Here is a 48,053-nt window from a genome sequence, read left to right on the forward strand (position 1 = left end):
CCCGTTGCGTTGCGCGACACGGTCAGCGCTGGGCTTGCCCCATTCGGCGCCGACGACGGCGTCCGCGTCGGCGGACAGCAACGCGTTGATCATCGTTTGCAGCAAGGAACGCATCAGATCCGGCGACGCGTCGGACAGGGCTTCAGCGAGCACGCTCGCAGGGTCGACAATATGAGGTGCGGTCATCGTGATGATTCCGTTCGAGTGAGAAGTAGAGAGCTTTCTCGAAGGATCACACGGTGACCGCGCCCACGTCAGGAACGACGAGCCGGGCCACCATGCGCTACACCACTATGCGGGACTCAACTTCGCCCCGTTCAGACGGCCCGACTCGCAGAGACGAGCGGACAACTCTGGGCGCGTCGGCCGGTACTACGAACCTCGGTCAGGAAGGGTTCACTCGCGCGAGCGCTGTCCCAATGTGGGCATCGGTGAACATTCGCCCCTTACGCTTTGTCCAGGTTTGAACGTAGCGGGTCACTTCAGAAGGCGCTCCGGTGTGGAGGTCGTTCACTGCCCACTCGACACTGGCGAGCAGCTCAAGCGGATACGGTCCCTCGAACCCCTCAATGTGCTGCAAGACGCCTGCAACAGCTTCGTCGAAATCGCGAGCCAACTCGGCGCTCGGCCTGAAATTACCGAGTGCGTCGATTCCCGTTTGAGTCACCTCAATTGGCTTGAGGGCCAAGACCTTGTCGTTCCCGTCTCCGTACCCCTTGCTATAGGTGCCCTCAATCTCCTGCAGCATGATCCTGACCACGTCGCTGTAGGGCCCATACGTTCCTCGTGCGTACCGTAGACGGAGCGCTGGGATACGGAGTGACGCGAAGTACATCAGCTTCTGCACCTCGAGATGCGAAGCGCCTTCCACATCCTCCCAGGGCTCCAGCGCATGCCGTTGTTTGGCATAGCCAAGCATCAACGCAAGCAGGAGCGCGCGTGAGTTTGTGAGTTTGACGGGACGATCGGCGGCAACTTCGAAGCTTCGCTTAACGGGGTCGAATATTCGAACATCGACATCCTCAAGAGGCGCGAGAGCCTCCTCGATGATCGGCCGCACCTGCGCCCAGTCCAGACCGCCGTTGCCGGCGCCGAGTGGTGGAATCGCGATCGATGTGATCCCACGAGAACGAATTACCCTGACAAGGTCGCTCAGGCCATCGCGGATGAACTCGATTCGGGAGTTCGCCTTCCAGTGCTGCTTCGTAGGGAAGTTGACGATCAGTCGCGGTCCAGAAAGCTGGTGTGTCTCGGTGACAAACATCCGCCCGACTTGGAGCTCGTTGCTTTCGCAGGCACGCTTGTAGAGGTCAAAGTTCTCCGGATACCGGCGTTTGAACTGCAGCGCCAGTCCCTTGCCCATCACACCCACGGTGTTCACTGTGTTCACGACAGCATCGACGTCTGCGTCGAGAATGTTGCCCTTCGCGGAGTTGATCATTCGTGGTCCTAGTAGCTGAGCTTGTCGGTGTGGAGGAACCTAACCTGAGTGTGGCCCGCTTCGCTCAGTAGCTTGCGCGCCGCTTCGAGTGTTGCCTCATTCCTAGCAACAACCAGGGACACCAGCTCGAGCGGGACTTCGTGGTAGACGAGGATCTCCGCCGCTCGACGTGACTTGCGATGCGGATCGTCGAAGGTGTTCGCCCAATCTCGCGCAATGAGGAGCTCGAAGTCAACGAACGTTCCTAGGTTATCGATGTCCGCTGAGAACTCAGTGATCTGCGCTGCAGCATTGCCGTTACTCGCGACCCAATCGACCCCGCTATCCACAAGCGAACCTAGACGCATCCCTAGGAAGACAAGCCCATCGACGACGTCCCGGGGTTGATTGCGAGTGACGTAGTACAGCATTGGCGACTTGGCGGCGATGTACCAAGGAACATGCGAACTTACCGACCGCCCCATCGGGTAGCCCGGCGCATCGACGATGCGGTCGCGTCGGAGAGCTTTCACGTCTCCGTTCGCAACCGAACCAGTCCCCTTGGGGGCTGTGTCGTCGCAGAAGAGCTTGCCATGACTGACGATCTGACTCAGGTTCGCGATCGGGGTAAAGTGCCACACGATCCAGTCTCCCGGCGCGTCGGCACGTGGGCCGCCTCCATGTGCAACGAAGCCGCCGTGCTGTTGGTAGCGAATCTCAGACATTCGCGTCTCTCAGATTCAAGCGCTGGGGCCCCCTCCATGAAGGTACTCGTAGAGCATTGCTGGCAGCGCCTTCCCCAGTTCGGCGTAGAGCCCGCTGTCGTTGAACAGGTCATCGATGAACGCGGGCGTCTCATCACGCACGCCGAGCAGCGCCTTCGTGAACGCCTTGGGCAGCGCAGGTGACTCAGCAAACTGCTGTGGCGAATTCACCGCCGCCTGGTTCGCCAGCTCCACGTCCAGGGCGAGCTTCCCGACGATGTGGTTCATCTGGAGGTCGATGACGCCGACGCCGTACTTGTCGCCGAGGCGTTCGTTGAGCTTGTGGATGATCTCCTCGAGCGCGGAGCGGTGCTTCTCGTGGATCGCGCCCGACCCGATCGCGGTGATCGGATCGAGGCCCGGCCCCTGCTCGAGGTTCAGCTTCACCGACTCGCCGGCGCTGATCTTGTAGCCGACAAGGGTCACGTCGGAGATGTCGACAGGTTCGAGAATCGTCGCGGTCGACAGTTGCGGGAGGATGCGGCGGAAGAAGTAGTGCCGGCGGGGCAGGTCGGTGTCCTCGAGGTTGCGGGCCTGGGAGATGAAGTCGTAGAACTTCACGAAGTTGCCCACATCCGCCTTGAACAGCCGCAACTCGTCCTGCTCGGTCTTGTCGTCATCCAAGACCGCCGCAACCCACCGCTTCTGGAATCGGTCCACCGCCGGCGCAGTCGCTGCCGACACCTTCGAGTTGACGTTCACGCCACCGGCAAGAGCGGCGTCGAAGGCCTGCTCGACCTCCGACATGTCGTAGATCCCGGCAGAGTCGAGCTTCACCACGAGGTCGTAGATCAGGTTCGGGTCGGTCGTCGCCGTCAGCGTCGCCTTCCGGTAGTACGGCAGAAACGCGTCCAGCACCTCCTGCGGCTCATTGACGAAATCGAGGACGAACGTCTTGTCCTTGCCCGGGTAGGTCCGGTTCAGCCGGGACAGCGTCTGCACCGCCTGCACGCCGCCGAGCTTCTTGTCGACGTACATTGCCACCAGACGCGGCTGATCGAAGCCGGTCTGGAACTTCTCCGCCACGATCATCACGTTGAACGTCGCGGGTTTGAAGGCTTCTGCGAGATCGGACTGCACCCCGGGATTCTGCGTCCGCTCCGTGAGTCCGTCGCCGAGCAGCTCGGGGTCGTCCACGGTACCCGAGAACGCCACCAGCGACCGCACCCCCTGCACACCGGCATCCGCGATGTAGGTGTCGAGGTACTTCTTCCACCGCACGGCCTCGACGCGGGAACCGGTGACGACCATCGCCTTCGCCTTACCGTCCAGCAGCGGCTGAACGAACGCGCGGAAGTGGTCGACGACGATCTTCGCCTTCTGGCTGATGTTCGTCGGATGCAGCCGCACGTACTGCACCAGCGCCTTCACCGCGGTCGACTCGTCGACCTCGCCGGCGTCGTCGTAGTCAGAATCGGGATGCTGCAGCTTCCACGCCACCTTGTACGGGGTGTAGTTCTGCAGCACGTCGAGGATGAACCCCTCCTCGATCGCCTGCTGCATCGAATACAGATCGAACGGCTCCGGCGTCGCATCCGGCCCCGCACCCTCTGGCACCCGCCCGAACAACTCGAGCGTCTTCGGCTTCGGGGTTGCAGTGAACGCGAAGTACGAGATGTTCGGGGCCTTCGCCGCCACCGACATCGCCCACTGCAAGTATGCATCCGAATCGATCGGGGCGCCTTCCGCGACCGCGGCCTGCTCGTCTGGGGATAGCACCTTCGTGAGCGCCCCGGCGGTTGACCCGGTCTGCGACGAGTGCGCCTCGTCCGCGATGACCGCGAACCGGCGCCCCTGCAGCTCGGGCAGCGTCTGGATGGCGGTGATCAGCGCCTCGAACGACTGGATCGTCACGATGACGATGTTCTTGCCGCCGGTCAGCGCCGCGGCGAGCTGCTTCGACTTCGACTCACCCGCATCCTTCGTGATCGACTGCACCACACCGGCCTGCTTCTCAAACTGGCCGATTGCATCCTGCAGCTGCTTGTCCAGCACCGTCCGGTCGGTGACGACCACGACCGTGTCGAACACCCGCGCGTTCTGGTCGTCGTGGAGCTGGGAGAGACGGTGCGCGAGCCACGAGATGGAGTTCGTCTTTCCGGACCCTGCCGAGTGCTGCACCAGGTACCGGTTGCCCGCGCCCTCCACCCGAGCCGCCTCCACCAGCCGGGTCACGGCGCGCCACTGGTGGTACCGAGGGAACAAAATCTTCTCTATCTTCGTCTTCTTGCCCGTGTCGGGGTCGACGTCGACCTCGACCTGCAGGTGCACGAATGATCCCAGCAGCTGCAACCACGTGTCGCGCTGCAGGATCTCCTCCCAGAAGTACGAGGATGCGGAACCATCCGGGTTCGGCGGATTCCCCGCACCCTCATCCGCGCCTTTGTTGAAGGGCAGGAACCGGGTGGCGGCGCCGGCGAGCTTCGTCGTCATCCGCACCTCGGAGTTCGACACGACGAAATGCACCAGCGACCGCTTCGCGAACCCGAACAACGGCTCACCCGCCGGCGACCGGTCGAACCGGTACTGGTCCACCGCGTTGCCGATCGCCTGCGTGAAGTCCGTCTTCAACTCGATGGTCGCGACCGGGATGCCGTTGACGAACAGCACCAGATCCAACGCCTTGTTCGGGTGCTTCGCCGAGTAATGCACCTGACGCATCACCCGCACCCGCATCTTCGCGTAGGTGTCGAGCGTTTCGGGGTTGTTGGTCGTCGCCGGCCGGAACTGCGCCAGACGGAACTTCACCGCACCACCGTGCAGCGGCACGATCGAGAAGCCCTCATGCAGAATCCGGATCGTCCCCCCGTTCTTCAACGGGTCCAGATCCAGCGACTTCGCGAGCCGATTCAGGATGCTGTCGCCCGCCGCTTTTCGCTGGGCGTCGGTGTCTTCGCGGCGGACGACCTTCGCGAACTCGGTCGGCTGCGAATCCTCGAGCCAGCCGAGCACGTCCTCGGGAAACAGCGCGAGCTCACGGTCGTAGCCGGCGTCGGTCGGCGAATAGAGCCAGCCGTTCGCGGCGAGATGCTCGGCGATCTCGTTCTCCAGCACCGACTCCAGATGCGCCCCCGCAATACCGCTCATGCCGCCACCCCCACATCGATCTTGCCCGTCACCGCCGCCGAGATGAGTGCGGCACGACGCTCGCGCGCGAGTTCGACACTTCGTTGCGCCACCGCGACGGCGGCATCAATCCGGGAACATGCTTCCTCGATATGTTTCACGATCTCGCGTTGCTCCCAGAGAGGCGGAGCCGGCATCTCGATCCGCCCAAGTTTGTCGCCGGACACGTTCGGGATCGTCGCGAATGCACTGAGCGCTTCGTAATGCCCGAGTCGCCTGACGTGCTGGAGCCAGTAATTCAGGAATCGTCCGTCATGGCCCGGTCGAGACCGCAAGCGGATCACATGATTCTGGAACACCCACCCCGGCAGATCTTGGGTGAGGTAGTCGGATCTGCCGTACCCTCCGCCGCCTTCGACGAATACGACGTCCCCGGACCGGAGCGAGAGGGCGCGACGGTCTGCGGCGGTCGCTTTCATCTCCTTCACGTCGCTCAGGTCGAGCCCATCGGGTTGGATGTTCGCGGCCCGCACGTACGGGACCGGGTCGCCCTCAGACTTCGATTCGTTGAGCATCTTGCCCACCACGACTGAATACGCACTCTTGATCGGCTGCACGCTCCAAGCGGCTGGTACCGGACCGATCCAATCGGGACTCTCCATAGAGAGCTCGACCCGTTCGTCTAGCCCCCGCGTTACGGCGGCTCCGATAACGGACGCGCGGCGTTCGGTGAGGAGGGTGATGAGTTCCTCGTTCTTCGCGATGAACGCGTCGATCTGCGTCGTCTCCCGGTCCAGATAGTCCGCAATCGCCCGCTGCTCCGCCGGCGGGGGGACAAGGAGGGGTGTAACCGCGAACTGTGCGGGGTCGAGATCCCATTGGTTCGGCCGAATTCCGGAGGAGATGGCGGCCATGTGGTCCGCGTACTCCTTGCTGCGGAGCAGGTAGTGAGCGAATCGCGGCTCGAAAGTCCCAGTTGCCTTGTAGACGAAGTATGCGGGGCTGACGATGCCGTCGTGGTTTGAGATCCCCAGAGACCCCTGCCAGGCCTTCATCTTGTTGACGACGAGGTCTCCCACCGAAACCCGCTGGTACTTCGACAGGTCTTCCGAGGGCTTGTTGAAGTTGTCTTCGCGACTGGATTTCGGGATGACTCCGTAGTCGCGGTAGACCGAAAGAAGCTCTTCCGATCCATCGCCCAGCGTCTTTCCCCGCCGAAATTCGCTCCACAGCGGACGGATCTGCCACCCAGTGGGGACGCCATCCGACCAAGGCCCCTGCATCACTGTTCGACCTCGACAAGCATCGAGCGGAGCTGGTCCATCACCGCTTCGAGGTCGCGGTCGATCTCTTCGAGCGGACGGGGCGGAACGTATTGGTAGAAGTGGCGGGTAAAGGGGATCTCCGCGCCCTCCTTGGTCTTGGAGTGATCGACCCACGCGTCGGGCGCGTACGGGAGGACTTCGCGGGCGACGTAGGCGTCGACATCCTCGTCCCACGGCACGTTCTCGGTGTCGCGGAGCGACGCATCCGGCTCCGGGTTGCCCTTGGCATCGGTGCAGGTGTCGGCGGTGTCGTCCTGTTCACCAAGTTCGGTCGTCACGGCCTTGAGTAGCGGCACGGCGAGGGTGAGGCCTTCGGCTTTCGCAGCATCTTTCAGCGCCTCCTGGAACTCGGCACGGTTCTTCCAGATGGTGTCGGTGCCGAGCCGGTCAAGGGCGGCGCGGAGGGCTACAGCATCCGTTTCGTTCAGCTTCTGAAGGGCCTTGGTTTCGAGCACAGCGTCGATGCGTTCGGGGGCGGCATGCCAGTTCAGCTTGAGCGGACGCTCCACCGTGATCGTGCGATACAGGAAGTCCTCGTTGCGGAAGATCTTCGAGTGCTCACCGCCCTCAAATCCGGCGTACAGGCCGACGATGGTCTCGATGTCCTTTGCGGAGAGTTCGTTGCGCTTGGACTTGAGCGCTTTGCGAAGTTTGGTGAACATCTCACGGCCGTCGATGAGCTGCACCCGGCCCCTGCGATTCTCGTCCTTGCGGTTGGTGAGGACCCAGATGTAGGTGGAGATGCCGGTGTTGTAGAACATGTCCTTCGGCAGCCCGATGATCGCTTCAACGAGGTCGTTATCGAGCAGCCACTTGCGGATGTTCGACTCCCCGCCGCCGGCGCCCCCCGAGAACAGAGGCGACCCGTTGAGCACGATCGCCATGCGTGAGCCGCCGTCTTCGGGTTTGCGCATCTTTGACACCAGGTGCAGGAGGAACAGCATGGCGCCGTCGCTGACCGCGGGCGTGCCGGGGCCGAAGCGGCCGTTGAAGCCGAGCTTGGTGTGTTCGTCGTCGACGTAGGTGCGCTGGTCTTTCCAGTCGACCCCGAACGGTGGGTTGGACAGGCCGTAGTCGAACTTCTTGTCGTCGAAGGCGTCTTCGGTGAGGGTATCGCCGAGGGCGATGTTGTCGACGTCCTGGCCCTTGATGACCATGTCGGCCTTGCAGATCGCGTACGAGGCGTCGTTGTAGTCCTGGCCGTACAGGCTGAGCTGGATACTCGGGTTCAGGGTGTGCAGGTACTCGTCGGCGACCGAGAGCATGCCGCCGGTGCCGGCGGTCGGGTCGTAGATGGAGCGCACCACGCCGGCCTTCGACAGGGCGTCGTCATCGAGCGCGAACAGCAGCTCGACCATGAGCTTGATGACCTCGCGCGGGGTGTAATGGTCGCCGGCGGTCTCGTTCGACTTCTCGTTCGCGAACCGGATCAGCTCCTCGAACACCAGACCCATCTGGATGTTGGAGACGGTGCGGGGGTGGAAGTCGGCCTGCGCGAACTTCTCTGTCACCGCGAACAGCTTGTTCTTCTCCGCAAGCTTGTTCAGCGTCTTGTCGAACTCGAACCGCTCGAAGATGTCCCGCACGTTCGAGGAGAACCCGGCCAGGTAGGACGACAGGTTCTCGCGAAGGTCGGCAGGGTCGGCGACGAGCTTGCCGAAGTCGAACGGGGAGGTGTTGTAGAACTGGTGCCCCGACGCCTCGGTGAGCTTGATCGTCTGCAGCATCTCGGGGAGCGACTCGATTCCCTTCGCCGCTTCGAGCACGGCGGGCTTCGTGTCCGCCAGCACGGCGTCGAGGCGGCGGAGCACCGTGAACGGCAGGACCACCGATCCGTACTCGGAGGGCTTGAACGGGCCGCGAAGGGACTCGGCGATGTTCCAGATGAAGGCGACGTGATTCACCACGGATGGGCACTCCTGCTGTAGAACGAGCGAACAGGTGGCAGCGACGCCACCAACACTCCCATCCTGGCCCATCTCGCGAGAAGCACTGCGGCTTGGTCACCGGGGATGGCCTTGTCGCAGGTACGGGAGGAAGGTGCGCCCGCCGCGAAAGCCGTCGATTACTACTGTAGGTTCCCGGTCAAGGTGGCGGAGAACTCGGGGATTCCACGCTAATTGGCAGCAGTTTCGTCAGCAGGATTCCGCGCGAAATGGCAGATCCCTACATAAGAGTAGGAAGTCCACTTAGACTTGACGTCCGCCGCCGCCGTCCGATCGCCCGCGCGATCATCCTCCCGTGCTGGGGATGAACGCGCGGTTCATGACTGGTATCCGAGCACCGTGGTCATGCCGGTCTCGGCGTGGGTAGATGTTGTGGCAGTGCGCGACCCACTGGCCGGGGTTGTCGGCGTCGAAGTCGACTGTCAGGGTCTGGCCCGGGAGGATGATGGAGGTGTCCTTCCGGGGGCCGCCGTTCGCGTGCTGGTAGGTGTGGCCGTGCAGGTGGAACGGATGCCACATCTTGGTGTCATTGCGGATCCGCAACTGCACCCGCTCCCCCATACTGACCGCGTGCGCGTCCCGCAACGGGTCGTTCATGTCGAACCGGCGCCCATTGATCCCCCAGTCGTACGCCTCCATCCCCCCGGTCAGCGCGAGGTGCACGACCCGGTCGGGGGATGCCTGGTGCAGGGTGACGGAGGCGGTCGCGCTCAGCCCGGCAGCGGTGCCAACCCTGCCGGTGCCGAGCTCGGCGACGGCGACGTCGCTGGCCGGCGCCGTGCCAGCGGCGGTGCGAACGAGCGCGAACGCGCGATCCTGCTTGCCTTCCGCGTCGGCGACGACAGGGAACACCCCGTCGCCCAGCGTGACCTGCAGGTCGTAGCGTTCGCCCATCCCGATCAGGACACTGTCGACCTCGACCGGATCCACCGGGAACCCGTCGGTGTGGGTGATCGTCAGGGTGTGGCCGCCGATCGCGAACCGGAACGCGGTGTCGCTGCCGGCGTTGATGACACGGATCCGCACCCGGGCACCAGGAGTGCCGGTGAATTGGGCGGGGTCGGCTTTGGGTTTGCCGTTGATGAGGTAGTGCGGGTAGTAGACGTCGCCGGCGTCGCCGCCGAGCAGGTCGGAGGTGGCGCCCATCAGCAGGTTCCCCATCCGCATGAACATGTCGCCCATCCCGCCCATCCCGCCCATGCCCTTCGAGAGGTCGGTGAGGACCTGGTCCGGGGTGGCGGTGACGCCGTCGAGCCAGTCGTCGAGGATCAGCACCCATTCGTCGTCCCACGTCACCTTCTCGTCCGGGTCGTCGATGATGAGCGCACCGTAGAGGCCGTGGTCCAGTTGCGGGCCGACGTGGGGGTGGAACCAGTAGGTGCCCGGATGCGGGGTGACGAACTCGTATGCGAACTGTCCGCCCGGGGCGATGGGGGCTTGGGTTACCGGAGGGACCCCATCCATGTCGTTGCGGAGGGCGAGTCCGTGCCAGTGCACGGAGGTGTCCGCGTCGAGCTGGTTGCGGACGGTCGCTTTCAGCGTGTCGCCTGCGGTGAGCCGGATTACCGGGGCGGGGATACCTCCGAACGCCCAGGTGGCGGCGGAGGTACCGGCCAGGTCGAGCGTGGTGGGGGCGGCGGTGAGGTCGACGGTGGTGACTCGGCCGGTGCCGCCGCGGTTCTTCTCCGTGCCGGACACCGCTGCGCCGGTGGGTGTCACCCATTGCGGCGCGGGGGTGCAGGAGGCGAGCACGGCTGCCGCGACGGCGCCCAGTCCGAGTCCGAGCACACCTCGTCGGGTCAGCAGCATCGGGGAGGACGGTGTGGGAGAGAGCGGACGGTCAGGCATGTTCGGGCTCCTTCTGCATGGTCGTCGCAGCGGGCGCCTGGGCGGGCAGGCGGAGCCGCTTGAGGAGGAGGGCGTTGACGGCGACGATCACGGAGGAACCGGACATCGACAGGGCGGCGATCTCCGGGGACAGCATGATCCCGAACGCCGGGTAGAACACGCCAGCGGCGATGGGGAGGGCGGCGGCGTTGTATCCGATGGCCCAGCCCAGGTTCTGCCGCATCTTTCGCAGTGTGCCCTTGCCGATCTTGAGTGCGATCGCAACATCGAGCGGGTCCGAGCGCATCAGGACCACGTCGGCGGTCTCGATGGCGACGTCGGTGCCGGCGCCGATCGCGATGCCGAGGTCGGCCTGGGCGAGGGCGGGGGCGTCGTTGACGCCGTCGCCGACCATCGCGACCTTCTTGCCCGTCTTCTGCAGCTCGGCGACCTTCGCGGACTTGTCCTCGGGGAGCACATCCGCGATCACGGTGTCGATGCCGAGGAGAGCGGCGATCCGGTCGGCGGTGGGCTTGTTGTCCCCGGTGAGCATTGCGACCTCGACGCCCTGCTCGTGGAGAGCGTCGATCGCGGTCTTTGCGGTGTCCCGGGGTGCGTCGGCGAGACCGATGATCCCGGCGACTTGCCCGTCCACGGCGAACAGGATCGCGGTGCGGCCGGACCCAGCCAGGTCCTGCTGAGCGGCCTGCACCCCGCTGATGTCGATCCCCTCCCCGGTGAGAAGGCGCGGGTTGCCGAGGACGACCTGTCGACCGTCGACGGTGGCGATCGCGCCCTGCCCGGTGACGTTTCGGAACGCGGTCGCGGTGCGACGGGGGATGTCGCGGGCGTCGGCGTAATTCACGATCGCTTTCGCCAGAGGATGCTCGGATTCCCGCTCCAACGCGACCGCGAGGGAGAGAGTCTCGAGGTCGTCGTCGCCGACGGGGATGTAGTCGGTGACCTCCGGCTCCCCCTTGGTGAGGGTGCCGGTCTTGTCGAACACGACCGTGTCGATGTGGGCGGCGGTTTCGATCCCGGAGGCGTTCTTGAACAACACGCCCCGTTTCGCGCCGAGCCCGGTGCCGACCATGATCGCCGTCGGGGTGGCGAGGCCGAGCGCGTCGGGGCAGGTGATGACGACGACGGTGATAGCGAACAGGATCGCCATCGGGATTGCAGCGCCGGCGAGCAGCCACACCAGGAAGGTGAGGGAGCCGCCGATCAGGGCGACCAGGACGAGCCAGAACGCTGCCCGGTCGGCGAGGCGCTGCCCGGGGGCTTTGGAGTTCTGCGCCTCTTGCACGAGCTTCACGATCTGCGCCAACGCCGTGTCCGAGCCGACTTTGGTGGCTGTGACGCGGAGGGTGCCGACGGTGTTCACGGTCGCTCCGATCACCTCCGACCCGGGCGCTTTGTCCACCGGCATGGACTCGCCGGTGACCATCGACTCGTCCACCTCGGACTCTCCGGATTCCACGACACCGTCGGTGGGGATCTTGGCCCCCGGCCGCACCAGCATCAGATCCCCCGGGACGACCTCGCTGGTGGGGATCTCGACCTCCTGCCCGTCACGGATCACGACCGCCTGCGAGGGTGCGAGCTCCAGGAGGGTGCGGATGGCGTCGTTCGCGCCGCCGCGGGCGCGCATCTCCACCCAATGCCCCAGCAGCACGAAGGTGGCAAGCACCGTGGCGGCTTCGTAGAACACTTCACCGCCGCCGGTGAGGGTGACCGCGAGGGAGTACAGCCAGCCGGCGCCGACACCGACCGCGACGAGCACCATCATGTCGAGGGTCTTCGCGCGCAGCGCCCGGTAGGCGCCGTCGAAGAAGATCCACGCCGAGTAGAAGATCACCGGCAGCGACAGGATCAGCATGAACACGTCATCGCGCAGCCCGAACGGTGCCGGCACCTCGAATCCGATCACCTCCCGCCCGATCGGAGACCACAGGGTGATCGGGATCGACAGGATCAGCGCGACCAGGAACCGGTTGCGCATGTCGCGGATCATCGCGTCCATCGACATCCCGCCGTGATGCCCACCGTGGCCCATCATCTCCTGCGCACTGTGACCCGACGCTGCACCATGATCGTGCCCACCCGCGGCCGCGGTGTGACCGGCGTGCTCGACGTGGTGACCGGCATGCTCACCGTCATCCGCCGTCGCCGACGGGGCGTGCGTGTGGTCGTGGCCAGCGGCGTGATCGTGGACGGGGTCGTCGTGATAGCCCGCAGGACCCTTATGGCCCGCGTGGCTGGCGTGACCCGTGGCATCCGTGTGGCCCTCGTGCGCGTCGTGACTCGCGTGCGGTTCTTGTGCGCCCTCAGCTGCGGGGCCGTGGTGGGCGCTGTGGTCGTGCGCACCCTCGTCGTGCGGGTCGTGCGCGGGGTCGCAGATATGGTCGGGGACGGACTGGCCGGCGCAGTGATACCCGCAGTCGATGACCCACTGCTGCAGGTGCGCGACCGAGGTCGCCTCGGGGTCGAAAGTCACAGTCGCCGTCTGCGAGACGGGGTTCGCGTCCACGGCGATCACCCCGGGTTGGCGGCTCAGGTGGGCTTCGGTGACGTTCTTGGAGGTCGCGCGGATCATGCCGCTGACCTGCAGGGTCACGGTTCTGGTGTCACTCATTTCGGTTCCTTCCCGATGGTGGGGTCGGTGGTGTCGGGGTGGGGCCAGTGCCAGTCGGCGACGGCGGGGATGTCGGTGCCGTGCTCGCGGGTGTGGGCGCGGGCGTGCAGGCGGGCGTCCTGCAGCTCCTGCCGCAGGCCGGCGTGGCGGGCGGCGAGGCCCGGGACGTGGTCGAGGACGTCGATCGCGAGCCGGTACCGGTCGAGGTCGTTGAGCATGACCATGTCGAACGGGGTCGTGGTGGTGCCGCGCTCCTGGAAGCCGTGCACGTGCAGGTTCTGGTGCCCGGCGCGCTTGTAGGTGAGTCGGTGGATCAGCCACGGGTAGCCGTGGTAGGCGAAGATCACCGGCTTGTCGGGAGTGAAGATCGCATCGAACTCCCGGTCCGGGAGACCGTGCGGGTGCTGGTCCTCGGATTGCAGCCGGGTCAGGTCGACCACGTTCACCACCCGCACTCTCAGGTCGGGGATGTGCTCGCGCAGCAGCGCCGCCGCGGCGAGGGTCTCGAGGGTGGGGACGTCGCCGGCGGCGGCGAGCACCACATCCGGCTCGGTGCCTTCGGTTTCGGTGCCCGCCCACGGCAGGATCCCGAGCCCGCGGGTGCAGTGCTCGATCGCCTCGTCCATCGTCAGCCACTGCGGGGCGGGCTGCTTCCCGGCGACGACGACGTTGATGTACCCGGCCGAGCGCAGGCAGTGGTCGTAGGTGGACAGCAGCGTGTTCGCGTCGAACGGCAGGTAGACGCGGACGATGTCGGGGCTCTTGTTCAGGGCGAGGTCGATGAACCCGGGGTCCTGGTGGGAGAACCCGTTGTGGTCCTGCCGCCAGACGTGGCTGGAGAGCAGGTAGTTGAAGCTCGGGATCGGGTCCCGCCACGACACCTCCCGGGCCGCTTCGAGCCATTTGGCGTGCTGGTTGAACATCGAGTCGACGATGTGGGTGAACGCCTCGTAGCAGTTGAACAGCCCATGCCGGCCGGTAAGGACGTAGCCCTCGAGCCAGCCCTGGCACTGGTGCTCGCTGAGCACCTCCATCACCCGCCCAGTCGGGGCCAGGTGCTCGTCGACGGGCTCCACGGCCGCGTTCCACTGCTTGCCGGTGGCCTGGTAGACGGGTGGGGCGAGCCGGTTGGAGGCGGTCTCGTCCGGGCCGAAGATGCGGAAGTTGTCCGGGTTGTCCCGGATCACCCCCGCCAGCCACTCGCCCAGCACGCGGGTCGCTTCCCCGGTTCCCGCACCCCGCTCGGCCGGGTCGACCGGCTGCGCGTGCTTGTGGAAGTCCGGGAGCCGCAGCGGGACGGTGAGTTGTCCGCCGTTGCCGGCCGGGTTCGCGCTCATCCGCCGATCCCCGTCCGGGGCGATCGCGACCGTGGCCGGGCGGGGGGCGCCGGTCACGTCGAACAGCTCGTGCGGGCGGTAGGACGCCAGCCAGTCCTCGAGGATCCGCAGGTGCTCGGGATTGTCGCGGACCTCGGCGAGCGGCACCTGGTGTGCCCGCCAGGTGCCCTCCACCGGCAGACCGTCGATGATCTTCGGGCAGGTCCACCCCTTCGGGCTGCGCAGCACGATCGCCGGCCACGCCGGCCGCCCCCCCAACGTCCCGGCCGCCGCGGCGGCCTTGATGTCCGCGATCTCATCCAGCACCGCATCCAGCACCGCCGCGAACGTCGCGTGGGACTCACGCGGGGTTTCCCCATCGAAGCCGACAGTGACGACGTGGGGGTGATGACCGTAGCCGCGCAGCAGCGCGACAAGCTCCTCCTCGGGGATGCGCGACAGCACGGTCGGGTTGGCGATCTTGTACCCGTTCAGATGCAGGATCGGCAGCACCACCCCGTCATGGGCGGGGTTGAGGAACTTGTTGCCGTGCCACGCGGTCGCCAGCGGCCCGGTCTCCGCCTCCCCGTCACCGATCACGCAGGCGACCAGCAGGTCGGGGTTGTCGAACGCGGCCCCGTAGGCGTGCACGAGGGAGTAGCCCAGCTCCCCGCCCTCGTTGATCGACCCGGGCGTTTCCGGGGACGCGTGCGAGGGGATCCCGCCCGGGAAGGAGAACTGCCGGAACAGCGCCCGCAGCCCCTCTTCGGTGCGGTCGATGCCCGGGTAGCGTTCGGTGTAGGTGCCGTCGAGGTAGGCGTTGGCGACCATGCCGGGTCCGCCGTGCCCGGGCCCGGTCACGTACAGGGTGTTCAGGTCGCGGTCGCGGATGGCGCGGTTCAGGTGGGCGTAGAGGAAGTTCAGGCCCGGGGTGGTGCCCCAATGCCCCAGCAGCCGCGGCTTGATGTCGTCCCGGCTGAGGCGGTGGCGCAGCAGCGGGTTACCCTGCAGGTAGATCTGCCCGATGCTCAGATAGTTCGCCGCCCGCCACCACGCATCCACCGCCGCCAACTGCTCGGCGGTGGCATCAGTGGTGCGGTGCGCCCACGCGGGGGGTGCCGGTGTGGGGGTCATGGTCGGTCTCCTTCCGATCCGCGGCCGCTCGGGTCGCGCCAGGTGCGAATGACGGTGGTCATGGTGTTGCCGCCGGGATGAGAACGGTGGCGGTGGTGTCGCGGATCCAGACCACGCCGCGGTCATCGACCAGGACGATCGCACCGTCCCCGGTGACCCCGAGGGCTTGGACGGTTCCCGTGGTGGTGCCGACGTTCTCCCAGCCGGTGCCGACTAGGCGTCGCAACGTCCCGTCGGTGTCCACTCCGACCACCCCACCGGTTGGGTCGGTCTCCACCAGGTACAGCACTGGCGCGTCCGGCGCCGGGGTGAAGGTGGCGCCACCGTCGGTGCTGTGCTGCAGCCCGTCCTGGGTGGCGGCGTACAGGGTGCCGTCGGTCGCGGCGGCCAGGTCGACGGCGGGCAGCTCGGCACCGTCCGCCCAACTCTGCCCGCCGTCGCTGCTGGTGCGCAGCAGCGGGCGTGAGGATTCGATCCCGTACAGGGTGCCGTCGCCGGTGACGGTGAGGACGTGGAAGTCCTCTTCCCCGGTGAACGCGACCGGTTCCCACGAGGCGCCGGCGTCGAGGCTGCGGATGATGCCGAGGTTGGGGGCGCCGAGCTCCGCCGGGGTGGACGGGCCGGGGTGCCCGGACGCGTAGAGGGTGTCACCGGTAGCGGTCAGTCCCATCGCGTCCAGGTCGATGCCACCGACCGGGCCGGTGACGGTGCCGTCCTCGCCCAGCGTGTACAGGCCGGTGTGGGTGCCCAGCAGCACGGTGCTGCCACCGGCGTCGACGATGCCGTGCACATGCCCGAACCCGGCCGCGGTGCTCGCGGGGGCATCGGGCTCCGCAGGGGTGGTGCTGCAGCCCGTGAGCAGCAGCGCGACGGTGACGGTGGCCGTGATCGCCAGTCTGCGGGTGGTGGGAGAGATCATGAACGGAGGGCCTTTCCGTGCGGGTACGCCGGATACCGGTGACCGCACAGGGGTCGAGGGTGGGGCCTCGGACGGGACCGGCATCGGGAGCGCGGGTCCCGTCCGAGGGGTACCGGGTCAGAGGCTGGCGAGGATGTCCTGCATCGTGGTGATCTCGGCGGTCTGCCCGTCGATGATCTGCTGCGCGAGGGCGGCCACGTCCGGGTTCTGTCCGTCGGTGAGCACCGACTGCGCCATCGTCACGGCGCCCTGGTGGTGAGCGATCATGCCGTTCAGGAACAGGCGGGTCGCCTCGACCCCGGTCGCGGCATCCAGAGCGGCCATGTCGTCCTCCGACATCATCCCGCCGCCCATGTCCATGCCGTCCATCCCGGACATGGAGTCGTCGTACGGGACGCCCCACTCCTCCAGCCAGCCCTTCATGGTCTGGATCTCCGGGTCCTGTGCGGCCTTGATCTGCTCGGCGAGGGAGACGAATCGCTCGTCGATGCCGTCTTTCGCGAGGATCTGGTCGGCCATCTCGATGGCCTGCTGGTGGTGCGGGATCATCATGGTCACGAACATCTCGTCCGCGGCGTTGAACGCGGCGGCGGACTGGGAGGGGGCGGTGCTGGTCATCCCCCCGGGTCCGTGGTCCATGCCGGGCATGGTGCCGTCGGTGGGGGCGCAGCCGGCGAGCACGAGCACGGTGGCCAGGGCGCCGGCGGTCAGCGTGAGAGTACGAAAACGCATCAGGGGTGTCCTTGTCTATTCAGTCGGTGAGGGTCTGATTCAGTGCCCGGGAGGGCAGGGTGCAGCATCCCCGGCAAGGGTCGCCGGGGTTCAGGCGGAATCAGGTGCGACTGATGGACAGGACAAGCAGTGAAGGCGGGCGGGGATGCGGCAATCCGACCAGCAGAGTCCGGGTATGGGAGCGCGAGCGGGCTACGGCGTATGTGAGAAGGGCACGGGACGTCGGGGCGAGCAGGACGATCACCGCGGCCAGCAGCGCCAGCACGCACACCATCATCAGCATCGAGTGATCCGGCATCCCCGCAGGGCTGCCGCACCCGTCCTGGCAATGCCCTCCAGCGCCCTCCGCCGCAGCTGCGGTCATCGGCGTATCGTCGGCGGCGGCTGGTGCGGAGCCGACCTGGCTGTGCGTGCTCATCGCGCTGGTCTCTGATGCCAGGGCGGGCTGGTGGGAACCGGTCAGGACGTGCATGGACAGCAGCCCGGTGATGATCGCCAGGGCGATCGGAGCGGCCAGCAGGAGCCGTCGCACCCCGGGGGTCAGACGCGCGTGCGAGCGAATCACGTTCACGACCGACCTCCTTCCCGTCCAGGGTAGCGGTGCCTTGCCTCCGCGACACGGTCAGAACACCACGCACGGGAGCGCGTGCCCCCTACCACTCAGCATATACCCATCCGGGGTATCCAGGATGGGTATCGCTTCGGGGATGGCTACCCGCCCGGGGTATGCTGGGCGTGATCGAGGAAGGGGCGTCGACGGTGAACCAGGTGGTGGCGCGACGGCGGGCACTCGGGTCCCGGCGTGCCCTGTGGTTCTACCTGGCCGCGGTGACCGCGATCATCGCGGGGCTGCTTGCGATGCATTCGCTGAGTCTGGAAGAGGACCAGGCGGGCACTGTCGTGTCCGCCTCCGCAGTCGTTGCGGCCCCCGATGCCGCCGCTGATGTCCTGGTCAGCGGGGTGGTGACGCCCTCGTGCGATGAGACGGTCTGCGGGACGTCTCATGCTTTCGCTGCCGTGACGTGTCTGCTCGCGTTGCTGACCCTGCTCATCCTGGTGCTCCCGGCCCGGGACGGGTGGATGTCGCTGCTGGCGTGGCTGCGATCCCTCCCCGGCAGGTCGAGCTCGTTCACGTCCGGGTCGCCTCTTCTGCGGCCCTCCCTGATCGTTTTGTCGATCAGCCGCACCTGATCAACACGCCGCACGCGCCCGCCCTCTGAGCCACCGCTGGCGTGACCGTGTGATGTCGCCCGACGGCCACGATGTGCGCCCCGTAGGTAAGCGCGCCGCGCCTGCGGCAGCACCGCGTGTGACCCGAGCCAGGATTCTCGCCGCGGAAGCGGCACACTCCCGGCCGCGATTCCCGGTTGGACCGTGTGACGGCGGTGGCGACCGTGCGCACCTTCATCGTCCCCCTCATCCAGGAAAGACTTGTATGCCCGAACCCGCCCCCTCCACCCCGACTCCCGGTACCGGAACGCGCCGTGCGGCGAGAGCCGCCCTGTCTTCCCCACCCGTCCAGACGCGACGCGATCGACGCCGTCGGCCCACCCGTGCCGCCCGGACACCTCGACACACGCCTCGCAGCACGCTCACCCACCGTCGGATGCTCGTCGGCGCGGTGATGCTCCCGGTCGCGTCGATCGCCGGACTGCCGTTGCTGATCCCGTTGACGCCGGAGCCGGCATTCGCCGTCGAGGCGACCCGCACCCCGGTGCGCGCCCAGTCGTTCACCACCCCCGACACCGTCACCGGGACGGTGACCGCTCGAGGGGAATACACGGTGGCGGTGACCGCCCCTGCCGGGACCGAGTCGTACGCGCACACCGCGGACACATTCACCAACGACCCGGCATCGGCGGTGCAGTGGCCGTTCACCGTGGGAGTGCCGATCAGCAGCACGTTCGGGTACCGCACCCCGCCATGCCCGTCCTGCTCAAATTTCCATGCCGGACTGGACATGACCCCCGGGATCGGCACCCCGATCCAGGCGATCGCCGACGGGGTGGTCACCACCGCGACGGAGCAGGGCGGCGCGTACGGGGTGTACGTGGTGATCCGGCACGAGATCGACGGGCAGGTCGTGGAAAGCGCGTACGCGCACATGCGGGAAGGGTCCCTCGCCCTGACCCCGGGACAGACCGTGCGGGTGGGGCAGATGGTCGGCCGGGTCGGGGACAGTGGACGCAGCTTCGGCGCACACCTGCACTTCGAGATCCGCACCGGAGGCGAAGCGGTGGACCCGCTGGCGTGGCTTCCGGCGAGGGTGAGGCCCTGATGGACGCACTCCTCATTGTGGCTCCGGCGCTGATCCCGAGCCCGGGGATCAGCTTCGTTCAGGTCGGTCCGTTCCAGATCCGGTTCTACGCGCTGGCGATCCTGGCCGGGATCGTGCTGGCGGTGCTGATCACCGGCCGTCGGCTGCGGGCGGTCGGGCACCCGGCCGGGGTCGTGGTGGATGTGGCGATGTGGGCGGTGCCGTTCGGGATCCTCGGCGCCCGGATCTACCATGTGCTCACCCATCCCGGCGACTACTTCTTCCCTGGCGCGGACCTGTGGCGGGTGCTCTACATCTGGGAAGGCGGGATCGCAATCTTCGGTGCGATCCTGGGCGGGCTGGTCGGGATTGTGATCGGCACCCGTCGCGCCGGGATCCCGGTGCTGCTGTTCCTGGACGCGCTCGCGCCGGGGATGCTGGTCGCCCAGGCGGTGGGACGGCTGGGGAACTACTTCAACCAGGAGCTGTTCGGCCCGCCCACCACCTTACCGTGGGGGCTGCAGATCGACCCCTCAGCCCCCGCGATCCCGCCGGGGACCCCGGCGGGGACCCTGTTTCATCCGCTGTTCCTGTACGAGCTGCTGTGGAACCTGGCCGGTGCCGCCGTGATCGTGCTGCTCGAGCAGCACCGCCGCCGGCACGGCCGGATCACGCTGGGCGCCGGGCGGAGTCTGGGCGTGTACCTGCTGTGGTACGGGGCGGGGCGGGCGGTGCTGGAGTCCATCCGGCTGGATCCCACCGAGCTGCTCGCCGGCGGGCTGAAAGCGAACGTGCTCACCGCCCTGGTGGCCGCCGTACTGGGGGTCGGGCTGCTCGCCCACGCCTCCTGGCGCGCCCGCCGCCGCGCACCCGTCCGGGGGAGGGGGGATGCGCGTGTCGATCCGCAGTGAGCAGGCCCCGCAGCTGCCCGCCGATCACGTCGACCGGCCGGTGGAGGAGCCCACGAATCCGCGCCTGAGCGTTTCGGGGTGGGCGCGCTGGGCGTGGCGGCAGCTGACCAGCATGCGCACCGCCCTGGTGTTGTTGCTGCTGCTCGCGGTGGCCGCGATCCCCGGGTCGTTGATCCCGCAACGCTCCTCCGACCCGAACGGGGTGATCCAGTTCGACAAGACCAACCCGGGCTGGATGTGGGCGGTGGACCTGCTGCAGCTGCACGACGTGTTCGGGTCGGTGTGGTTCTCCGCGATCTACCTGCTGTTGTTCGCGTCGCTGATCGGCTGCGTCATCCCCCGCATCCGCCACCACCTGACCGCGCTGCTCGCCCCGCCCCCGGCCACCCCCCGCAACCTGTCCCGCCTGCCCGCCCACACCCGCCGCGTCCTCCCCGACACGCCCCCCGGTGCGGTCTTGGACGCGGCCGAGAAGGCGCTGCGCCGGCAGCGGTACCGCACCCGCCGGGTCCGCGGCGACGACGGACGGGACTCGGTCGCAGCCGAGCGCGGCTACCTGCGGGAGACCGGGAACCTGCTGTTCCACGTGGCGCTGCTGGCGGTGCTGGTCGTGGTCGGCGTCGGCGGCGGGTTCCGGTTCACCGGGCAGCGGGTGCTGGTGGAGGGGCAGACGTTCGCGTCCACCCGGATCGCGTACGACTCGTTCACCGCCGGCCGGTTCATCACTGACACGCAGATCCCGACGTTCTCCCTCACCCTGGACCGGTTCCGCGTCGACTACGTCCTGGACAACGTCAACGCGCTCGGCATGCCGAAGACGTTCGACGCGCAGGTCACGACCACCACTGGCGGCACCCGGCAGGCCTCCAGCATCCGGGTCAACGAGCCGCTGCCGGTGGCCGGCACCGACATCTATCTGCTCGGCAACGGGTACGCCCCCACCCTCACCGTCCGAAACCCGGCCGGGAAGATCGTGTTCCGTGACACGGTCCCGTTCCTGCCGCAGGACGCGAATTTGACCAGCTTGGGCATCGTGAAGGTTCCCGACGGGCTGGCCGAGCAGGTCGGCCTGGTCGGGATGCTGTACCCCACCCGCGCGACCACCGCCTCTGGGGCGTTCGCGTCCAGCTACCCGGACCTGCTGGACCCGGTCGTCACCTTCAACGTGTACGTCGGCGACCTGGGCCTGAACACCGGGGTCCCGGTGTCGGTGTACGCACTGGACACCAGCACCCTCACCCAGATCGCCGGGCGGGGCACCCCCACCCCCGCCCTGCAGTTGGTCCCCGGCACCCCGGTTCCGCTGCCGGACGAGCTGGGCACGATCGAGCTCGGCCCGATCCCCCGGTTCGCGTCGCTGGAGATCGCCGCCGACCCCACCCAAACCCCCACTCTGATCGCCGCGGTCGTCGCGATGGCCGGGTTGGCCCTGTCCCTGTTCGTGCCCCGCCGCCGCCTTTGGGTCCGCGCAACCACCGGCCGGGACGGCGGCACGGTGCTTGAGGTCGCCGGGCTCGCCCGCGGCGACGACCCCCGCCTGCAACCCACCGTCGACACCCTCGCCACCCGCCTCTCCCCTTCCCCCGCACCCCTTCGAGGAGGCTCTGATGACCCCGTTCCTTGACGCCCTGTCCCTGCTGCTGGTGTACTCGGCGATCGCGATCTACGCCGCCGCATTCGTCGCCTACACCCTTCACCTCGCCCGCCGCGCCAGCACCCCTGCCGTCCCGGTCACCGTCCGGGTGCCAGTCACCGCCGGCGCCACCAGCACCACCGACCCGGACCTGGCAGGCACACCCACCGCCCCCGCCCCCGACACCGCACCCGGTGCCGCCGCTGCCCCGGGGGGCGGACGGGGGGCGGGGAAGGCGGCGCGGGTCGGGTTCGTGTTGACCGTGCTGGGCTGGGTGTTCCATCTTGCCGGGGTGGTGCTGCGCGGGGTCGCCGCGGACCGGGTGCCGTGGGCGAACATGTTCGAGTTCTCCCTCACCGGCACCGCCCTGATCATCGCCACCTTCCTGGCCGTGTCGCTGCGGGTGCGGTTGGCGTACCTGGGCAGCGCCGTGCTCGGGCTGACCGTGCTGCTGCTCGGCGTCGCGACGGTCAGCTTCTACGTCCCCGTCGTCCCCCTGATGCCCGCCCTGCAGTCCGGGTGGCTGGTCATCCACGTGCTGGTCGCGCTGCTGGCGACCGCGTTCTTCGGGCTCGCGTTCCTCGTCTCCCTCACCTACCTGCTCACCACCCGCCGCCGCGGCCTCCCCTCCCGGCTCACCCGGCTGCGGGACAGTCTGCCCGGGCCGGAGGATCTGGACCGACTCGCATACCGGCTGACGATCGTCGGGTTCATCCTGTGGACCTTCACCCTGATCGCCGGGGCGATCTGGGCCGGCCGCGCCTGGGGCAGGTTCTGGGGGTGGGACGTGAAAGAGGTGTGGACGTTCATCATCTGGGTGCTCTACGCCGGATACCTGCACGCCACCGCCACCCGCGGCTGGGCCGGCACCCGCGCCGCCTGGCTGTGCATCGTCGGCTTCGCCGCCGTGCTGTTCAACTTCGGCGTCGTCAACGTCTTCTTCACCGGGCTGCACTCCTACTCCGGACTGTGACCCGCCCCCTGCGAAAGGACCCCGCTCATGACCCGCACCACCCCCCGACCCGCCCCAGCTGAGGACCCACAACGCGCCTGGCGGCGACACCGACTGCTCGTCCGGGTCGGCCAGGCCCTGATGGCCGCCGGCGCGATCGTCGCGATCATCCACTGGCTCGCGCACCTGGAAGTGTTCGGCCCCGGCCAGCCCTCCGGCTGGCTCGACCTGGTCGCCGGGTACCCGACCGGGGCGCTGCTGCTGATCACCGGCGCCATCCTCGCCGGCCGCCGCCGCCCCACCAGCAAGAGCACGAACACCTGACCGACCGGAGTGATCCCGCATGCGCACCCCCACCGCCCTGACACGCCCACCCCGCCGCACGGTCACCGCCGCCGCGGTCGCCGTGTTCGGCGTGCTCGTCCTGCTCCTGGCCGGGTGCACCGCCCAGACGCCCGGCCTGTTGTCCTCCTCCCCGTCCCCGGGGTATCTGTCCGCGGACGAGACCGTGCGGGAGATCCCCGCCGACCAGCGCGACGACCCGGTCACCTTCACCGGCACCACCGACACCGGGGAGCAGGCGGATTCCACCGCGTGGGCGGGTTCGGTCGTTGTGGTGAACTTCTGGTACGCCGCCTGCCCGCCCTGCCGTGCCGAAGCGCCCGACCTGGAAGCCCTCGCCCAGACCTACCAGCCCGACGGTGTCGTGTTCATCGGCGTCAACGTGCGCGACAGCGCCGACACCGCCGCCGCGTTCGAGAACCAGTTCGGCATCACCTACCCGTCGATCCTGGACGCCACCACCGGCACGGTGCAAGCCGCGTTCGCCGGGAAAGCCGCCCCCGGCGCCGTGCCCACCACAATCGTCCTGGACCGCACCGGCCGGATGGCCGCCCGCATCATCGGGCAACTGCCTACCCGCACCACCCTCGCCGCCCTCATCGACACCGTCCTCGCCGAGACGAGCCCCTGATGGGGGAGATCATCACCGCCGGCAGCATCTGGGCCGCCCTCCCCCTCGCCCTCCTCGCCGGGCTGGTGTCCTTCGCCTCCCCCTGCGTGCTCCCCCTCGTGCCCGGCTACCTCGGCTACCTCACCGGCACCACCACCACCGCGGGGGTCTCCCGGTGGCGGGCGCTGGCCGGGACCGGACTGTTCACCCTCGGCTTCTCCGTCCTGTTCATCGGCTACGGGGCCGCGTTCGGCGCCCTGGGGGCCTGGCTCATCCGCTGGCAAGATCTCCTCACCCGCATCCTCGGGATCGTGGTCCTGCTGATGGGGCTCGTGTTCCTCGGCGTGTTCCGGCTCTTCCAACGCACCGCGAAACCCGCCATCCACCCACCCAGCGGGCTGGCCGGAGCTCCCCTGCTCGGCATCGCGTTCGGGCTCGGCTGGACCCCGTGCCTGGGCCCCACCCTCGCCGCGATCTCCGCCCTCAGCCTCACCACCGGCAACCCCGCCCGCGGCGCCCTCCTCGCCGTCACCTACTGCCTGGGCCTGGGGTTGCCCTTCATCGCCGCCGCCGCCGGCCTGAACTGGGCCACCGGAAGCATCACGTTCCTGCGCCGCCACATCCGCACCATCAACATCACCGGCGGGGTCCTCATGATCGCCACCGGCATCGCGATGATCAGCGGAGCCTGGACACTCCTCACCTCCAGCATCCAGAACCTCATCGGAGCCACCGTGCTCCCCCTCTAACACACCTCTAACACCCCGCTGCCGCCGGGAGCGGGGCCATGGCGTTAGCCGCCAGGGCCGGACCGGCTCCCTGCCGCATCACAGAAAGGACAGACCATGCGACCACACGGCAGCCGTGACCGCGCCCCCATCCCGTCCGAGCCGGACCCGGCCCGCGGTTCCCCGGCGCTGGGGGCAGGGGGCGTCTGGGTCGCCGCAGCGGCCGCGGCCGCCGGGGTTGGGTCGGCGTATTGGGACGACTCCTGGCACACCACCCTCGGCCGGGACAGCACCTTCATCCCTCCGCACCTGCTGCTGTATGCGTCGATCCTCACCGTCGGGGTCGTGATCGCCGGCTGGGGGTGGCGGCGGCTGGCCGCGACACGATCCGTGGCCGCCGTGTTCCGCACTCCCGGGTTCGCCCTCGCGGTCGCTGCGGCGGTCGCGACCGCGGCGGCCGCGCCCGCCGACGCGTTCTGGCACACCGCGTTCGGGCGTGACGCGGTGCTCTGGTCGCCCCCGCACCTGCTGTCGGTGATCGGCACCCTGTGCGTGCTGATCGGCCTGCTCACCGGCACCGACCGGCACGTGCCCGCCCCGCCGCGGATCGCCCTGGCCGCAGGCGTGCTGGGGGCGGCGCTGATCATCGTGATGGAATACGACACCGACGTGCCCCAGTTCACCGAGACCCTGTACCTGCCGCTGCTGCTGGCGACCACGCTCGGCGCGGCATGGGTGATCACCACCCTGGTCCCCGGCCGCACCCGCCTTGTCCTCGTCGTCGCCGTGTACCTGGTGTTCCGGGTGGTGCTGTGGGTGCTGCTCACCAGCGCGGGGTGGCTCGCCCCCGACCTGCCGGTCGCGGTGGCCGGGCCCTTCCTGCTGGCCCTGCCCGTCCCCCTGTGGCGGTGGCCGGTGGCCGCCCTCGCCGTGACCACCCTGCAACTGCTGGCCTCCGGGACCGGGATCAGCAGCCCCACCCACCCCCGTCGCCTGGTCCGCCGTCGGCACCACCACGGTGATCATCGTCAGCATGATCGCCCTCACCGTGCGGCCGGGGACTCGACTCCGATCCGGGGCCGCGGCCGCGGCCCTCACCCTTCTGCTGGTCGCCCTCGCCCCGCCCCCACCCGCGCAGGCGCACGACCCCGGCCAGGGCACCGCCTACGGCACCGCACAGATGACCGTCACCGGCGACGGCACCGGGCAGCTGACCGTCACCATCACCGGCATCCGCCTCACCGACGACACCGACCTCACCCCGACCCGGTTGGTCGCCCGCCGCGCCGGAGAGGACCTCACCGCGCCGCTGCGCGCGCAACCCGGCACCCCGCCTCCCGGCACCTTCACCGGGGAACTGGCGCTGCCGTCACCGGGGCTGTGGTTCGTGTACGCCCAGTTCGCCACCGGCGAACGCACCCTCGAGGTGTGGGTGCCGGTCGGTCAGCAACTCACCGGCCCGCAGAGCCAGCGGCGCAACCTCTACCAGCCCGTCACCGCCGCCACCCCGCCACCGGGGCAGATCCTCCTCGGCGCCGTGCTCCTCGCCGTCTCGGCGGCGCTCACGGTCGCCGCGGCCGTCACCGTCGCCCGCCGCCGACGCGTCCTCCCTCCCTCCACCGCCTGACCACGGCGAGGTCACCGCGCCCCGTTGCGGGCGGGCGGGCGATCTCGGCCCCCGGCAACCGAAACGGTCGGGCACGATGAGCTGGGCACCCCTGGCATCGGCCTGCTGTGCTGCCGGAGGGCGCGGACGTGACTCGACGCGGCAACGGCGATGACGGTGGGCTTCTTCGGCCCGTGGGGTTATTCGGTGACGTTGATGATCATGGTCAGGCCGCCGGCGCCGTCGGTTTCGACGTTGTTGTTGGTGGTGTGGTGGTTGATGTGGCAGTGGATGAGCCACTGGCCGGGCTCGAGCGCGTTCCAGAGCACGTCGTAGCGTTGTCCCGGCCCGACGTTGATCGTGTCGGCCTGGAACTGCTGCGCCGTGGTGAGGGCCGCCCCGTCGCGGGCGACGACGGTGAACGGGCCGCCGTGGATGTGCATCGGGTGGATGTCGTTGGTGTTCGAGCCGATGAAGCGCACCCGGAGGGTCTCGCCCACCTTCATGTCGATGGTCTCGGTGGCCGGGTACGCCTTCCCGTTGATGGTGAAGTAGTTCGGCATGCCCCCTTCCATCGGCATCGCCGGATAGGTCAGTCCCTCCCGGGATAGCCACTCCTGCAGCTGGATCGTGTACTCGTGATCGGCGGGCGGCTGCAGGCCGGGGTCGGAGGGTTCAATGATCAGCGCCCCGTACAGGCCGAGGGCCTGTTGCCGGTCGGCGTGATCGTGGGAGTGGTAGAAGAACGTGCCCCACTGCTTCACCGTGTACTCGTACCGGTAGGTGTCGCCGGGCTGGATGGGATCCTGGGTGATCCCGGCGGGCCCGTCCATCTCGTTGGGCACGTCCAGGCCGTGCCAGTGCACGGTCGTGGACTCGTCGAGCTCGTTGGTGACGTCGATGCGGATCCGGTCGCCCTGCGTGACCTGCAGCCGAGGCCCCGGGATCTGCCCGTTGTACGCGTACGCGTCGACGGTGACGCCGGGGAGGATCTCCCAGCGGATCTGCGACACGGTCAGCTCGAAAACCTTCACCCCGTCCTCGATGCGGGCAGGTTCCAGCACCTCATCACCGCGGGTGTCCACGTCGTACGCGGCGGTCGCGGCCCGCGGGTCGACGGCAGCCATGTCCCGCATCGCCTCGGCGGGGGTGTCACGGGTCATGATCATCCCGGGCGGCATGATCAGCCCACCGACGTCGTGCGCGCTAAGAGTCATGTTGACGGCGTTCGCGGGGGCGACCATCCCGACTACGAGCGCGATCGCGGAGAACGCGCCGACCACGGTCAGCTGCGGCACGGTCACCCGGCCGGCGCCGGAAGGCTGGTGTGCCTCATGCCCCGGCCCCGGCGACGTCGCGCCGCCCGCCGCCTGGTCGTGGCCGGCGTGCGCCTCCGGCGGCTGCGGGTTGTGCTGCGCGTGCGCGTCGTGCTCCTGGGGGTGGGTGGCGGGCTGGGGGCGGACGGTCATCAGGCCGTGTTTAAGGCCCTTCTTCACCATCCACACGTTCACGGGGTAGGCGAGCACGAACCCGACGGCGATCCCGAAGCTCATCACTGCCCAGAACAGCAGCTCGGTGGGCAGCATGGCCCGCATGTCGCGGCCCATCATCAGCAGCGACATCACCGGCGCCATGCCCGCCATCATCAGGTTCATGCTGATGAACTCGGGCAGGAACGAGCGGCGCACGTTCTGCCAGTAGCTGCCGCCCATCATGTTCTTCATGAACAGGGCCTGGAACACGAACAACCCGAACGCGAACCCGGCGGCGTACTCGATGATCAGATCCAGCCACATGGGCAGGCCCAGCGACGCGACGACGACGGCGGCGACGATGATGCCGGTGGCATCGCCCGCGACGCAGTGAATGGTCGAGCCGATGCCCTGCTTCCACAGCGGCCGGGTGAACTCCTCATGCTCTCCCGGCCGTGGCTCCTTGTCCGCGAGCACATACAGCAGCGCCCCGATCGGCCCCAGGTAGAGGGTGACCAGGATGAAGCCCCACTTCATCACCGCCGGCTCCGGGTTGTGACGGAACTGGTCCACCCCGACCCAGATCGTGCTGATCGCGACCAGCACGAACCAGGCGACCAGGAAATAGTCGATCGGTTGAATCATCCTCGCCCGCCTCTCCCTCGCACACGACTCCCCCACACCTTATACCCCCTATGGGTATTCTTTTCAATCGGCGGCGCCTCGGGTGCCGACGGGTGCACGTGCCCGGTGGGGCGAACCTGACGCAGCCGAGACGATCGCGGCGGAGTTCAGCGACCCGTGCCGTCCTCAACGGCGCCGCCGAAGAAGTCCGCACCGGCAGACTCGACCCCGACGGCGTCACGGCGATCCTGCTGCCCGCCTTCACCGACACCACGGCACCCCGAGGGCACTGATCCTTCCGCTCAGGAGACGGACGTCGTTCGCGCCGATAATCGAGAACGACGTGCCGGTGGACGCGATGTGGCTGCTCTGTCGGCGAAGGCGTGGAGGGCCTGCGGCCGGGCGGGATCCGGGAGACGCAAAGGTCGGATTGGTACAGTGAGGGACTATGCCCCGCGACCCCCGATCCCGGCCCGACCGGGTCATCGCGGCGGGGTGGTGGTCGGGGCGGCTGCTGACCATCCTGGGCCTGGCACTTGTGCTCATCATCGGCGGCTGGACCACCTCCCACACCACGGCTGACGCGCACGCCGACACCAGTGCGGGCTCCCCCGTCGCGACCGGCTCTACCCCAGACTCGGGGGCACCGGTGGAGGGCCGGACGGCGTCGTCCTCTGCGGGGGTGTCCGTCGATGCGTCCGGGGCGTGGGGGTGCCTGATCGGGGTGGTGTGCACGCTGCTGGTACTGGCGGCCGTGACGGCTTCCCGGCTCCAGGGCCGGCTGCGGATACTGCGGGTATCCCGTCCGGTGCGCGCGCCGCTGCTGGTGCCGGTGCCCGTGTCGCGGCGTCCGGCCGCGCCCTCACTGCTGCTGTTGTCGATTTCCCGAACCTGAGATCCGGCATGCCGCCCACCCATGGGCGGCGTCTTCCCGCCCGCCCGTGTGCGGGCGCTGTGTGATGCCGATTTCTAGGTTTGGAGAATGTCTTGACGACCCGTATCACGGCGGCCCCCGTCGCCGGTCCGGTGCCGACGGCTGCGGCCGGTCACCGCCGCCCACCCGGCCCCGCTCGGCCCCGTCCGGCCCCGTCCCGCCGCGGCGCCGGCGCGATCATCCTCCGTCCGTTCCCGCCCCGGCCCTCTTGTGCGGGGAGGGGGTGGTGATGCGGTCGGGGTTGACGCATCGGCGGGCGATCATCGTCGGGGCCGGGCAGGCCGGGCTCGCGGTGGCCGCCGCGCTGATCGGGTTGGGGTTCCGGCCGCAGCAGGAGTTCGTGGTCGTCGACGCCGCCACGGACCGGCAACGCAGTTGGGCGTCCCGGTGGCATTCGATGCGGCTGCTGTCCGACGCCCGCCACAGCACGCTTCCGCTCCGGCCGCTGCCGCTGGACCCGCACGAGCATCCCCGGGCCGATGAGATCGCGAACTACCTGGACCAGGTGCAGCACACCCTGGGGGTGGACCCGTTCTGGGGGTTGCGTGTGGTCGGGGTGGAACGCCGCGATCACGGGTCGGTGCTGCAGCTGCAGACCGCGGAGGGCGACGTGCAGACCCGCAACGTGGTGTGCGCGACCGGCGCCGCCACCCACCCCCGCATCCCCGCGTGGGCGTCAGAGCTGCGGGTGCCCGGGGTGGTGCTGCACAGCGCCCACTACCAGTTCCCCCGGCAGGTGCCCACCGGGCGGGTGCTGATCGTCGGCGGCGGCGACAGCGGGGTGCAGCTGGCGCGAGAGCTGTCCGCCTCCCACGAGATCACCCTCGCGGTCCGCACCCGACTGCCGCACCGACCCGCCCGTACCTTCCCCGTCCACGCCCGGGCAGGCTCGTCCTGGCTGGGCCGCCCACCCGCCGTGCAGCCGGTGTTCGGCGACAGCTACCATGCGCTGCGTCACGCGGGTGTGGCGGTCGCCCCGGCGGTGACCGGCGCGGACGGCGGGCAGGTCACGTTCGCCGATGGCAGCACCCTCGCCCCGGACTCGGTGATCCTCGCCACCGGGTACGACCCCGGCGACGACTGGCTCCCCGCCGAGGCGACCGCAGCCCGGTCCCGCCCGGCGATGACCGGGCTGCCGGGCTTGTTCGTCGCCGGGATCCCCGCCCACAGCCGCCCCGGAGCGGACACCCTCGCCGGGGTGTCCCGGGACGCCGCCGTGATCGCCCGGACCATCGCGGACCGGCCATGACCGCCACCCCGACGCCCCTCCAGGACCCGCACGGACACCCCCAACCCACCCCGCCGAACCGCCGCGCCCGGGCGGTGATGCCGTTGGCGGTGGCGTTGCCGGTCGCGGCGGCCGCGGCGGTGCTGATGGATCTCGCCTACCCGGATGTGGGATTCTGGCCGGCCGCGTTCGCCGCAACCGGGCTGCTGCTTCTCGCCCTGATCGGCCGGAGCGTGTGGGGGGCGGTGGCGGTCGGGGCGGTGTTCGGGTTGCTGTTCTTCGGGCTGCTGGTGTCCTGGACGACCCGGTATCTCGGGCCGGTGCCGTGGGCGGCACTGACCGTGGTGGAAGGGACCCTGACCGCGGTCGGGATCATCCCGCTGGCACTCGCCTACCGGTGGGTGCCGCGCGCCGCCCCCGGCCCGGTCGGACGCCTGCTCCTGCTGCCGGGCCTGGTGGCCGCGTTGTGGACGGGCCGGGAGGTGCTGCTGGGCGCCTGGCCGTACGGTGGGCTGCCGTGGGCGCGGCTCGGGATCACCCAAGCCGACAGCCCCCTCGTGCAGACGGTGTCCTGGGTCGGGGTGAGCGGGCTCACCTTCCTGATGGTCTTCACCGTCGCCGCCGCGATCGAAACGATCCGGACCGGCCTGTGGCGTCGCCCGTTCCCCGCCGCCGTACCCGCCGTCACCGCCCTGATGCTGGTTTTGGTCCCGGCGTTTCCCACGACACCGGCCGGGACGATGCGGGTCGGGGCGGTGCAAGGCAACGGCCCGTCCGGGTACTTCGACCAGCGCACCGTGGGGGCGATCGCCCGGGCGCAGGGGGACGCGACCGGCCCGGTGCTCGACGCGGATGTGGATGTGGTGGTGTGGCCGGAAGGGCTGGATGCTGACCCGTTCCAGACCCCGTGGCTGGCGGAGTATCTCACCGGCATCAGCACCCGGGCAGGGGCCCCGCTGCTGGCGAACGCGGCCACCACGTCGGGTGGCAACATCTACAACACGTCGTTCCTGTGGGACCCGGCCACCGCCGGTGCCACACCACGACGGGAGCAGGTGCAGACGCACGCGAAACGCCACCCGGTGCCGTTCGGCGAGTACGTGCCCGACCGGGCGTTCTACACCCTGCTCGCTCCCGACCTGGTCGGGCTGCTGCAACGCGACTACGCGCACGGCACGGACGTGCCGCTGGTCACCGTCGGCGGCGTGCCGGTGGGGTTGGCGATCTGCTTCGACGTGATCTACGACGAGGTCATCGCCGAGAGCGTCACCGCCGGTGCGGAGCTGCTGGTGTTCCAGACCAACAATGCCGACTTCCGCGGCACGGACGAGAACCTGCAGCAGCTCGCGGTCGCCCGGATCCGCGCGGTGGAGACCGGCCGCACTGTGGTGAACGTCTCCACCGTCGGCACCAGCCAGATCATCCGCCCCGACGGCAGCACCCTCACCGGTCTGCCCGCCGGACAGGCCGGGGCGATGATCGCCGACACCGACCTGCGCGCCGGGCTCACCCCCGCCGTCCTCATCGGGCAAGGCGTTTCCACTGTCACCCTGTGGGGTGGGCTGGGTGGTCTCGCCCTCACCGGTGCGATCGCCCGGCGGCGACGCCCCCCTGCCGTGGCCTGACCATGCATGCCCGCCAGACAACCCGGGGCTATCCGACGGGCGGGAGGACGAGGCGGCGGATCTCCGCAGCGATCAGGTCCGATTCTGTGGCGGGGATGTAGTGGCCGGAGCGGGCAGCGACCACGTGCCGGCCCTGCCGGGACTGTGCGGCCCGATACCGCCCGGCGGCGGTCGCGGCATCCCGGACCCGTCGCGGCATCCCGTCCGCGAGACTGCCGGAGATGACGGTGACCGGGACATCGGGCAGCACCGGCGGGTCGCCGCGCCAGGCGTGCAGCTCGGTGAGGAACGTGCGCGCCTGCCGACCCTGGGTGACCACCACCGCGGGCCGGCACGCCTCCCGGTGAAGATCCGCCCGCACATCCTCGGGCATCCCCTCCCCGAGGAACCGGAAGAACCGCTCCAGCAACCCCACCCGTGCCAGCACCCACTCCACGGCGATCACGATCTTCTCCCCGACCCGGAACGGCACACCGAACTGCTGGGTCGCTGCCTCGTCGGTCGGATCCACCAGCACCATCGGGCCGCCCGCGGAATGCCCCACCTGCACGAACCCGCTGCTCGGCTCGAGGCCGTCCAGCAGATCGTTCAGGTCGTCGGCCATCCGGTCCAGGGTGTGCCCTGCACTATCCGGGACGGACCGACCCAGCCCTGCCCGGTCATACACCACGGCCCGCGTGAACGCGGCGACCCGGGTCTGCACCGACGCCCAGGTGGAGCGGGTCGCCGCCGATCCCGCCTCGAACACCACCGTCGGCACCCCGGGGGCCCCGGCGGGACCCGGCAGCACCATCGCATAAAGGGCGCGCCCGCCACGGGTGCGCACCCACACCGGCTCCCCCTGCGTGTGCACACGCTCCCCCGCCATGACCCGCCCTACCGGTCCGTGCCCTGGCGGGAGGCGCCGGTCGCGGCGCGGTGGGCCTTCTCCCGCAGGGCCAGCAGGGCGAGGGTGTCGTCCTTGATCTGGGTGCGGCCGAGGATGCCCCAGTGCGCGCTCAGGTGGTCTTCGAGGTAGCGCAGCACCCGGGCGAACGGGACGGTGTGCCACGGCGCCCCCGCCCCGGGCGGGGAGGTGGGGTTGCCGAACACGACCGTGCGGATCGTGTGCCCTTCCGGCGCCACCGTCCGTCCCGTTTCCAGCAGTTCGGCGACCAGCCGGGCGGCATCGGTCGGGGCGCAGCACCCGAACCGGGTGAACGCGGCTTCCAGCACGGCCGGGTCCCGCATCGCCGGGTTGGGGTGCGGGCGGCCTTCCTTGACCTCGCCGAGGATCATGTCCGCTCCGCCCCCGGCGCCCAGGGCCGGGTCCAGCGGTGCGTCGACGGTCCCGGACGCTCCCGGTGCGCGGTGCAGCCGTACGGCGAGGATGTCCAGGTCGGTGATGGTGCGGGGACCGCCGGGACCGGTGGCGTCCAGCACGGGGTATTCGGCGACGGTGAAGTAGCCGTTGACCCGCAGGTACGCCTGCACCAGCCCGACCGCCGTGTCCACCCTCTATCTCCGACCGGGTTATCTGGCCGGTCAGGCGGCGTGCGCGTAGCGGGCCGGGTCGGCGTCGAACAGCGGCCCGCACTCGGCGCAGCAGAACCAGTACCGGCTGCCCTGGTAGTCGCGGAACAGGCCGCGCTGCTCGGCCCAGGCCGGGTCGACCTGGTTGCCGGGCATCACCGGACAGGTCACCAGGTTCGTCGCCCCCGCCGGCGGCTCGTGATGGTGATGCTCGTGCGCACCATGCTCGTGTCCTCCATGGTCGTGCCCGTGCGTGTGGTCGTGCCCGGAGTGGTCGTGGTCGTGGGACATGGTGTGTCTCCTTCTCGAGCGATGGTTAGGCCTGGACGGGCGCGGGCTCTCGGGTGGCGGGGGCGCCGGCACGGGTTGGGGTGGGCAGGGGGTGAAAGCGGCGCAGTCGGAGGCTGTTGGTGACGACGAACACGCTGCTGAACGCCATCGCAGCTCCCGCGAGGATGGGGTTGAGCAGGGCGAGCATCGCGACCGGGAGGGCGGCGACGTTGTAGGCGAACGCCCAGAACAGGTTCCCCTTGATCGTGCCCAGGGTGCGGCGGGCCAGCCGGATCGCGTCCGGGACCAGCACGAGGTCGCCGGAGACGATGGTCAGGTCCGCGGCGGTGATGGCCGCGTCGGTGCCGGTGCCCATCGCGATCCCGAGGTCGGCGGCGGCGAGGGCTGCGGCGTCGTTGACGCCGTCGCCGACCATCGCGACCACCCGGCCCGCGGCCTGCAGGTCGCGGATGGTGTCGAGCTTGCCCTGCGGGGTGACCCCGGCGCGGACGTCCTCGATCCCGGCCTGGTTGGCGATCGCGCGGGCGGCGCCGGGGTTGTCTCCGGTGAGCAGGATCGGGGTCAACCCGAGCTCTCGGAGCCGTGCGACCGCCTCACGGCTGGTGGGTTTGATGGTGTCGGCGACGCTGATCGCCCCGCGCACCTGCCCGTCCCACGCCACCACCGTGACCGTCGCCCCCGCCGCCTCGTCCGCCGCGATGGTCGCGGCGAGCTCGGCGGGGATGGGGAGCGCCCATTGGGTGGTGATCCAGGAGGCGCGGCCGGCGGCGACCAGGCGGCCGTCGACGATGCCCTGCACGCCTTGACCGGCCTCGGCGGCGAATGACTCCACGGCATCCGTCGGGCCGTCGGCTGCGGCGGTGATGGCGCGGCCGATGGGGTGCTCGGAGCCGTGCTCGAGCGCCGCGGCGAACCGGATCAGCTCCGCCTCATCGGTGCCGGGAGCGGGGTGGATGCCGGTGACGGTCATGGTGCCGGCGGTGATGGTGCCGGTCTTGTCCAGCACGACGGTGTCGATGCGGCGGGTCTGCTCGAGCACCTGGGGTCCGCGGATGAGGATGCCCAGCTGCGCGCCTCGCCCGGTGCCGACCAGCAGAGCGGTCGGCGTCGCCAGCCCCAGCGCGCACGGGCAGGCGATGATCAGGGTGGTCACCGCGGCGGTGAAGGCGACCTCCAAGGGCGCCCCCGCGATCAGCCACCCGGCGAACGCGGCCAGGGCGAGGACGATGACGATGGGGACGAAGACGGCCGACACCCGGTCGGCGAGGCGCTGCACCTGGGCCTTGCCGGTCTGCGCCTCCTCGACCAGCCGCGCCATCCGGGCCAGCTCGGTGTCGGCGCCGACGCGGGTGATCTGCACGAGCAGGCGCCCGCCGGTGTTCACAGTCGCGCCGACCACGCGGGAGCCGGGGGCGACTTCGACCGGCACGGACTCGCCGGTCAGCATCGACTCGTCCACCGCGGACATTCCCTCGGTGACGAGGCCGTCGGCGGGGATCTTCTCACCCGGCCGCACCACCACGACATCACCCGGAACGAGCTGTGCGACGGGGACGCGCTGCTCAGTGCCTTCGCGGAGGATCACTGCGTCCTTGGCGCCGAGCTCCAGCAGGGCGCGCAGGGCCTCGCCGGACTGCCGCTTGGCACGAACCTCGAGGTAGCGGCCGAGGAGGATGAACACGGTCACCAGCGCGGCGACCTCCAGGTACACCTCGTGGCCACCGGCCTGCGGGGTGCCGACGAAGGTGACGCTCATCCGCATTCCCGGCATCCCCGCACCGCCGAAGAACAGCGCGTACAGCGACCAGCCGAACGCGGCCAGCACCCCGACGCTGATCAGAGTGTCCATCGTCGCCGCCCCGTGCCGGGCATTGATCGCCGCGGCGCGGTGGAACGGCCACGCCCCCCACACCACCACCGGCGCGGCCAGGGTGAGCGTGAGCCACTGCCAGTAGGTGAACTGCAGGGCGGGGATCATCGACAGCACCGCGACCGGCACCGCCAGCACCGCCGAGACGATCAGCCGCTGCCGCAGCGACGCCAGCTCATCGTCCCGCGGGATGGTCTGCTCAGCCGTGTCGGGCACAGGCGGGGCTGGGAGGCTCGCTCCGTACCCCGCCTGCTCGACCGCCGCGATCAGCTCCTCCACCGGCACCGGGGCCTCCGAGTGCACGCGGGCCTTCTCGGTGGCGAAGTTGACCGTCGCCTCCACCCCGGGCAGCTTGTTCAGCTTCCGCTCGACCCGCGTCGCGCACGACGCGCAGGTCATCCCGGTGATGTCGAGATCGACGTCCAGCGTGCTCATGAGGCTGCGGCGAGGCTGTACCCGGCCTCCTCCACCGCCGCCCGCACCCGCTCCGCATCCACCGGCGTCGCGCTGGACACCGTCACCGTGGACACGCCACCGGCGTGCAGATCGACCGCGACGTCGGAGACACCGTCGATCGCGGAGACCTCCTCGGTGACGCTACGCACGCAGTGCGCGCAGGTCATCCCCTCCACCAGGAACTGCGCCGACACGGTCTCACCCGCCGCCGTCTGCTGCGCCGGCGCGCCGGTGTCGGTGGCTGCCGTGGCGTGGGAGGTGGGGCTGCAACAGGCGCAGCCACCGCCGGTGCTGGTCGCCTGCAGGCCGAGGTCCTGGAATCCCTGTCCGGTCATGATGTGCTCCCTTCAAGAGCGTTGAACGATGTGAGTGGGGACGACGTTAGGAGCGCACGAGGCGCGCGATCGCGGCGTTCGCCTCGCGGAGCTTCTCCTCCGCGAGCGGGCCGCCTTCGGCGGTCGCCTGCGCGACGCAATGCGCGAGGTGGTCTTCCAGCAGCGACAGCGCGACGGACTCCAGCGCCTTCGTCGCCGCCGACACCTGGGTCAGCACGTCGATGCAGTACACGTCCTCGTCGATCATCCGCGCGATCCCGCGCACCTGACCCTCCGCGCGGCTCAGCCGCGCCAGCAGCGCCGACTTGTTGTCCACATACCCGTGTGCCATCTCGCACCTCCACCCACAATCTACCATACCCTGTAGGGGTACAGGGTGTAGGGTGAGGTCATGACCGGCATCCAGGAGCCGCGGCCCGCACAGACCACCCGTTGGCACGTCGTGACGGGCGGTCCCAGCTCGGGCAAGACCACCACGGTCAACCTGCTGCGGGGCCGCGGGTACACGACCACAATCGAGCACGCCCGCCACTACATCGACCTGCAACGGATCACCGGGCGCAGCACCGCGGAGGTGCGGGCACGGCAGAGCGAGTTCCAGCGCGCCGTCGTCGACATGCAGATCGAGCAGGAACGCTCCCTCGACCCGCAACAGACCGTGTTCCTGGACCGTGCTCTGCCGGACTCGCTCGCCTACTACCGCTTCCTCGGCCTCGCCCCCGGCACCGCCCTGCTGGGCGCGCTGGCCGGCGCCCGGTACGCGACGGTGTTCCTGCTTGACCTGCTCCCGCTGGCGTCCGACTACGCGCGCACCGAGGACCCCGCCGCGCAGCGGCGCATCCACGACCTGCTCGGGCTGGTGTACCAGGAGCTGGGCTTTCCCGTCGTCACCGTCCCCGCACTCGCCCCCGACGCGCGCGTCGACTTCATCCTCGAACGAGCATCGGCCGGCACTCCAGCCGAGAGGGGCGTGAGCTGATGGGCGCGGGGAGTAGCCGGTACCGGCAGATCGGGGCCGTGCTGCGCCGGCACGGACTCGGCGTCCTGGCCGGCGTGCTGGGCCTGGGCGGCTTGGTGCCGTTCCACCGCGGCGCCCTCGGACACGCCCGGCAGGAGGACCCCTACACGAACCCCGAGCATGTGCGGGTCGCGTTGGAGGAGCTCGGGCCGACGTTCGTGAAACTGGGCCAGATCCTCTCCACCCGGCACGATCTGCTCCCCGCGGCATGGGTCGCCGAGTTCGCCAAACTGCAGGACGACGTCGCCGCGGCACCGTGGGAGGGCATTCGGGACGTGCTCCGTGAAGAGCTCGGCGCCGACCCAGAGCACGTGTTCGCCCAGTTCGACCCGGTGCCGCTGGCGGCGGCGTCCATCGGGCAGGCGTACGCGGCAACTCTTCACGACGGCACCGAGGTCGTCGTGAAGGTGCGCCGGCCCGGCGTGGTCGCGCAGGTGCATGAAGACCTGGACATTCTCCGCAACCTCGCCGACCGCGCCGACCGGCGCTGGGATGCCATCCGGCAGTACGACCTGCCCGGGCTGGTGGAGGAGTTCTCCCGCACGCTGCGTGCCGAGCTGGACTACCTGCAGGAGGCCCGCAACGCCGAACGGTTCGCGCAGGAGTTCGCCCACGCGGCGCGGGTGCGGATTCCCCGCGTGCACGGGGAGACCACGACCTCGCGCGTGCTGACCCTGGAGCGGATGAGCGGGGTGCGGATCGACGACCTGGAGGGCCTGGACGCCGCCGGCATCGACCGGGTCGCACTCGCGCGGCTGGGTGCCGACATCGTGCTCACGATGGTGTTCGACAACCGGTTCTTCCATGCCGACCCCCATCCCGGGAACATGTTCGTGCAGCCCGACGGCGCGCTCGCGCTGATCGACTTCGGGATGGTCGGGGAGCTCACCGAACAGACCACGGACGGCCTCGCCGGCATCGTGCTCGCCTTCACCCGCGACGACCCGGACACCCTCACCACCGCCCTGATAGAACTCTCCCGGACCGCCGACGTCGTCGACCGGGCAGGGCTGCGGCAGGCGATCACCGCGTTCACGGCCCGCTACCGGGGCCGTTCGCTGTCGGAGATCAGCCTCGCAATCATGCTCCAGCAGCTGCTCGGCATCCTGCAGCAGCACCAGCTGCACCTTCCGCAGGAGACGGCGCTGCTGTTCAAAGTGCTGATGATGGCCGAAGGGACCGCGGCGCGGCTGGATCCGGACTTCCAGATGCTCGACGCCCTGCAGCCCTACGCTGAGCAGCTCACCCGCGCCCAGCTGTCCCTGCCGGCTCTGGCCCGGCGATGGGCGCGCGCGGGAGCCGACACCGGGGCACTGCTCACCGAGCTGCCCGCCACCCTGAGCCGGCTCCGGCATCTCCTCGAAGACGGCGGGTTCGAGGTGCACCTGCGCGCGACGGAGCTGGAACCTCTCGTCGGGCGCGCCGAACGCGTCGGCAACCGTGTCGTCGCGGGAATGATCGCCGCCGCGCTGATCAGCGGGATCGGCACCCTCGTCGGCGGGAACACGAAATGGCGCTCCCGGGAAGGCGTCCTGATCGGCGCCGGGACCGGCACGATCGGCGCCCTCGGCAGCTATCTGCTGTGGACGCTGCGGCGCCGCCGACCCCGCCCCTGACCCGCGCACGGCTCAAGAACACCACGAAAGGAGACGAAGATGGACAGGATCAGAGTCGGCGTCAACGGGTACGGAGTGATCGGCAAGAGGGTCGCCGACGCCGTCCACGCCCAACCCGACATGCACCTGGTGGGCGTCGCGGACATCGTCACCGACTGGCGAATACAATCCGCCGTCCCGCGGCTGCCCGTATTCGCCGCCACCCCCGACGCGCACAGCGGCATGGTGGACACCGGCATCCGCCCCGAGGGAACCCTCGACGATCTCCTCGCGCAGAGCGACGTGATCGTCGATACGACCCCCAAGCACGTCGCCGCCGGAAACCTGCCCCGCTACCAGGCGGCGGGAGTAAAGGTGATCGTGCAGGGCGGGGAAGCGCACTCGACCACCGGGCACTCCTTCGTCGCCCAGGCCAACTACGCCACCGCGCTCGGCCGGGACCTGACCCGGGTGGTGTCCTGCAACACCACCAGCATCGTCCGCGTCCTCGGCGCGCTCGAAAACGCCGGGCTGCTGCTGCGCGCCCGCGGGGTTACTGGTAGGGCCGAATGTCGCAGGGTGCACTATTCATCCTGGGATTAGTTCAGTCAACACTGTATGATCAGTGCATGCTGACCATTGCTCCACGTCTCGACGTCATGAACCGGCTCGGCCGGGCCATGGCGGACCCGACGCGCTCCCGGATACTGATGACCCTGCTCGACGGCCCCAGCTACCCGGCGGTGCTCTCGCGTGAGCTGGAGCTGACCCGCTCGAACGTCTCGAACCACCTGACCTGCCTGCGCAACTGCGGCATCGTGGTCGCCGAGCCGGAAGGGCGGCAGACGCGCTACGAGATCGCGGACCCGCACCTCGCGGCGGCGCTGACCGCGCTGGTGGACGTGACGCTCGCGGTGGACGAGCACGCGCCCTGCATGGACGCTTCGTGCACGGTGCCGGGCTGCTGCGGGACGGGAGCGGGCGCGTGAGCGCGGCGTGCGGCTGCGAGCACGACGAGCCTGAGACCGCAGTCGGCGAAGAGGCCGAGGAGGCGGAGCGCCCCTGGTGGCGGGACCGCGGGATCATGGTCCCGGTCTTCTCCGGTGTGGCGTTCCTCACCGGTCTGGCGCTGGAGTGGTCCGGGATGGAGATCCCTGCGCTGGTGCTGTTCTGGATCGGCCTGCTGCTGGGCGCGTCGACGTTCACGCCGGGCGCGATCCGGAACCTCTTCAAGGGCAAGCTCGGCATCGGGCTGCTGATGACCATCAGCGCGGTCGGCGCGGTGATCCTCGGCTACGTCGAGGAGGCCGCAGCGCTGGCATTCCTGTACTCGATCGCCGAGGCGCTGGAGGACAAGGCGATGGACCGTGCCCGCGGCGGGCTGCGGGCACTGCTCAAGCTCGTCCCGGAGACCGCCACCATCCGCCGCGACGGCGTCTCGGTCGAGGTCGCCGCGAAGGATCTGGCTGTCGGGCAGCTGATGTTGGTGCGGCCGGGTGAGCGGATCGCGACCGACGGCGTCGTCCGCACGGGACGTTCCAGCCTGGACACGTCCGCGATCACCGGGGAGTCGATCCCGGTCGAGGTCGAACCCGGCGATGCCGTCTCCGCCGGCGCAATCAACACCGCCGGGGCACTGGAGGTCGAAACGACCGCGGCAGGCACCGACAACTCACTGACCACGATCGTCGACCTCGTGGAGAAGGCTCAGGCGGAGAAGGGCGACCGCGCCCGCCTCGCCGACCGCATCGCCCGCCCTCTCGTCCCGGGCGTGCTGATCCTCGCCGCCCTGGTCGCGATCATCGGCTCGCTGCTCGGCGACCCGGAGCTGTGGATCACCCGCGCCCTGGTCGTGCTGGTCGCGGCATCGCCCTGCGCACTGGCGATCTCCGTGCCGCTGACCGTGGTCGCGGCGATCGGCTCGGCGAGCAAGTTCGGCGTGATCATCAAGTCCGGTGCCGCGTTCGAGCGGTTCGGCGTGATCCGCCACGTCGCCGTCGACAAGACCGGCACCCTCACCCGCAACGAGCCCGCCGTCACCGCCGTCCTCACCGTGGACGGTGTGAGCGAGGCGGAGGCGCTGGCGTGGGCGGCCGCTCTGGAGCAGCACAGCACCCACCCCCTCGCCGCCGCGATCACCGCCGCAGCGCCGGATGCCCCTGCGGCGGAGGGCGTGACCGAGCAGGCCGGGCACGGCATCGAGGGCGAGCTCGCCGGCGCGCGGATCACCGTCGGCAGCCCGCGCTGGCTCGACGCCGGGACCCTCGGCGACCGGGTCGCGGGGCTGGAGGAGCAGGGCATGACAGTCGTGATCGTCCACCGCGGCGGCGTCCCGGTCGCCGCGATCGGCGTCCGCGACGAGCTGCGCCCCGAGGTCCCTGAAGTGGTCCGCACCCTCGCGACCCAGGGCATCGGGGTGACCATGCTCACCGGCGACAACGCCCGCACCGCCCGCGCCCTCGCTGCGCATGCAGGGATCGATGACGTCCGCGCCGAGCTGCGCCCCGAAGACAAGGCCGCCGCGATCGCAGAGCTCGGTGCGAAGGGGCCGGTCGCGATGATCGGCGACGGCATCAACGACGCCCCTGCGCTGGCCGCCGCGGACATCGGGATCGCGATGGGCGCGACGGGCTCCGACGCCGCGATCGAGTCGGCCGACGTGGCCTTCACCGGTCACGATCTGCGGCTTCTCCCGCGCGCGTTCGCCCATGCCCGTCGGGGGCGGCACATCATCAACCAGAACATCATCCTGTCGCTGCTGATCATCACCGCCCTGCTCCCGCTCGCCCTCTTTGGCGTCCTGGGGCTTGCGGCGGTGGTGCTGGTGCACGAGATCGCCGAGGTGATCGTGATCCTCAACGGCCTGCGCGCCGCGTCGACGCGGAAGGCAAGCACGTGACCGCGCAGGACGTCGCCGCCGCGTGACGGCTTGATCCGGGACCATGCGGATGACCTTTAGATTTCACATCAGAGTTCGCGCGCGTTGATCGGCGACTTGCCTGCTGGCTAGGGGCCTATCGGGCGGGCCGTATGCCGGGGTCTAATGGCCATGATCATTTGGTTCCGGTTTCCCTTCGCCTCGGGTCTGTCTTCGTTATGGTCGGGCGAAGGGGCGGGCAGCAGTCGGGGTCGTTTTCGCGGCGGTGTCGCCTGGCACGCGCTGTCATCACGATGCTTGCAACCACCGCGAGGATCAGGAGTGCGGCACCGCCCGTGATCACCCACGGGTTGCGGAGGAGGGTGCCGATCCCTGTGATCGTGCCTCCGACGACGAGAAGTGGAAGGAGGGCGCAGCAGCCGACCACGAGCAGTGCGGCGACGGCCCCAAGGAGCAGGCCACGGCCGCCTCGCTGGTCGTCCTGGTTGGGAGGCATTGGTGTTCTGTCCTCTCGTGGTGCCGTCTCAGCAGCAGGTCTCGGGACCGCAGCAGCTTCCAGACAGTTCGTCGGCACCGGTCCGGGGGCGCTCGAGCATCTCGGTGATCAGGGTGCTGCCAACCTCGAAGGCATCGGCGACCGTGAGGATTTGGGCCATCGGGTGTTCCGTGAGCCATCCGGCGGCGTCCTCGCGGGAAGCGAAGTAGTGGACCTGGTTGCAGAACGAGGAGCGAATCGAGTGCATGGCCTCGGGGCTGACCAAGGACACCACCGCGGTCGCCGGTTCCACGCTAGTGACACCGGCGGTCGAGTCGACGGTGACGCGGATCGTGTCGCCGCTGGCCGGGGAGATCGATTCGACCCGGGCGGGCCGATCGAGGAGCGGGCGAGGCTCCAGTTTCTGATGGGGTGGATCCGCTGTCTGGCGCGCGGTCAGGCGCAGCAGGACAGCATCGACACATCGGTGGTGAAGGCCTTGGCTACGATCCGGATGCCTTCGGCCGTGGTCAGGTACGGGGCCCACGCGTCGGCGACCTCGGTGATGGTCTTGCCGAGGATGTGGACACCTGCGGCGGCGAGTTCGCCGGCGTCCTTGGCGACCGCGGTCAGGCCGAGGATCTCGCCGGTGTCCGCGTTGGCGACCATCTTGATGAACCCGCGGGTGTCCCGGTTCACCAGCGCGCGGGGCACGTACTCCAGTGGCAGGACACGGCAGTCGCAGCGGATCCCGGCCGCGATGACCTCCTTCTCGGTCATCCCGACCGCGCCGACGGCAGGGCTCGTGAATGTGACCCGCGGCATCCGCGTGTAGTCGACCGACGTGCTGGCGTCAGTGAAGGCGTTCTCGGCGACCAACGTGCCGTGCCGGGCTGCGACGTAGACGAACTCGGGGTGCCCGGTGACATCCCCAGCCGCCCAGACGCGAGGGTTGGAGGACTGCAACTGGTCGGTGACCACGACCTCTCCGGCCGCGCCGGTCTTCACTTGCACGGTCTCGAGGTTGAGCCCGTCGGTGACCGGGGCGCGGCCGAGCGCGACGAGGATCTCGTCGGCACGGAACTCCTGCACGCCGCCCGAGACCTCGGCCGCGGCGACGATCTGGCCGGTGCCCGGGTCGCGGGTGACGCGGGTGGGGATGGCGCGGCGGACCACTCGGATGCCCTCGTCGGCGAAGATTTCCTGCAACGCCTTGGAGACTTCCGGCTCCTCCTTCGACGCCAGCCGGGACCTCACCAGCAGAGTCACCTTCGAGCCGAGCCGGGCGAACAACTGTGCCATCTCCAGCGCCACATAGCCCCCGCCGAGCACCAGCAGCGAGTCAGGCACCTCGGACAGCTCCATCGCCGACGTCGAGGTGAGAAAGTCGACGCCGTCCAGCCCCTCGATGGCAGGAGCCCACGGGCGGGAGCCTGTGGCGATGAGGTAGTGGGCGGCCTCGATGGTTTCGACGGTGCCGTCCGCGGCGGTGACCTCGAGGACCGACGCATCCGGCGTGCCGGCGAACGCCGCCTCGCCCTGGCGGACCGGCCAGCCGTAGGCTTCTGCCACGTCGATGTACTTCTCACTCCGCATCGCCTCGACCAGGTCCTGCTTGCCACCCACCAGCCCGTGCATGTCTACCGGGCCAGCGGTGGCGGCGATCCCCGGGAACCGGGAGCCTGCATCCGCGGCCACGTGGCGGGCCTCGGCGGCCGCGAGCAGCGCCTTGGACGGAACGCACCCCGTGTTCACGCACGTGCCGCCCAACGTGCCGCGCTCGATCATCACCACCGACTTTCCCAGTGTGGTGGCGCGGATCGCCGCGGCGAATGCCGCGCCACCCGACCCAATCACGGCCAGATCAAACCTCGATGGCATCCTTATTCCTCCCTGGACATCTTGGAACATCCCGCTGATACACTCATCATGAACCTTCCACCACAGGGGAAGGTCAAGCACGAAATTTGCGACCAGCGAAAAGGGGGGCGGGGAATGCGGATCGGAGAGCTCGCCGACGCGGCCGGCACCACGGCGAAGACGTTGCGGTTCTACGAGGACCAGGGGCTCCTGCCGCCGGCCGGGCGCACGCCCAGCGGCTACCGCAACTACACCGCCGAGACCATCGCCCGAATCGACTTCATCCACCGCGGCCAAGCCGCTGGACTCACCCTCGCCCAGATCCAGCAGATCCTCCACATCCGCGACCACGGCCAAGCGCCCTGCAGCCACGTCCGCGACCTCCTCGACGCACGCCTCACCGATATCGACCAGCAGCTCAGGCAGCTCCACGACCTGCGCGACACCCTCGCCGGGCTCCGCGACCAGGCCGAGCACGTCGAGCCCGACACGTGCAGCTCGGATCAGGTCTGCCGCTATCTGTAGCCAAGCCCGGGGGTCTGTCCGATAATTCAGGCAGTCCCACTGGAGGCGCAAGCGTAGCGGGAGGCCATTGGTGCTCAGGTCGAGGTTGAGCGCAGCGCGGGATAGTCGGACCATTCGCCCCCGGAGAGGCGTGCCCAGGCGGCAGCTGATGACGCCGTGATGCCGAGCAGGTCGGACACGATTCGAGGATGCAGTTGTCGGGTGAGGTCCATCAGCGCGGTGACACGAGCGCTGCCGGCGAGGAGTCCTTCTTGACGGAGTCGACGGCTGAGCGGCCCGGGGGTGATCGGTCGGCCCGGGTTCCTGCCCGGGAAGAGCCAAGTGTCGGAGCGGTTGCCGTCGAGCAGCTGGACCATTGCTTCGGCGAGGACTTCGGGCAGCTCGATCGGTTCAGTTCCGACCGTCAGCGTCATGGGGCGCGCGGTCGTATCGACTTGTGCGCGGGTGATCGCTGCGATGCGGGTCAGGTGGAGCCCGTAGAACAGGACGAGCAATCCGCTGACTCGCGTCACGGGATCCATGTCGTCTCGCGTGATGAACGCGCGTGCCATCGTCCACCGATGGTCGGCGGCGTAGTCGCGCCCTTCGAGGCGATGGCTGCGGAACTCGACCCGGAGGCGGCTCAGGCGGTGCCGTCGCAGCCACCGGGTGAACGGCGCGAGGGCATCCCGTTGTGAGGGCGAACCGGTGAGGAAGCCGTCGAGAGATCGCTGCGGGTATGTCGTCAGCGTTTCGCCGCTCGCGCGGATCTGCTGCAGGAGGGCCGCGCACCGCTTCAGCGCCGCACGCACCTTCTGATAGGTGGAGCCGGATCGGACGGCCGTAGCTGGTCTGCCCCTGAGTGATCTGCCCGACGGCAGCAGCTCCCAGGTGCAGTACCGCCGTAGGAGGAGCCGGTCCTCGGGATGGGGGACGGTCGGAAGCCACCGTTGGAACCAGTGCTCGAACCTCGCCGCTTGGATGTCGAAATCGGGCAGCACGCCTGAGCGGATGAGGAGCGAGAGCAGGAATGCCACGGACTGGCCGGCGTGCGCTCTGGTCATGATCGCGTCCGCGGTGAGGGGCAGCGTGCCATCGGCGAGCTCACGGAGGACGACCGCACAGCGGCTCTTGTACAGCCACCGCTCGAGGGAGATCGCACTGCCGTGGTGCGTCACCAGATACTCCGCGAGCGGGTGCAGCTCGGGGCGGATCTCTCCGCTGTCGTCAGCAAGCAGTTGCTGGATGGCGATAGGTCGCCGGCACTCTACGCATAGCCGGTGCTTGCGCACCTCTTCGATCGTCCCGCATCCCGGGCATGCCATCGTCACGGGAGCTCCTGCGCACTCGGCGCAGACCTTGTGCCCATTCATGAAGCCAGTGAGGAACACCTTCCGCCCGCACTCCGGGCACGGCTGGGGGCGTCGCATCGCGTAGTAGCAGCGGGCGCAGACCCGTCGGCCGTCCAGGTGCGTCGCTACGCGGCCCGGCTCCCCGCAGAGCTCGCACATCTTGACCGGCGCGGTGTAGCACGCGAGACAGACGAGCGCGGGGCGACGGACGATAATCGTGGCGTTCTGCCCGCATCGCGAGCAGTCGCCGAACGACCGCGGATCGGCTCGCCAGCAGTCCCGGCAGAACCGTTGCCCATCGACGGTGCGCTGCACGGGCTGAACTCGTCCGCATCTGGCACACGCGACCGATCGGGCATTCCGTTCACAGCGCGAGCAGTGGTGACCGCCGGTCTGCGTCTTGTGAGGCATCCGAACGGCACGTCCACAGGAATCGCATGTAGGCAAGACGACCCGCCCGGCACCCTCGTTCACGAGAGCGTGGGCCAGATCCTGCACCGTCACCGGTACGTTCCGGTGTCGCCCTTCGAGGACTCCAGGTTGTTTGAGGAGTGCGAGTTCGAGACGCCGTTGGGTGAGCGGCACGGGTGCGACTTCAGCCACGATCTCAACAAGGCGCTCCACCGGGATCTCCGGCGCGATCGCGTGGACGAGCCCGGCGACCTCAGCAACCCTGGGCTCCTGCGGAGGCTTCGCCACCGCGGCCTACTTCGAGCGCGGGCGACGGATCGTGGCCCGCACGGGCCGCAGATCGCCGATCGCACCCCGCGTCGCCTCTTCACCCACCGCGACCGGGGCCGCAGCCTCCCGGCGGGTGACCTGCACGAGGTCGTCGAGCGAGCACTCCAACGCGTCGCACAGCGCGGCGAGCACGTCGATGCGAACCCGCTGCGGTGCTTGCGTCACCAGTCGGTACACCTGTTCCCGGGACAGGTCGACGCCCCGCTCCTCGAGCAACGGCTTCAGCTTGGAGGTCTGGAAGATCACGCGCGAGGCCATCACGCTGCGGAGGCTCCATGCGGTCTCGAGCTCAACGGTCATCTGCTTCTCCTTCGATGAGGGCCTTCAATGCGTCCGCGAGTACCCGGTTCTTGAAGTCCGAGCTGACGGAGGCGTAGATCGAGGTCGTCGAAGCATGCATGTGCCCGACCTGCTCCTGGACGAATCGGTCGGCGTAGCCGAACTCGAGCAGGTGCGTCACGTACGAATGCCGGAGGCTGTGCAGAGTCAGGGCCTTTGACAAGCCGGCCTCGTCCCGCAGCTCCGCGAACCGCCGGTCGAGATAGCCGGCCGACAGTCGGGTGCGGCGTTCCGTCACCCACAGCGCGTCAAGACGGTATCCACGTCACCTGCGCAATTGTCGACGGCGGGCTGCGGAGCCGCGTGATCGTACTCACGACGTTCGACTTGGACGAGTACGCCTTCGGGGCACTCCGCGCGGGGGCGAGTGCGTTCCTCGTCAAAACTGCGACACACCAAGAACTCGTGGACGCCGTACGCGTCGTCGCTCGAGGCGATGCCATCGTGACGCCCCGCATCACACGGCAGCTCATCGACGCCTACACCGGCCGCGACCAGCCCGTCCCGGGCGGACAGGGCCTCTCGGTTCTGTCCCCCCGAGAACGCGACGTTTTCAACGCGATCGCGCTCGGCCTCTCCAACGGCGAGATCAGCCAGGCACTGCATCTCTCACCCGCAACGGTGAAGACGCATATCAACCGAATCTTCGCCAAGCTCGGCGTCCGCGACCGCGTGCAGGCTGTGATTCTTGCCCACCAGCTCGGGTAGACCATCGGTGGTCAAGCGAACTGATGCGCGAACGCGACGGGGCTGAGCCCTAGGCCGTGTTGATCAAGAGGCTGACGCCGAGCGCGGCCATGAGTCCCATCCGTCGGGAAGGG

At 69.1% G+C, this 48,053-nt stretch carries 44 protein-coding genes; 20 read left to right on the plus strand and 24 right to left on the minus strand.

Annotation, left to right across the window (positions count from 1 at the left end; all coding sequences use genetic code 11):
- The 12 genes from AS96_RS04315 to AS96_RS04370 form a co-directional block, all read right to left on the minus strand.
- Positions 1-186 (minus strand): transposase (locus AS96_RS04315; RefSeq protein WP_036286099.1); only part of this gene is annotated, 186 nt, incomplete at its 3' end.
- Positions 187-385: 199 nt separating this feature from the next.
- Positions 386-1,441, minus strand: coding sequence for a type II toxin-antitoxin system antitoxin DNA ADP-ribosyl glycohydrolase DarG (gene darG, locus AS96_RS04320; protein WP_036286041.1), 1,056 nt, complete (start codon positions 1,439-1,441; stop codon positions 386-388).
- An 8-nt stretch (positions 1,442-1,449) separates the two neighbouring features.
- Positions 1,450-2,145 (minus strand): DUF4433 domain-containing protein, encoded by a 696-nt coding sequence (locus AS96_RS04325; protein WP_036286042.1) that lies wholly within the window; start codon positions 2,143-2,145, stop codon positions 1,450-1,452.
- Positions 2,146-2,160: 15 nt separating this feature from the next.
- Positions 2,161-5,271, minus strand: a complete 3,111-nt coding sequence (locus tag AS96_RS04330; protein ID WP_036286043.1) for a type I restriction endonuclease subunit R — start codon at positions 5,269-5,271, stop codon at positions 2,161-2,163.
- The gene (locus AS96_RS14645) at positions 5,268-6,533 is read right to left on the minus strand and encodes a restriction endonuclease subunit S (protein WP_051498743.1); all 1,266 of its coding nucleotides are present in this window, start codon (positions 6,531-6,533) and stop codon (positions 5,268-5,270) included. The genes AS96_RS04330 and AS96_RS14645 overlap by 4 nt, the downstream gene beginning before the upstream one ends.
- A complete protein-coding gene (locus AS96_RS04340) occupies positions 6,533-8,482 on the minus strand; it encodes a type I restriction-modification system subunit M (protein WP_036286044.1) in 1,950 nt (649 codons plus the stop codon). Before AS96_RS04340 ends, AS96_RS14645 begins: the two co-directional genes overlap by 1 nt.
- 324 nt (positions 8,483-8,806) lie before the next feature.
- Positions 8,807-10,369, minus strand: coding sequence for a multicopper oxidase family protein (locus AS96_RS04345; protein ID WP_442921700.1), 1,563 nt, complete (start codon positions 10,367-10,369; stop codon positions 8,807-8,809).
- Positions 10,362-12,983 carry a heavy metal translocating P-type ATPase gene (locus AS96_RS04350; protein ID WP_036286045.1) on the minus strand — a complete coding sequence of 874 codons (2,622 nt, stop codon included), beginning with the start codon at positions 12,981-12,983 and terminating at the stop codon, positions 10,362-10,364. Before AS96_RS04350 ends, AS96_RS04345 begins: the two co-directional genes overlap by 8 nt.
- Positions 12,980-15,433 carry a phosphoketolase family protein gene (locus AS96_RS04355; protein WP_036286046.1) on the minus strand — a complete coding sequence of 818 codons (2,454 nt, stop codon included), beginning with the start codon at positions 15,431-15,433 and terminating at the stop codon, positions 12,980-12,982. Before AS96_RS04355 ends, AS96_RS04350 begins: the two co-directional genes overlap by 4 nt.
- Before the next feature lie 58 nt (positions 15,434-15,491).
- Complete coding sequence (locus AS96_RS04360) at positions 15,492-16,352, minus strand: F510_1955 family glycosylhydrolase (protein WP_036286047.1); 861 nt, start codon at positions 16,350-16,352, stop codon at positions 15,492-15,494.
- 117 nt (positions 16,353-16,469) lie between these two features.
- Positions 16,470-17,084, minus strand: a complete 615-nt coding sequence (locus AS96_RS04365) for a DUF305 domain-containing protein (RefSeq protein WP_036286049.1) — start codon at positions 17,082-17,084, stop codon at positions 16,470-16,472.
- A 100-nt stretch (positions 17,085-17,184) separates the two neighbouring features.
- A complete protein-coding gene (locus AS96_RS04370) occupies positions 17,185-17,655 on the minus strand; it encodes a DUF6153 family protein (RefSeq protein WP_036286051.1) in 471 nt (156 codons plus the stop codon).
- 155 nt (positions 17,656-17,810) lie between these two features.
- On the opposite strand from AS96_RS04370, the gene AS96_RS04375 reads away from it, so the two are divergent.
- The 9 genes from AS96_RS04375 (at position 17,811) to AS96_RS04420 (ending at position 26,144) form a co-directional block, all read left to right on the plus strand.
- Positions 17,811-18,275, plus strand: a complete 465-nt coding sequence (locus AS96_RS04375) for a DUF6153 family protein (RefSeq protein ID WP_005049597.1) — start codon at positions 17,811-17,813, stop codon at positions 18,273-18,275.
- A gap of 415 nt (positions 18,276-18,690) precedes the next feature.
- Positions 18,691-19,362 (plus strand): M23 family metallopeptidase, encoded by a 672-nt coding sequence (locus tag AS96_RS15420; RefSeq protein WP_051498745.1) that lies wholly within the window; start codon positions 18,691-18,693, stop codon positions 19,360-19,362.
- Positions 19,362-20,252 (plus strand): prolipoprotein diacylglyceryl transferase, encoded by an 891-nt coding sequence (lgt, locus tag AS96_RS04385; RefSeq protein ID WP_005049593.1) that lies wholly within the window; start codon positions 19,362-19,364, stop codon positions 20,250-20,252. Before AS96_RS15420 ends, lgt begins: the two co-directional genes overlap by 1 nt.
- Positions 20,230-21,876 carry a cytochrome c biogenesis protein ResB gene (gene resB / locus AS96_RS04390; RefSeq protein ID WP_051498746.1) on the plus strand — a complete coding sequence of 549 codons (1,647 nt, stop codon included), beginning with the start codon at positions 20,230-20,232 and terminating at the stop codon, positions 21,874-21,876. The genes lgt and resB overlap by 23 nt, the downstream gene beginning before the upstream one ends.
- Positions 21,860-22,858: a c-type cytochrome biogenesis protein CcsB gene (gene ccsB / locus AS96_RS04395; RefSeq protein ID WP_005049590.1), complete on the plus strand. Its 999-nt coding sequence runs from the start codon at positions 21,860-21,862 to the stop codon at positions 22,856-22,858. Before resB ends, ccsB begins: the two co-directional genes overlap by 17 nt.
- Before the next feature lie 27 nt (positions 22,859-22,885).
- Positions 22,886-23,161, plus strand: coding sequence for a hypothetical protein (locus AS96_RS04400; protein WP_005049588.1), 276 nt, complete (start codon positions 22,886-22,888; stop codon positions 23,159-23,161).
- 19 nt (positions 23,162-23,180) lie between these two features.
- The gene (locus tag AS96_RS04405; protein WP_036286053.1) at positions 23,181-23,810 is read left to right on the plus strand and encodes a TlpA family protein disulfide reductase; all 630 of its coding nucleotides are present in this window, start codon (positions 23,181-23,183) and stop codon (positions 23,808-23,810) included.
- Positions 23,810-24,538 carry a cytochrome c biogenesis CcdA family protein gene (locus AS96_RS04410; protein WP_005049586.1) on the plus strand — a complete coding sequence of 243 codons (729 nt, stop codon included), beginning with the start codon at positions 23,810-23,812 and terminating at the stop codon, positions 24,536-24,538. The genes AS96_RS04405 and AS96_RS04410 overlap by 1 nt, the downstream gene beginning before the upstream one ends.
- 1,012 nt (positions 24,539-25,550) lie before the next feature.
- A complete protein-coding gene (locus AS96_RS04420) occupies positions 25,551-26,144 on the plus strand; it encodes a hypothetical protein (protein ID WP_155947521.1) in 594 nt (197 codons plus the stop codon).
- 179 nt (positions 26,145-26,323) lie between these two features.
- On the opposite strand, the gene AS96_RS04425 is transcribed toward AS96_RS04420, so the two are convergent.
- A complete protein-coding gene (locus AS96_RS04425) occupies positions 26,324-28,240 on the minus strand; it encodes a DUF4396 domain-containing protein (protein ID WP_036286059.1) in 1,917 nt (638 codons plus the stop codon).
- Positions 28,241-28,332: 92 nt separating this feature from the next.
- Here AS96_RS04425 and AS96_RS15615 point away from each other — a divergent pair, with 92 nt between their 5' ends.
- The 4 genes from AS96_RS15615 to lnt all read left to right on the plus strand — a co-directional run bounded on the left by AS96_RS15615 (position 28,333) and on the right by lnt (position 32,006).
- A complete protein-coding gene (locus AS96_RS15615) occupies positions 28,333-28,512 on the plus strand; it encodes a hypothetical protein (RefSeq protein WP_036286061.1) in 180 nt (59 codons plus the stop codon).
- Positions 28,513-28,667: 155 nt separating this feature from the next.
- Entirely contained in the window at positions 28,668-29,114 is a 447-nt protein-coding gene (locus AS96_RS04435; RefSeq protein ID WP_036286063.1) for a hypothetical protein, read from the plus strand.
- Between the two features lie 268 nt (positions 29,115-29,382).
- The gene (locus tag AS96_RS04440) at positions 29,383-30,402 is read left to right on the plus strand and encodes a flavin-containing monooxygenase (protein ID WP_036286065.1); all 1,020 of its coding nucleotides are present in this window, start codon (positions 29,383-29,385) and stop codon (positions 30,400-30,402) included.
- Positions 30,399-32,006 (plus strand): apolipoprotein N-acyltransferase, encoded by a 1,608-nt coding sequence (gene lnt / locus AS96_RS04445; RefSeq protein ID WP_155947522.1) that lies wholly within the window; start codon positions 30,399-30,401, stop codon positions 32,004-32,006. Before AS96_RS04440 ends, lnt begins: the two co-directional genes overlap by 4 nt.
- 28 nt (positions 32,007-32,034) lie before the next feature.
- Here lnt and AS96_RS04450 read toward each other — a convergent pair whose 3' ends face one another.
- The 6 genes from AS96_RS04450 to AS96_RS04475 are packed head-to-tail and all read right to left on the minus strand — an operon-like array spanning position 32,035 to position 36,801.
- The gene (locus AS96_RS04450; RefSeq protein ID WP_036286069.1) at positions 32,035-32,874 is read right to left on the minus strand and encodes an alpha/beta fold hydrolase; all 840 of its coding nucleotides are present in this window, start codon (positions 32,872-32,874) and stop codon (positions 32,035-32,037) included.
- 8 nt (positions 32,875-32,882) lie between these two features.
- Positions 32,883-33,500, minus strand: a complete 618-nt coding sequence (locus tag AS96_RS04455; RefSeq protein ID WP_036286071.1) for a hypothetical protein — start codon at positions 33,498-33,500, stop codon at positions 32,883-32,885.
- A gap of 30 nt (positions 33,501-33,530) precedes the next feature.
- On the minus strand, positions 33,531-33,809 hold the full coding sequence (locus tag AS96_RS04460) for a YHS domain-containing protein (RefSeq protein ID WP_005049577.1): 279 nt from the start codon (positions 33,807-33,809) through the stop codon (positions 33,531-33,533).
- Between the two features lie 25 nt (positions 33,810-33,834).
- Complete coding sequence (locus AS96_RS04465; protein ID WP_036286073.1) at positions 33,835-36,114, minus strand: heavy metal translocating P-type ATPase; 2,280 nt, start codon at positions 36,112-36,114, stop codon at positions 33,835-33,837.
- Positions 36,111-36,470, minus strand: a complete 360-nt coding sequence (locus AS96_RS04470; protein WP_051498747.1) for a heavy-metal-associated domain-containing protein — start codon at positions 36,468-36,470, stop codon at positions 36,111-36,113. Before AS96_RS04470 ends, AS96_RS04465 begins: the two co-directional genes overlap by 4 nt.
- Before the next feature lie 46 nt (positions 36,471-36,516).
- Positions 36,517-36,801, minus strand: a complete 285-nt coding sequence (locus tag AS96_RS04475; RefSeq protein ID WP_036286075.1) for a metal-sensitive transcriptional regulator — start codon at positions 36,799-36,801, stop codon at positions 36,517-36,519.
- Between the two features lie 60 nt (positions 36,802-36,861).
- On the opposite strand from AS96_RS04475, the gene AS96_RS04480 reads away from it, so the two are divergent.
- The 5 genes from AS96_RS04480 to AS96_RS04500 are packed head-to-tail and all read left to right on the plus strand — an operon-like array spanning position 36,862 to position 41,982.
- Positions 36,862-37,449, plus strand: coding sequence for an AAA family ATPase (locus tag AS96_RS04480; protein WP_036286077.1), 588 nt, complete (start codon positions 36,862-36,864; stop codon positions 37,447-37,449).
- Positions 37,449-39,104, plus strand: coding sequence for an ABC1 kinase family protein (locus AS96_RS04485; RefSeq protein WP_036286080.1), 1,656 nt, complete (start codon positions 37,449-37,451; stop codon positions 39,102-39,104). The genes AS96_RS04480 and AS96_RS04485 overlap by 1 nt, the downstream gene beginning before the upstream one ends.
- A 39-nt stretch (positions 39,105-39,143) precedes the next feature.
- Complete coding sequence (locus AS96_RS04490; RefSeq protein WP_081767967.1) at positions 39,144-39,686, plus strand: type II glyceraldehyde-3-phosphate dehydrogenase; 543 nt, start codon at positions 39,144-39,146, stop codon at positions 39,684-39,686.
- A gap of 26 nt (positions 39,687-39,712) precedes the next feature.
- On the plus strand, positions 39,713-40,072 hold the full coding sequence (gene cmtR / locus AS96_RS04495) for a Cd(II)/Pb(II)-sensing metalloregulatory transcriptional regulator CmtR (RefSeq protein WP_036286083.1): 360 nt from the start codon (positions 39,713-39,715) through the stop codon (positions 40,070-40,072).
- The gene (locus AS96_RS04500; protein ID WP_174524677.1) at positions 40,069-41,982 is read left to right on the plus strand and encodes a heavy metal translocating P-type ATPase; all 1,914 of its coding nucleotides are present in this window, start codon (positions 40,069-40,071) and stop codon (positions 41,980-41,982) included. Before cmtR ends, AS96_RS04500 begins: the two co-directional genes overlap by 4 nt.
- 503 nt (positions 41,983-42,485) lie before the next feature.
- Here the strand turns inward: AS96_RS04500 and merB are convergent.
- Positions 42,486-42,983, minus strand: coding sequence for an organomercurial lyase (gene merB, locus AS96_RS04505; RefSeq protein ID WP_025104814.1), 498 nt, complete (start codon positions 42,981-42,983; stop codon positions 42,486-42,488).
- Positions 42,893-44,317: a mercury(II) reductase gene (gene merA / locus AS96_RS04510; RefSeq protein ID WP_036286088.1), complete on the minus strand. Its 1,425-nt coding sequence runs from the start codon at positions 44,315-44,317 to the stop codon at positions 42,893-42,895. The genes merB and merA overlap by 91 nt, the downstream gene beginning before the upstream one ends.
- Positions 44,318-44,431: 114 nt before the next feature.
- Here merA and AS96_RS04515 point away from each other — a divergent pair, with 114 nt between their 5' ends.
- The gene (locus AS96_RS04515; protein WP_017828519.1) at positions 44,432-44,821 is read left to right on the plus strand and encodes a heavy metal-responsive transcriptional regulator; all 390 of its coding nucleotides are present in this window, start codon (positions 44,432-44,434) and stop codon (positions 44,819-44,821) included.
- A 74-nt stretch (positions 44,822-44,895) separates the two neighbouring features.
- Here the strand turns inward: AS96_RS04515 and AS96_RS04520 are convergent, their stop codons facing one another.
- The 3 genes from AS96_RS04520 to AS96_RS15425 all read right to left on the minus strand — a co-directional run bounded on the left by AS96_RS04520 (position 44,896) and on the right by AS96_RS15425 (position 47,470).
- Complete coding sequence (locus AS96_RS04520) at positions 44,896-46,125, minus strand: hypothetical protein (protein WP_223849007.1); 1,230 nt, start codon at positions 46,123-46,125, stop codon at positions 44,896-44,898.
- A gap of 732 nt (positions 46,126-46,857) precedes the next feature.
- Positions 46,858-47,193: a helix-turn-helix domain-containing protein gene (locus tag AS96_RS04525; RefSeq protein ID WP_036286096.1), complete on the minus strand. Its 336-nt coding sequence runs from the start codon at positions 47,191-47,193 to the stop codon at positions 46,858-46,860.
- The gene (locus AS96_RS15425) at positions 47,183-47,470 is read right to left on the minus strand and encodes a tyrosine-type recombinase/integrase (protein WP_051498748.1); all 288 of its coding nucleotides are present in this window, start codon (positions 47,468-47,470) and stop codon (positions 47,183-47,185) included. Before AS96_RS15425 ends, AS96_RS04525 begins: the two co-directional genes overlap by 11 nt.
- 65 nt (positions 47,471-47,535) lie before the next feature.
- Between AS96_RS15425 and AS96_RS15430 the strand changes: the two genes are divergently transcribed.
- On the plus strand, positions 47,536-47,940 hold the full coding sequence (locus AS96_RS15430; RefSeq protein WP_051498749.1) for a response regulator transcription factor: 405 nt from the start codon (positions 47,536-47,538) through the stop codon (positions 47,938-47,940).
- The last annotated feature ends 113 nt before the right edge of the window (positions 47,941-48,053 follow it).

The organism is Microbacterium sp. MRS-1, assembly GCF_000585455.1.
In the GTDB taxonomy this organism is placed as follows: domain Bacteria; phylum Actinomycetota; class Actinomycetes; order Actinomycetales; family Microbacteriaceae; genus Microbacterium; species Microbacterium laevaniformans.

Coding starts and splice junctions, on each gene's coding strand:
- darG (WP_036286041.1), bottom strand. CDS start 1,441: ATGATCAACTCCGCGAAGGGCAACATTCTCGACGCAGACGTCGATGCT.
- AS96_RS04325 (WP_036286042.1), bottom strand. CDS start 2,145: ATGTCTGAGATTCGCTACCAACAGCACGGCGGCTTCGTTGCACATGGA.
- AS96_RS04330 (WP_036286043.1), bottom strand. CDS start 5,271: ATGAGCGGTATTGCGGGGGCGCATCTGGAGTCGGTGCTGGAGAACGAG.
- AS96_RS14645 (WP_051498743.1), bottom strand. CDS start 6,533: ATGCAGGGGCCTTGGTCGGATGGCGTCCCCACTGGGTGGCAGATCCGT.
- AS96_RS04345 (WP_442921700.1), bottom strand. CDS start 10,369: ATGCCTGACCGTCCGCTCTCTCCCACACCGTCCTCCCCGATGCTGCTG.
- AS96_RS04350 (WP_036286045.1), bottom strand. CDS start 12,983: ATGAGTGACACCAGAACCGTGACCCTGCAGGTCAGCGGCATGATCCGC.
- AS96_RS04355 (WP_036286046.1), bottom strand. CDS start 15,433: ATGACCCCCACACCGGCACCCCCCGCGTGGGCGCACCGCACCACTGAT.
- AS96_RS04360 (WP_036286047.1), bottom strand. CDS start 16,352: ATGATCTCTCCCACCACCCGCAGACTGGCGATCACGGCCACCGTCACC.
- AS96_RS04365 (WP_036286049.1), bottom strand. CDS start 17,084: ATGCGTTTTCGTACTCTCACGCTGACCGCCGGCGCCCTGGCCACCGTG.
- AS96_RS04375 (WP_005049597.1), top strand. CDS start 17,811: ATGCTGGGCGTGATCGAGGAAGGGGCGTCGACGGTGAACCAGGTGGTG.
- AS96_RS15420 (WP_051498745.1), top strand. CDS start 18,691: ATGCTCGTCGGCGCGGTGATGCTCCCGGTCGCGTCGATCGCCGGACTG.
- lgt (WP_005049593.1), top strand. CDS start 19,362: ATGGACGCACTCCTCATTGTGGCTCCGGCGCTGATCCCGAGCCCGGGG.
- resB (WP_051498746.1), top strand. CDS start 20,230: ATGCGCGTGTCGATCCGCAGTGAGCAGGCCCCGCAGCTGCCCGCCGAT.
- ccsB (WP_005049590.1), top strand. CDS start 21,860: ATGACCCCGTTCCTTGACGCCCTGTCCCTGCTGCTGGTGTACTCGGCG.
- AS96_RS04400 (WP_005049588.1), top strand. CDS start 22,886: ATGACCCGCACCACCCCCCGACCCGCCCCAGCTGAGGACCCACAACGC.
- AS96_RS04405 (WP_036286053.1), top strand. CDS start 23,181: ATGCGCACCCCCACCGCCCTGACACGCCCACCCCGCCGCACGGTCACC.
- AS96_RS04410 (WP_005049586.1), top strand. CDS start 23,810: ATGGGGGAGATCATCACCGCCGGCAGCATCTGGGCCGCCCTCCCCCTC.
- AS96_RS04420 (WP_155947521.1), top strand. CDS start 25,551: ATGATCGCCCTCACCGTGCGGCCGGGGACTCGACTCCGATCCGGGGCC.
- AS96_RS04425 (WP_036286059.1), bottom strand. CDS start 28,240: ATGATTCAACCGATCGACTATTTCCTGGTCGCCTGGTTCGTGCTGGTC.
- AS96_RS04435 (WP_036286063.1), top strand. CDS start 28,668: ATGCCCCGCGACCCCCGATCCCGGCCCGACCGGGTCATCGCGGCGGGG.
- AS96_RS04440 (WP_036286065.1), top strand. CDS start 29,383: ATGCGGTCGGGGTTGACGCATCGGCGGGCGATCATCGTCGGGGCCGGG.
- lnt (WP_155947522.1), top strand. CDS start 30,399: ATGACCGCCACCCCGACGCCCCTCCAGGACCCGCACGGACACCCCCAA.
- AS96_RS04450 (WP_036286069.1), bottom strand. CDS start 32,874: ATGGCGGGGGAGCGTGTGCACACGCAGGGGGAGCCGGTGTGGGTGCGC.
- AS96_RS04460 (WP_005049577.1), bottom strand. CDS start 33,809: ATGTCCCACGACCACGACCACTCCGGGCACGACCACACGCACGGGCAC.
- AS96_RS04465 (WP_036286073.1), bottom strand. CDS start 36,114: ATGAGCACGCTGGACGTCGATCTCGACATCACCGGGATGACCTGCGCG.
- AS96_RS04470 (WP_051498747.1), bottom strand. CDS start 36,470: ATGACCGGACAGGGATTCCAGGACCTCGGCCTGCAGGCGACCAGCACC.
- AS96_RS04475 (WP_036286075.1), bottom strand. CDS start 36,801: ATGGCACACGGGTATGTGGACAACAAGTCGGCGCTGCTGGCGCGGCTG.
- AS96_RS04480 (WP_036286077.1), top strand. CDS start 36,862: ATGACCGGCATCCAGGAGCCGCGGCCCGCACAGACCACCCGTTGGCAC.
- AS96_RS04485 (WP_036286080.1), top strand. CDS start 37,449: ATGGGCGCGGGGAGTAGCCGGTACCGGCAGATCGGGGCCGTGCTGCGC.
- AS96_RS04490 (WP_081767967.1), top strand. CDS start 39,144: ATGGACAGGATCAGAGTCGGCGTCAACGGGTACGGAGTGATCGGCAAG.
- cmtR (WP_036286083.1), top strand. CDS start 39,713: ATGCTGACCATTGCTCCACGTCTCGACGTCATGAACCGGCTCGGCCGG.
- merA (WP_036286088.1), bottom strand. CDS start 44,317: ATGCCATCGAGGTTTGATCTGGCCGTGATTGGGTCGGGTGGCGCGGCA.
- AS96_RS04515 (WP_017828519.1), top strand. CDS start 44,432: ATGCGGATCGGAGAGCTCGCCGACGCGGCCGGCACCACGGCGAAGACG.
- AS96_RS04520 (WP_223849007.1), bottom strand. CDS start 46,125: ATGGCATGCCCGGGATGCGGGACGATCGAAGAGGTGCGCAAGCACCGG.
- AS96_RS04525 (WP_036286096.1), bottom strand. CDS start 47,193: ATGACCGTTGAGCTCGAGACCGCATGGAGCCTCCGCAGCGTGATGGCC.